Genomic DNA, 57,671 nt, shown 5'->3' on the forward strand with positions numbered 1-57,671 from the left:
ACTTCATGTATCCCTTTCCAATCAATCTCATGTATTAACTCATCCGGATCTTGGATTTTCATATTACCGCCTATTTTTTTAACAAAGTAATAATGAACATACACCGGAATCCCGTATGTAATACCTTCTTTTTCGTATATTTTATTTACAACCTCCACATTGTAGCCTGTTTCCTCCCAAACTTCCCTGATACAACATTCTTCTAGTGTTTCTCCCTTTTCAAGTCCTCCACTTGGGACAGACCACCTTTTTTCTTCCCCTTCTTTTCCTTGCAATACCATTAAAATTTCATTTCTTTCATTCATACAAATAGCTGCCGTACCTATCCATCTCTCCATATACATCCCTCCCCTACTAAAATTCACCTTCTTTTTTATTTCCCCTTTGAAAAAAGAGGAAATAAGTAAAAAGATGCCGAAAGTTTACATCAACTTCATGAGCAGTCCCTTCTTAGAAATTCAAACCGGAAGGATGAAATTATGATTTCTAAATATGTTGTGGAATGTGTTTTTTGTGAAGAAAACCGAAAACCTCGGCAAGCCATTGTCACAGTGCCTGCTACTTCTCAGCTACTAGCCATTCAAAAAGTACGAGCTGAATGTAAACGTCGCTTCGGAAAAACTTTATTACTGCAAACAGAAATTAAAGAAGACTTACTCATTGAACAAAAAGAAAGCTGACCATAAATTGGCCAGCTTTCTTATCCGATCATATTTTCACATGAAGATTAGGGGCATCCTCTTTAAGGATCGGGATTTACCCATTATGTGCGTTCCATAATGGTCATCGAACAATATATTTCTATACAATAAACTATTGAATAGAATAGGGCAAAACTTGTTCGCATTTTTAGAAAAGGGATAGGGATATAATTCAAGTAATACTTCGAATACTCGAACTTTATACTCATTATATTAAAGCAAATCCTTTTATATGAGAAATATGAATTACTTATATAATTCATTCGTAAAATATATTAATAGTTTTCTTTACTCTACTAACAACATACATCCAGCTAATATTGGTGTCATAATCATCGAAAACCTTAGAAGCATGCGAGGTGCATAATTTGTAAACTTAGCTCCTATATATGCTCCTAACATTGTCCCGATTAAAACTTGTACTAATAATACATAATCTAAATACCCTTCCGAACTATATCCAAACCCACCTCCAATTGCGATTGGTAATATAACGAGCATTGTCGTCCCTACAGATTGACGGATTGTTAAACCTAATAGAACCATTAATCCGAGTTGGATAAAAGGTGCTGAGCCAATACCAAATGCACCTGCTAAAATTCCAGTCACCAATCCGAGGAATATACATTTAATCACGTTATCTTTCGAAAGTTCTTTATGCCCTTTTAAAGACGACTGTGATCTTTTTTGAAACATAATCAACCGAATAAACATAAAAATTGCCGATAAAAATAACATACCAGCTGTAAACCAATGCAACAGATGTGCTGGTATTAACGAACCAAACTTTGAACCAATATAGGATCCAAACGCGCCAAATCCCCCAACAACTCCGCCTATTACAAGCACAACATTCCCTTCTCGGTAATGACTTACTACTCCAGATAATGTCGTAAATGCCATCGCAGTTAAAGATGTTGCAAGAGCAACGTGAATAGGGATATGGAATACTACAGTGAGTATCGCGATGATAAATCCAGCTCCTCCTGCTCCGACAAACCCTAATAAAACTCCCATTAATAGCATTGTTATAATAATTGCCACATATTCCCCCTCCAATATTCCAATTATCTATCACATGCGCACTTCTATACAAACAAAAAGCACCCTAAATGGATGCTCTTTCTACTTTTCTATATTAATAATATGTACTTACTCTTGATTAATCAAAATAACAGCTGGACCAGAAACAACTACTCCAGCCACTTCTATCTTTTCAAATTCCATCACTGTAATAGATATAACCCCTTCTCTTTCCATCAATTCCTTACTCAGGACATCAGTCGGTATTGATTTCACCGCCCTACCTCCTTTTCATTTTATACGAAATTACAAAAAACTACCCAATGCATCTAAATATATGCATCACCTCCACTTTCATTCCTTATTCCAGCCAAAATTCACATCCCCTTTCTATAACATATTGAAAAATAAAAAGCACTCGCCAAAGCGAATGCCTTTCCATTATTTACTCTCTATTACTTTTAACATTCTATTAATAAATGCTGCCGATTCCCCACGTGTTGCAGAACCTTTTGGCATAAACTCATTATTCTCATTCCCTTTTACGATACCTAACCCATAAACACGTTGAACCGCCTGTTTATCATACGCTAAATTTTGATCCGTAAATGGTAATGGAACTAAATTACCTTTAATATTTTTGTATTGCAATGCACGATCAATCATAATGACAGCTTCATCACGTTTAATCGTATCATTCGGAGCAAATATATCATTTCCTCGTCCACTTATAATCCCAGCACTAGCTGCACGATTAATACCATCTACTAGCGATGGATGAGCTGTGCTTAAATCTTTGAAATTCGATTTCCCCTCTGGTAATTGCAATGATCTTGAAACTAAATTCGCAAATTCACCACGTGTTACAAGACGTTCTGGCCAGTAAGAACCCTTACCGTCTCCAACCATAATACCTCTTTTATCTAATTCACGAATATCTGCTTCATACCAACCGCCAGTTATATCATCTTTATGATTCGCATCATAATAAGCTTTCGTTCCCTGTAAAAATGGCTCCCACGCATTATTCCTTATCATAATGGCCGGACAATTCTTTCCGCTCCAAAATTGATGTTTTTTCACATTTTCTAAAGGAATATTTAATTCCCCCATTAAATAGGCTGCTAGTTTGCGAGCATTTTCCACAGCTTTATTATAATCACCATCTTGATTGACAGCAATTTCAATTGCAATTGATTCTCTGTTACCGGTTCCTTCTGATCCATCTCCAGCATGCCAACCATTTTCATTTAATGGTAGATGTTGATAAATTTCTTTATCATCTACTGTAAAATGCCAAGATGCTGAACGGTCAGTCGTTCCTGTTGCTTGACTGTATAAATATTGTGCATGGTTTCTAGCATTTGCTCCAACACTATAATTATCTGTCTCATGAATTGTAATGTATTTTGGTTTCATCGCATAACCTGGACGAATATTTTCATTACCTGTTGGTACAATCATTTCCTTTAATGGTACACCGTAAATATCCGCTGTTTTCTCTTCTATTGGTGCAGTATACATAACCGCTGCACGTTTCGTACGAGTTGGAGTTGTGCTTTGAATAAGAGATGCTTTTGTACCCTCAAATTTTGCTGAAGGTGAATAAATCCATTTCACCTCATTATCTATTTGAACTTGGAACCACTCTCCAACTTGTCCAATTGCAATAATTGTTTGCGGTTGTAACACTTTCTCTTCTTTATATGAATTAAATGGTGCGGAATATGTAGCTGTCTCTTCATTAATTACTAACTTTTCGTTTGCCAAGTGATAAACTTCCTTAACCTCTACATTTCCTTCACTACTTTGTATCCACCCAGTTCCAGATTCTGTTTGTATATAGTAAGCGTTTCCTTTTTGTTTTTCGGCTTTCACTACTTGATTAGAAAGCTGAACACCTGTCGCTTTTTGTAACTCAGCAGAATCAAATAAAGATGCTGAACCTATTATATGTACAAAAAAATCTCCTTGTACTTCATTTGTTATTCCTTTGCTCTCTCCACGTCCATCTTCATCTTTCATATGGCTTTCAATACTTTTTAATGCTTGCTCGTCTGTTGAAATTGTTACGGTCTTTTCTACTGTGTCTGCATAGGAAAAACTTGGAATCGTTACCATACTAAATACAATTGATGCAGCTAAAACATTATAAAATTCTTTTTTCATACTAATTATTTAACACGTTTATATCTTAATTCGTGTTAACTTCCCTCCCTAATCTAAAATATTTAAGGCTATCTAGCAGACTTCTAAACTAAATAACCCTTTACAATATAACAAACTCTATCTCATTCGTATAGATAGGAATGACTACTATTTGCCTACTTTTTCTATATTGGAATATAGAAAAGAAGCTATAAAAGATATAGCTTCTCCTCTCACTATTTCAATCTCGTTGTACCTTATACTCTATAACTCTACCATCTTTATCAAATTGCAAAACAAGATATTCACTATCTATAGGAATGAAACCACGTTCATTCCCAAGATAGTACAAAGTAATAATTCCCTCTGCCCAACTTCTCGTTTTCATAGGGGTCCCTAACAATTTTGTAATTTTCTCGTTTTCATAGGGGTCCCTAACAATTTTGTAATTTCCTCGTTTGATTTCCCTATCAATTTATGCTCCTGTAATAGGTCATCTACCATATGTACTCGTTTTTCTTCATAATTTAACCACCGATCCTGATTAAAATTTGAAGTGTATTTATTTATACTTAATTGTACGGTGCATACTAGCAATGGAATGAGACCTACCATCATTATAGTGAACAGTTGTTTCTTACCTTTATCACGTCTTGCCGAAACATGTAAGATAGACTTTTGAATAATAACTAATAAAATAAAAGGCATTACTACCACCAAAATACTCATTACACTCAATGACACATGAACCATATCAATAACGAAAATAAACGCAATGTACATTAATATATACAAACAAAAATAAATGTACAACATTCCCCACAATATAGCGCTTTTACCTTTCTCCACCCAAATAACACCTACTTTATCCCGCTATTTGCGGGCAGTTAGACTCCCACCTCAAAATTCGGCTGTAAAGGGTAGAAGTCGTGTTGCCCATAAACCCCCACTAATTAAAGTTTTACTTTATTTTTCACTTCGCAACATAATTCATCTGGCCAATCATATCTCTAATCTTTTGTAGTTCTCGTGCTGTATATATTACTTTACTTGTTAAAACTTCATTTCTGAAAAACATTACAATTTGCTCTCTATCTTTAAATCTCGGCAATTCTTCATTAGAAAGATCAATAACTTCTTTTCCACTCTCATTTTCAAAATATACAATTGGTTTTACTTTTTCCTTTACAATATCTACTTGCATTTCTTCCAAACAATTATATAAAGTTTGAGATAGCATTTTCGCTTTATACGCTGGATTCCCTTCATTTCTTACTTGCAAAGTTAATGAAGTTCCATCCGTAATAAATTCAAATGTCTCTTCTTTTTCAATTTCATGTTGATACTTACCAATTTCCTCAATCATAAATGAATATATACCCGCATTTTCTCTCGTTAAGCCATGGATTAATTTCCCTGTCCATTCTTTCGTCTCAAGTAGATAAATACCAGTTTTACATAAGATAAGGTGATGAATTCGATTATCATTTATGTCACGTTTATCTCTATATTTATTGCGTATCATAAAAACGTTCGGTATAATATGAAACTCTTCTTCTAGTATTATTCCTTGCTCAACGAAACCTCGCTTCATATAATGTAATGTTTCATGCGCATTCACTTCAGCACCATTTTTGGTATATTCTCGTAAATCCGCAATTAAATTTTGAAACATATGTATTTCACTACTATGCTTATCTTGCATTTCACTACGTTCTTTACTATGTTGAACAGCCAATTGATTTTTCATCATACGCATATTTTCAAGTTCTCTAGCTGTATTCACTTGTAAATCATTATATTTTTTCTGTTCCATATTCTTTAAAGTATCCTGTTGTTCTTTATGCCCTGTAATCGTAGCTGCAATCTCATTTTCATACGTTTCAATCGCTTGTTTCTTTTCAAACTCTACTTGCTGACTCTCTGATTCTAACTGTTTATTTTTATAAAACAGTACAAACACTACAGCTAATAATATTAAAATCCCACCTATTAGCACATACTCCATATTATTACTCCTTTATTTCATTTCCGATTATTTTTAAACATATATCAATTACATTATACTATGTTATCAATATATACTTTGTAAAAATTATATATTTTTCATAAAAGGCACCTCAGTCGAGATACCTTTTAGATTCACTTTATTGTACACCATACTGAATATAACTTGAATCATAGTATACCCATTGATTTGTCCCTAAGCAAAGCCATCCATCTTGCTTACTCCATACTCGATATGATTCACCATGATGTAACTGTCTTATAACATTCCCGTTTAATGATGGAGCATCTCGCAGATTCACATTATCGCCAGTAATAGTTGCTACATAATGTTTATACTGAATATAACTTGAATCATTATATACCCACTGATTTGTCCCTAAGCAGAGCCATCCATTTTGTTCTCCCCAAACTTCATATGATTCGCCACGATTCAATTGGCGAATTACACTAGACTGTAAAGATGGTCCACTTCGTAAATTCACATTATCTCCATTAATTACAGCAACTCCGTATACTGGAGTCGCATTATTAGGCGTGGAAACATTCCCTCCACCACTTGCTCCATTTCCTTGTAAAGCTTCTAATGAAACAGCTGCTGATACGTCACAATTTCCTACACCTGAAATTTGCCCAGAATCTGTGTACTGCCATGCTGTCCACTCTGTCCATCCACCAGCATCAGCAGGCGGTATACTAGAATATCTGGAAATCCATAGTGGAATGTCACTTAATCCGCTAATTCCAAATTCATTAATATACCAAACTCCTGTATATAACATTACATTTTTCCCAGTAGCTTGTTTCACATAATTTACGAAACTTCTTGCCCAATTCGATATAGTCGCACCCGTTAAACTACTATTGCTAGTATCCGTTGGCGATTCTAAATCTAAAACAGGAATTAAGTCCGTCTGATTACTCTGTAATATATTCACAAAATATTTCGCTTCTGAAATGGCATCATTTTGTTCTGGGTGCGCAAAATGATATGCACCAATTAATACATTCGCATTTCTCGCAGCTTGTACATTTTGAACGAAAGTAGGGTCAATATAGTTCACACCTTCCGTCGCTTTTGCATACGCCGCTGGAATACCAGATGACTTCACAGCATTCCAATCAATGTTTCCTTCCCAATGAGACACATCGATAAACGTAACATTTGAACTGGATCTATTTTGCATATAAAAGCTCCTATCAAATTTTTTTATTCCGTATACAATATGTACAACTTCGGTTAGAGGACACGACTTTTATGCTATAGTAATAAAGTTCTAATACATTTATTTTGTCGAGTTGTTTAAGAAAAAAGTGAAATTGAAACCACCCTTCACCAAAAACTCCATTAATACACTTTTAACACCGCAAAAAAGGCCTTGTAATTACAAAGCCTTTTGCAAACTACCTTTATTTTGCAGTAAGTACATATTGTAATAAAGTCCTTGTTTACTAAGTAACTCTTGATGTGTTCCGCTTTCTACAATTTCCCCTTCATGCATAACAAATATTTGATCCGCATCTTGGATTGTAGACAATCTGTGCGCAATCGCTATCGTTGTTCTGCCTTTTCGCATTTGCTGCAATGCCGTTTGGATAGCCTCCTCTGTTTCTGTATCAATATTTGCCGTCGCTTCATCTAACACTAATACTTTCGGATTAGTTGCTATCGTTCTAGCAAAAGCAATTAATTGCCTTTGACCACTAGAAAATGCAGCTCCTCTTTCGACTACTTCTGTATCATACTGCTCTGGTAATTTTTCAATAAACGTATTCGCTTGCACAAATCGCGCTGCTTCCTCTATCTCTTCATCCGTAATCTCTTCATTATACATACGAATGTTTTGCTTTACATTTCCAGCAAATAAAAATGCATCTTGCAGCACAAGACCAATTTTCTTTCGAATTTCTTGTTCTTCAAACTTCTCTAAATCTACTCCGTCTATTACAATATTTCCTGATTTAATATTGTAAAATCTCATTAATAAATTCATAATCGTACTCTTTCCGCTACCAGTATGCCCTACGAAAGCAACCGTTTGCCCTGGCTTTACGTGAAAAGATACATTTTTTAAAACGTCACGCTTTCCATCATATGAAAAAGTAACATCTTTAAACTGAATTTCCCCATTAGCTATTCCTGGCTGTTCACTCCCCATTTGAACAGGAGCTAAATCTTTATCATCCATTAAATGAAATACACGCGATGATGAAACAAGCGCTTGTTGGAAGAAAGATAGTTTCATCATCATCTCATTTACCGGCTGGAAGAAACGATGAATATAGTTAACGAAAGCATATAAAACCCCTACTTCAACAGGACTCTTTAAAGCATCGATTCCGAATAAACCAAGTACTAACGCAATTGCTACAATATGAACAAGATCTGTTGCTGGACGTAAAAGTAATGCATCTAATTTCAATGTACGACGTCCAGCACTAAAATGTTTATTGTTCACTTCTTCAAATTCTTTTCTCATCCGCTTTTCTTGCCGGAACACCTGAACAATATTCATACCTTGAATGGACTCATTTAACTTTGCATTTAATATACTCAGCTGATTACGTACCTCTAAATAAAAAGCTGCACTTTTCCGTTGATACAACACCATAATTGCAAACATTACCGGAATTAATATGAGCGAAAATAGCGCTAATTTTACATCTAATAAAAACATCGCTACTAAAATCCCTACTAAAAAGACTACATTTTTCACGAATGTTGATAGTACACTAACATAAAAATCCTTAATCGCTTCTGTATCATTCGTTATGCGAGATACGAGCGTACCAATCGGCGTACGATCAAAGAAGCTTAATGACAATTTTTGAACATGTTCATACACTTCAACTCGCATATCTTGGACAATCTTAAAAGCGATATTTTGAAAGTACAATAAGTCTAAATAAGTAAATAATACTTTTAATAAATGAGCAATAATATACACTACAAATAGGGTTACAAGTGCTGATTGTTCAAAGTTACGTGGTACTAAGTGTTCATCAAGAAATTGTTTAATTAAAAAAGGACCCATCATTTCAGTTACAGTTGCACCAACTAGAAATAAAAATGCTAGCGCTAATAACCTTTTATATGGTCTCATATAAGAAAGCAATCGCCTTAAATCACTCCGCTTTTTCTCAGCCATCATACGCCTCCTTTCTCCACCAACGCCTCTAACTGCTGGCTTTCATACATTTCCTTATACCAACCATTTTCGTTCATTAGTTGTTCATGTGTTCCTCGCTGCATAACCTTACCTTCATCAATAACAAGAATAAGATTTGCATGCTGAATCGCACTTAAACGGTGCGCAGTAATAATCGTCGTTTTTTCTGCTCTTTCTCGTTTCAATGCAGTTAAAATAGTTTCTTCTGTTTTTGCATCTACAGCTGATAAACAATCATCTAAAATTAAAATTTCAGCATTCGTTAATAACGCACGTGCAATTGAAATCCGCTGTTTTTGGCCTCCTGATAGCGAAACACCTCTTTCTCCTACTACCGTTTCATATCCTTCCGAAAATTGAATAATATCATTATGAATACAAGCAATCTCAGCAGCCCTGCTAATTTCTTTATATGTAGCATCGGCCTTTCCAAAAGCAATGTTCTCCCCAATACTCGCTGAAAATAAAAAGTGATCTTGCGGTACATATGAAATTGCAGAACGCACACCGTGAAGTGTTAAATCTCGAATATCCCGCTCCCCAACTTTTAATTCACCATTAAAATGATCATACTCTCGAATTAAACATTTTAATAACGTCGTCTTCCCTGCACCGGTACGCCCTACAACTCCTAACGTTTCACCTTTTCTTAAGTTAAAGTAAATATCTTTTAAGTTTAATAGTTCATTCTTTTTATAAGAAAACGAATCAACAGCAAACGAAACATCACCACTTGCTATAGCGTGTATAGCATTTTCCTTATTCACTACATCTGAAGTTTGTGAAAATATTTTCTCCACACGATCATACGAAGCACGTCCACGCTCCATAATATTAAATAGCCATCCAAAAGCTAACATTGGCCATACAAGTGTCCCTAAGTACGTTGTAAATGTTACTAATTCCCCTACAGTTAATTCACCTCGTACGACTAATAATGATCCGTAACAAATTGCGATCAAAAATGAAAATCCGACAATTAGGGAAATCGTTGGATCGAATAACGAGTCAATACGTGCAACTAGCATATTTTTATGTACGACATCTTCAGATTTTTTCCGAAACGCTTGTAAATCCTCTTTCTCTTGTCCAAGTGAGCGAATTACCTTCATCCCACTCATACTTTCTTGTACTTTATCATTGATTTCAGAAAACGATTGCTGTGCCTTATGAAATCTTCTATGCAATAAAGTTCCATAATAATTTGTAGAAATAGCTACAATTGGCATCGGAATTAAACTTAATAACGTTAACTTCCAACTAATTGTAAATCCCATCGCTACGAGTACACATCCTCCAACAGCTAATGAATCAACGAGTGTTAAAACACCTGCCCCCGCAGTTTGCTGAATCGCCTGAATATCATTTGTCGCATGTGCCATCAAATCGCCTGTGCGACGTGATTGATAAAAGGATGGGCTCATCTTAGTAAAATGTTCATATAGATTCTTTCGCAGTTGACGAGCTAGTTTTAAAGAAGATCCAAAAATCATAATACGCCATAAGTAACGTAATATATACATCATAATTCCTACAACTACTAATAGAATAACCCAGTTCAACAATTTTTCAGACGTTAATGTTCCACTATTAATTTCATCTACTACAATCCCTAGTACTCTTGGCGCTACAAGTTCAAGAAGCGCGACACCAAATAACATAATAATTCCGATTATGTACGCTCGTTTTTCTTGCTTAAAAAACCAAGCTAAATTAAAAAACACTTTCATATTTATCCTCCTCCCTTAAAATGAGCGATGTTTTCAGTGTAACAAAAATACAGAATATTTAAAAGTTTTAAATATGTTTATAACCAAAAGAAAAGGGCACTCGGTAAGAGTGCCCTTTGGCGCTTATTTTGTTTGTTGCTTGTTCATCGCGCTCATCATTTGATTGATTTTCTTTTGGGAAGGTTTTTGTCCCATTTGCATCATCATCATTTTTAACATTTGTTCGTTAATTGGTGGATTTTTTTGTAAGTAATTCATCATGTATTTGCGGGCAATGAAAAATCCTAACGCCACGCCTGCTACTAGTGCTACTACGCCCACTAGAATACCTAACCACATTGGCATATCTTTTCCTCCTTCATGTTGTCTACCTTACAGTGTACTAAAACCTTTTCAATAAGACAAGATACTATTCGACATTTTTTACACATATGTTCGTACTTGTTTGAGAGGATTTAACCAACCGTACTTTTTATTTTCATAATCCATCGCTAAAAATGTTAACTCACACTTTCTAAGCACCTCAAAGAAAGTTGTTTCCATGGATACATTTCCAGAAGTATTTATTCGAATATATTGTGGTTTCACCATTATTTCTCCGTATTCGGCTCCTGTATAAAGCGTATGAGTATGATTTGTTCTTTCATATTTACCAAGAACACGCAAAGCTTGTTCTAATTTATGATGAATTTTCATTACTTGTAACGGCATCGTAATATACGTCATTTGTTTATATAATACTTTCTTCTCCGAAAGGAACCCAGATTCTGAAAATCGAGCAAATAAATCAAAAAACAAATATTCACGACCAAAGTAAGCTTTCGCAATATCCTCTTGAATTAAATACAATTCATACGTTTTCATTTTTCCCCTCCCGATCTGGACAACCTTTTCCCTACATTATATAAGAGAAGATTTGCAATGATTGTCTGACTACGGAGAGAGAAAAAACTTTTCCTGTCGAAAAAACTCAATTACATAGAAAAATCTCCCCATGCTGGAGAGATTTTTCTAAAATCATTAAAGCATTTCTTTTACTTTACGAACAACGTTCTCTACAGTAAATCCATACTCTTCCATAATCTTCTCACCAGGAGCAGAAGCACCGAATGTGTCGATACCTAGTACATCTCCATCAAGGCCTACGTAACGGTGCCATCCGAATGTAGCACCCATTTCAATTGCGAAACGTTTCGTTACTGCTTTTGGTAGTACAGATTCTTTGTACTCAGCAGTTTGAGCTTCGAAGCGATCCATAGATGGCATGCTAACAACAGCTGCATCAACGCCGTCTGCTGCTAGAGCTTTTTGCGCTTCGATTGCTAAGCTTACTTCAGATCCAGTTGCAATTAAGATTACATCAGAAGTTTCTTTCTTGCTTGCAGAAACTACATATGCACCTTTTGCTACTTTTTCATAAGTATCGTCTTTTGCACCTTCTAATGTTGGAAGATCTTGACGAGTTAACACTAATGCAGTTGGTGTTTTTGTAGATTCTAGAGCTAGTCTCCAAGCTGCAACTGATTCGTTACCGTCTGCTGGACGAATAACAGATACATTTGGCATTGCACGAAGCGCTGCTAATTGCTCAACTGGTTCATGTGTTGGACCATCTTCACCAACAGCAATACTGTCATGTGTAAATACATACGTTACAGGCAATTGCATTAATGCTGCAAGACGAATTGCTGGACGTAAGTAGTCAGAGAATACGAAGAACGTACCACCGTAAGTTTTTAAACCGCCATGAAGTGCGATACCGTTCATTGCTGCACCCATTGCGAACTCACGTACACCGTACCAAATGTTTTTTCCGCTGTAATCAGCTCTTGTAAAGTCTTTTTCGTTATTCATGTATGTTTTGTTAGAACCAGCAAGGTCAGCAGATCCACCGAAGAATGATGGTACAGACTCTGCAATTGCATTAATTACAGCACCTGAAGAATTACGTGTTGCTGCTTTTGATCCTAATTCATAAGTTGGTAAGCTTTGTTCCCAACCTTCTGGAAGAAGACCGTTCATTGCTGCTTGCAGTTCGTTTGCTAATTCTGGATATGCTTGTGCATATTCACCGAGCATCGTGTTCCACGCAGCTTGCGTCGTTTCACCAACATCTTGTACTGTTTTACGGAAGTTGTCATATACTTCTTCTGCTACATGGAAGTCTTGTTCAGCAGTCCAAGCGTATGCTTCTTTCGTTAATTTTGTTTCGTCTACACCAAGTGGAGAACCATGTGAAGCTGATTTTCCTGATTTGTTTGGAGAACCGAAACCAATTGTCGTTCTTACTTCAATTAGCGTTGGGCGTTTTTCGTCAGCTTTCGCTTCTTCAATTGCTTTTGCGATTGCTTCAATATCATTTCCATCCTCAACACGGATTACTTGCCATCCGTATGCTTTGTAACGATCTTCTACACTTTCAGAGAATGAACGATTTAAATCGCCATCTAATGAAATATCGTTTGAATCGTAAAGTACAACAAGACGACCTAATTGTAAATGAGCAGCTAATGAAGATGCTTCAGCAGAAACGCCTTCCATTAAATCTCCATCACCACAAATAGCGTATGTATGATGATCTACTACATTATACGCATCACGGTTGTATTTAGCCGCTAAATGTCTTTCAGCCATTGCCATACCTACAGCAGTTGCAATACCTTGTCCAAGTGGACCAGTTGTTGAGTCTACACCTGCTGTGTGACCATACTCAGGATGTCCTGGAGTTTTGCTTCCCCATTGACGGAAGTTCTTTAAATCATCCATTGTTAAGTCATAACCAGATAGATGAAGTAGACTGTATAGTAACATTGAGCCATGACCTGCAGATAATACGAAACGATCGCGGTTAAACCACGTTGGGTTATTTGGATTGTGTTTCATAAATTGAGTCCATAATGTATAAGCCATTGGTGCTGCACCCATTGGCATTCCTGGGTGACCAGAGTTTGCTTTTTCAATCGCATCAATGGATAATGTGCGAATCGTGTTGATAGAAAGTTGTTCGATTGAATGTGACATGCTATTCTTCCCTTCGCGTATGTTAGTAAACGTTTTATACATTTATATGATAGCTTCCCACGCAAGATTATACAACATGTATCGACAAATATGTTGATGTTTTTTTGATTTTTCATAAAAAACACAGTGATTTAGGGAATGTATGGGCATTCAATATGACATACTTTTTAATTGTTTTTATTTTAAAAATAAATATAATTATCTGTATATTTATACAAATATACTAATTTCTGATATATCTCCTTTTTGATAACCTTTAAAAATACAAAAAAGCATCTGAATTAGATGCTTTTAAAACAAATTAAATAATCCGCTTACGAATAGAACTTGAAATAAAATCAATTATAATTACCATTAAAATGATACCTAATAAAATAATTCCCACACGAGACCAATTACGTGAACTAAGTGCAAAAATTAATGGCGTACCAATACCACCTGCTCCAATAACACCTAAAATCGCAGCGGATCGTACATTAATTTCAAACCTGTATAACGTATACGATAGAAAATCCGGTAACACTTGTGGTAATACGGCATACCAAAGTATTTGAAACCGATTTGCACCCGTTGCTATTAACGCTTCCGTCGGTCCCTTATCTATATTTTCAATTCCTTCCGAATATAGTTTCCCTAACATTCCGATAGAGTGTAACCCTAAAGCTAGAACTCCGGCAAAAGAGCCTGGACCAACAGCTTTTATAAATAAAAGAGCCATAACTAATTCAGGAAATGTACGAACAAAACTAAGTACAAATTTCCCAGTTCCTGAAGTTAATTTTCCACTACTCATATTCGTTGCCGCCCAAAAAGCAAATGGAACAGATAAAAAAGCAGAAATAAATGTACCTAATATCGCAATTGCCAACGTATCAATTAAACCGTGTAATAAATCTTCACCATCTGGCAAAGATACATACGACCAATCTGGGTTCAATACGCCTGTCATAATTGCTTTTGTAATTTCTCCCGCCGTATTCTTTATTCCCTCTAGTGGGACTCCTGAAAAGGCCCATACATATATAACTGTAAGTGCTATAAAAATAATCCAGCGATATATACTCGGTTTCTTCGGTTTTGGTACGATTATTGTCGTTTTACTCATTATAATTTCCCCCGCAACACTGTACTTATATAATCAATTAGCAATACAACAACAAGGGTATAAATAATAATAGAAGCAGTTTGTTGATATTGTAAAAATCCAAGTGTGCGATCATAATATAATCCAATCCCACCTGCTCCTACTAAACCTAGAACAGCTGCTGCACGTACATTCACCTCAAATGTATAAAGTACATAGGAGACGAAGTGCGCTTTCACTTGCGGAATGACCCCATAAACTATCCATTGCACCTTATTCGCTCCTACAGCTGTCATCGCTTCTAATGGACCTGGATCAATTGATTCAATTGACTCATACAATAATTTCGCTACGAGTCCAACGGAGAAACAAGTAAGAGCCAAAATACCTGGAAGTGGTCCTATTCCAAAAATCGCTACAAAAATAGCCGCTAATAATAAATCTGGTATTGTTCGTATAAAATTTAAAATCAATCGAGCTGGACTGTACAAAAATACACTAGTAAATACATTACTTGCCGCAAATAGTGCAAGTGGAATGGCTAAAATCGCCCCTAAAGTCGTTCCAATAATCGCCATACGTATTGTATCTAACATTGCTGTTGTAATAATTTGAAAATAACTCCAATCTGGTGGCACCATTTCCTTCAATAAATCCATCATATTTGGAAAACCAACTACTAGTTTTGAAAATGATGCGTCGACCTGTACACTACTACCCCACAACAGTAAAATAACTAAAATAACAGTTAACATATGTTTCAGTTTACTCGACGGCTTCGGTATCGATTTCGAATATATCGTCACTTCATTCATTTAGCTGCCACCTCTAATAATGCGCTTTTCTGAGCTACGTCCCCATAAATTTCAGCGAATTTTTCATCCGTCGCCTCTTCTACTAACCCATCAAAAACAATTTCACCAGCATGTAATCCAATAATACGAGTAGCATATTGCCTCGCTAAATCAATAGAATGTAAGTTTACAATTGTCGTAATTCCAAAATCTTCATTAATTTTCTTCAAATCATCCATTACTTGCTTTGTTGTCAGAGGATCTAACGAAGCAACAGGCTCATCTGCCAATATGATTTTCGCTTCTTGTGCCAATGCTCTAGCAATTGATACACGTTGCTGTTGTCCCCCTGATAATTCATCAGCTCGTGCATATGCTTTTTCTGAGATATTCACTCTATTCAGCGCCTGGAATGCAAGCTCCACATCCTCTTTCGGAAACAGACCTAACGTTGTACGCAATGTAGAATGATATCCAACCCGCCCAGCTAATACATTCTTCAGTACCGTTGATCGCTTCACAAGGTTAAAGCTTTGAAAAATCATACCAATATCTCGGCGCATGCGTCGTAATCCTTTTCCTTTTGCAGCAGTAATAGACTCCCCTTCAATAATGATTTCTCCTTCTGTGATCTCATGAAGGCGATTTACCGATCTGAGAAGTGTAGATTTTCCAGCCCCGGATAGCCCGACCATTACAACAAACTCACCTTTTTGAATTTCCAAGTTTATATTATTCAATCCTTTTGTACCATTCGGATACACTTTAGAAACATTTCGAAACTCTATCACACATCTTACCTACCTTCTATGTATTATCAATAACTGAAAAACGGCAAACTAACTGAAATCACACACTTTCCAGTTAGTCGCCATTTCCATATGTATTATTGCGTTTTCACTTTCTTTCCATATTCACGAACGATATCAAATTTACTATCATCAGATTTAACGTATCCTTCATGTGAGTATACTTCTTTAATGATTTTGTGCCCTTCCTCATTCTTTCCTATTTCAATGAAAGCATCCTGTAATTTCTTGCTCCACTCTGCATCTAAATCAGAACGTACAGAAATCGTATCGTTTGGAATTTTCTCCGTAAATTTTACTATTTTCGTTTGATCGAATATATTCGGATAATCTTTTTTTACAATATTGCGAGCATCTTGGAATACAACAGCTGCATCTACATCACCATTTAAAAGAGCAATAAGTGACTGATCATGACCTTTTAATGTAACAGGTTTCACATCCTTTAGCGGATCGATTCCCTCTTTTAACAATACAGCCGCAGGCCATACATAACCCGCTGATGATGTTACATCTTGATAGCCAATTTTTTTACCTTTTAAATCTTTTACACTATTAATATTAGAATCTTTCTTAACAACAAACTCTGATTTATAAACATCTACTAAATCCTTTGTGGGAGCTCCAGTTTCATCATCTACCCCAAAACGTTGCGCCTGTAAAATTACGTTTGCAGCCTTTTTCTCATGCGCTAACACATACGCTGTTGGAGGTAAAAAGCCTACATCTACTTGCTTAGATGCCATCGCTTCTACAATTGTATTGTAATTCGTTGAAATACTAACTTTTACCGGAATGTTTAATTTATCACTTAATAGCTTTTCCAATGGTTTTGCCTTCGCCTCTAACGTATCTGCATTTTGAGAAGGAACAAATTGAACATTTAGCGTCTTCGGTACATAACCTTTTTTCGTATCTTCATTTTTACTTGCACTTGATTCCTTCGTTCCACATCCACTTAATAATCCCGCTGCTAGTACAACTGTTGTGCTCATTGCAAAAACTTTTTTCAACATGTTAATGCCTCCATTTTTCGTTGTTATAAAATAACCTTCCATAAACATGAAGAAATATATCACATATTTTTACAAATAATTGCTTATTTACAGAATCTTTACACATTCTATACATTCACATTAAAATTCTTTTCATATATTTGATATGATTAATTGAAAGATAACTATAGAAAAGGTGAATGGTGTTGAATCAAAATCAAATTGTAACTTTAAATATTTTATTAACAAGCGATGTACATGGTACTGTGTATCCAATTCACTACCAAGATAACTCCAAAGCAGAAATTGGTTTAGCTAAAATTTCTACTCTCATAAAAAAAGAACGTTCTCAAAATGCAAACGTTCTTCTGATTGATAACGGGGACTTCATTCAAGGAACACCATTTACTTATCATTACGCTACATACGAAAAAGATATGGAAAACCCAATGTCCTTATTAGCCAACTACTTAGAGTATGACATTGCAATTATCGGAAATCATGAATTTAATTATGGAATGGATATATTAAATAATGCTGTGGCTACTGCAAATTCCCCTTATCTATCAGCAAACATTTTAGATAAAAACAGAAAAGAACCTTATTTTGGGAAACCATATATAATAAAACATATTGAATCAAATATAAAAATTGCTATTTTAGGGGTGACAACGCATTACATCCCCCATTGGGAACAAGCACATCATATTAAAGATTTACAATTTGAAGATGCATTTGAAACAACAAAAAAATGGGTTTCTTACATCCGTAAACATGAAAAACCAGATTTACTAGTCGTAGCCTATCACGGGGGATTTGAACGTGATTTACAAACCGGAGTACCGACTGAAGTTTTAACAGGTGAAAACCAAGGATATGCAATGTGCCATGAAATTGAAGGCATAGATATTTTACTAACAGGCCACCAACACCGAGAAATCGCTCACACCGTGATTAATGGTGTAACAATTTTACAGACTGGATGCAATGGACACTCAGTTGGAAAAGTAACAGTAACATTCGAAAAAGCAGAACAAAAATGGGTGAAAAAAGAGAGTTATTCAGAGTTATTGTCCGTACAAGGAATTGCGGCAGACCAAGATGTTCTTTCCTTGGTTGCCAATTATGAAGAGAAAACACAAAATTGGCTTGATAAACCTATTGGAATAATTTATGGGGATATGCAAATTTCCGATGCTATGCAAACACGTTTGCAAGACCATCCTTTTATTGAATTCATAAATAAAATACAGATGGATATAGCTAATGTTTCAATTTCTTGTACAAGTTTGTTTCATAATACATCTCCTGGTTTCCCGAAACATGTAACAATGCGTGACATCGTTTCTAATTATATTTATCCAAATACATTAAAAGTAATTAGAATAACCGGAGCGGATATAAAAGATGCTCTCGAACTCTCTGCTTCTTATTTCACATTAAAAGCAGATGGAACCATCATCGTAAACCCTGCCTATATAGAGCCAAAACCACAACACTTTAATTACGATATGTGGGAAGGGATTTCGTATGTATTAAACATTTCAAAACCAATTGGAGAGAGAGTAGAGTCTTTGCAGTATAAAGGCGCTCCTCTTAATATGAATGAAGAATATGACGTTGTTATGAATAATTATCGTGCAAGCGGTGGCGGGAACTTCTTTATGTTTCAAAATAAACCAGTAGTAAAAGACATACCAACAGATATGTCTGAACTTATCGCTAACTATATATTGAAGCATAAAAGGATAGAAGCAACGAAAAATGAAAACTGGAAAGTTATTAAATAACAATTTTAACAAATAAAAAAAGATGGGCTATGCCCATCTTTTAATTTAATTTTGCATTATCCTGCTTCTTTAAAGCTTTTAATTTCGCCGGTGTAACGTCCGTGCCTTCTTCGTTAACGACTTTAATTCCTTTTAATTCGTTTAACATATTTTGACGAAATCCTTTTAAATATTGTTCACGAAGCGATTTGCGCTCACGTTGTTCTTCTTCAGTTAAGCCTTCAGCTTTTGCTTTTTTCGCTAAGAAGTTAATGCGTTCAATGAGTTCTTGACTTGGCATCTCGAATCCCCCTTCTACTCAAAACTGATTATTATCATACAATAGTTATTCCTCTTTATCAAGCAATTGCTTTGTATATTCTACATACCTTCGATGTACAGTTGCTTTTGAAACATCATGACCAAAACCACGAAGTGTTGCTGCAATTTCTTCAAAAGTTAATTCATTCCGGCGCAAACGTACAATTTCCTCAATTGGCACTTCTTTTTTCTCACGTCCTACGCTTAAATGACGATTTTTCAAATTATTTTCTGGACGAAATCCTTTCTCCACTGCTCTTTGCATGCCACGTTTAATTTTTAAATTGTGGATCTTTCTTTGATACTCTTCAACGATCCCAATTATATTTAGCACCATCGAATCAGAATCTGAAAGCTGTAATTCACCACTATGCGTGTGCGTATAAACTTTTATCCCCTCTTTATGTAAACAATGCATTAATGCAATCTTTGCATTTCCTCTACCAAGACGCGTTTCATCTTGTATAAGTAGTACATCAACTTGTTCATCTCGAATTGTATCTAGCACTTCTAATATGCCATCACGTTCAATTGTATAACCGCTAGCCTGCTCCTCAATTACCTTTGTAACATCCATTTGATAGCGCTCAGCTAAATGCAATAATTCATCTTTTTGACGCAATAATGATGTTTCCTGTTCTTCTTTTGTTGTGCTCACACGTGCATAAATAATTGCATTCATTTTGAACCCTTCTTTCTCACTATATTTTCCTTATAGTGTATCATAAATTTGCCTTTCGTTCGAACTTATGTTTGTAGAATGTTTTTTCGCATGTTATACTTAATAATAAGAAAAATGAAAGAAAACGAGGTGTTAGAAAACATGGAAAAGTTAACGAAACGCCAGCAAGACATTCTCGACTTTATTAAGCTAAAAGTACAAGAAAAAGGATATCCACCTTCCGTACGTGAAATCGGTCAAGCAGTCGGCCTTGCTTCTAGTTCTACAGTGCACGGACATTTATCACGACTAGAAGAAAAGGGATATATTCGACGCGATCCAACAAAACCACGCGCAATTGAAATTTTAGGTGACAACCGAACGGAAACACAATCTGTTATTCAAGTTCCAATCATCGGAAAAGTTACTGCCGGTTTACCGATTACAGCAGTCGAAAGTGTAGAAGATCACTTCCCACTTCCAGCTAGTATCGTTGCTGGAGCAGATCAAGTGTTTATGTTACGCATTTCTGGAGATAGCATGATTGAAGCCGGTATCTTTGATGGTGATTTAGTTGTTGTTCGCCAACAACAGTCTGCATACAACGGTGAAATTGTAGTTGCTTTAACAGAAGATAACGAAGCAACTGTTAAACGTTTCTATAAAGAAAAAGATCATTTCCGTCTACAACCGGAAAACTCTTCACTAGAACCTATTATTTTAAAACAAGTGTCAGTTATTGGAAAAGTAATTGGCGTATATCGTGATTTACATTAAAAATAATAAAAAGAAGATAATTCCCTTATTTATATAGGTAATTATCTTCTTTTTATATTTTGATAGATTTCCGTTCATTCAAAAGAATGCGTTTCATTAATTATTAACGCGTTTCAATAGTAACATCTCCAGCAGCGGTTTTACCGCTAATCTTTTTACTACCATTACCAATCGTTATATTTTTATTGTCTTCATTAAAAATTGTCACGTCTCCAGCAGCAGTTTGCCCAGTTATAACTGCATCTTGTGGTTTTTCCAATAAAGTAATATCTACATCTCCAGCAGTTGAACTTACCTCTAAATCATATTTAGAATCATGATCAATAATATCTATATCCCCACTAGCCGTTTTTGCTGTTACTTTCCCTATTACTTTTTTAAAATTCACCTCACCAGCTTTTGTAGACCCCTCCACACTCTTTGCTGTTACATGTTTCAAATCCACTTCTCCGGCGAGTGTTTCAACACTTACGCGGTCACTTTTCACATTACTTATTTCTATTTGTCCAGCGGATGAATTTACTTTTATCTCTTGATAAGAACGTTCAGGTACTAATATAGTCAATGTAGGCGTTTGAAATCCGAAATTGTAAAATGAAAAATCAAATGAAACACCTTTTTCTATTTCCCCTATGATTTTTAATGTATCACCATCTTCAGCAATACGAATCTCCTGTTTACTTACGTCTCCTTTTTGCTTTACATAAAAAGAGGAATCAGGAGATTTTTGGACAACAATATCTCCAGCATCTAACTTAACTTCTACATTTTTTAGCGTTTCGTTTTTAATTACGTCCTCTTTATCTCCTTTTTCTGCAGTTTGCACTGCTTTTTCATATGTTTGTGAAATCCCTATTACTCCAATAATGATACAAGCGATAGCTACTAATAATATCTTTTTCATCATCTACTCCCCTTTTATCATTTTGAAGTTCCAGACTACATAGCGTACACATAATCTTTTAAACCACTTCGTACTATAATAAGCTACAATACATAACAACAAACCTACTCCGACAAACGTTATACTAACGAAAAGATCCAACCATATAAAAGTGCCCATAAATACTTTTACAATAACGAAAAATGGTGTCACTACACTAGCAATCCCACCGACCCAAAAAGAAAATATAAAACCGATAATTGCAACTAACGGGCCTAACACAATAATAAAATTAAACAAACTAAGTCCAACCGCTGCCATGACAGCTCTTGTCACATTTGAAGTCGACGGATCCTTTTTCATTTCATCAAATCGATACATCGCAAGTAAGTCTTTCGCAATTACTTTCGGAGAGCCAAGTCCCTTTATTATTTCTGATTCAGTTTTCCCCTCTTCCATCCCAAACTGAAAGTGCTCTTCATAATCAAATAAAATATCTTGTCGCTCTTCTTCTGGTAACTTTCTAAGATGACTTGATAATTCTTTAAGAAACCCTTCTTTACTCATCCCATTCCACCCCTTCAATAATTTCTTGAACACCTTTAGCAAAATCGCGCCACTCTGTTACTAACAAATTCAGTTGCGTTTCCCCTTGCTCCGTTAGTTGATAATATTTACGAGGCGGTCCTTCCGTAGATTCCTTTAAATACGTTTGAAAATACCCTTCTTTCGTTAAACGACGTAATAAAGGATACACTGATCCTTCCGATATTAAAAATTTATTTGAGATTTGCTGAACAAGTTCATATCCATAACAATCCTTACGTTTTACAAGTGCCAATACACACAGTTCTAACACGCCTTTTTTAAACTGAACGTTCAAGGACAATCCCCCTTTCTTATTCCAGTACTGTTCAATACACGGTACCTACTTTATCCATAATATACCACTTAGTACTATTTATTGCAAGGTACTAAATTATATTTATTCCCTAAATTTACAAAATACAAATATAAAAGCCCGAATAAGATCTGTTATAACTGACCATTATCCGGGCTATCATTCAACTCTAATTACAATAATACAAAATTCCATTCAATCTTTCTCCTCTATGAACCTACTTCCATTTGTGACCCTAATAAATTTCGAAATACACCTTTTCTCTCTTTAGCCAATTGATTAAATTCACCTTTTTGAACAATTTCACCTTTTCCTAAAACAATAACTTGATCTGCATTCCGAATCGTAGATAACCGATGCGCAATAACAACAATAGTCATCGTTCCTTTCAACTTTTCTATTGCTGATTGGATCTTCACTTCATTTTCAGTATCTAGTGCACTCGTAGCTTCATCTAATACTAAAATGGATGGTTGTCTTAAAATAGCTCGAGCTAGTACAAGTCGTTGACGTTCACCACCTGAAAGTCTCACTCCACGATCTCCAATTAGAGTATCAAGCCCTTTTGGAAGTATTCGTACAAATTCAGCTGCCGCCGCAAAATCTAATGCAGTCCAAATTTGTTCTTCACTCGCATTCGGCTCAATCATCAATAAATTTTCTCTTATGCTTGCATTAAATAAGAAAGGATCTTGTGGTACATAACTAATAGCCCGTCTCAATGACAATAAATTTTCACTTGTAAGAGGAGTTCCATCTATTAATACTTGACCTTTCTCTGGTTGAATCAATCCCATTAAAACATCAATTAATGTACTCTTCCCAGCTCCCGAATGTCCCACAATAGCCGTCATACTATTGATTGGTATTTTCACATTAATATTTTGAAGTGCATACAAATGCTCCTTCTTATTATACCTAAAATAAATATCCTTACATTCAATACCCTGTTCTATACAAATCGGCTTTATATGTTTTTGGTGATGTATATCCTGCATTTCAATCGCTTCAATACATTCCCCTTGTAATTCCCATAATGACTTAAAAGCAGGAATGCTTGCAGCAAGCTGTTCTAAATTTGACTGAATTGTCATAAATCGTGGCCATATCCTCGAAAAGATGAGTATGATTAATAGTAATTGGGTTGGTTGAGCTTTAAATATACTTACTGATAATAATATAAAAAATGCAATTAAAATAGCCATTGAAACTTTATAAAACAATTGAGAGTTCGATCTTATTCTCATATACTCCATTTGTTCGTTACTCATCTTTCCTGTTATAGATTGTAACCAATCTAAACGTGATGCTTCCAAAGTATTACTCTTTATATCTTTAATTCCATTAAAATGATCTGTTATACCAGAAAGATAGCCTTGTGCCAATTTTGAGGTCTTACCGCCTAGTATTCGTGCTTTTTTTATAAAAACACGAGAAGCTACCAAGAATAATAAGCCAAAGACCAAAACAAATATAGTTATTTGGGGTGATAATAAAAACGCAATTCCCACCTGTATAAATGTAAACAGAATAGCAGCTAACAATTGTAAAATTAAATTAACCCCATAACTTACGCGAGCTAATTCTGTAGTTAATATATTTATTAGATTTGTTTTCCTTTTCTCTAAAAAAAAACTCCACTTCGCTTTTAAAATCATACTATATGTTTCTATTCTTAATTCTCGTACAAAAGCTTGTTGCGTTCTCGCATCCCTTAGCGTTATGTTTCTTTGTAGTAGATTTTGACCTAACACTATTAGTATATATATACCTAAAATAGAAATTAGACTTGTTGTTTTAGGGAAATCCTGTAAAAACCTATAGACAGGTGCAATAAAAGCAGTCTCCTCACCTACATTGATTATTCCAGTCATACTTATCATAGGAATTAATAAAATAATACCTATCCCTTCAAGTAAACTTATTAAAACCATACCAAACAAATTCACATACAAAATTTTCCCTGCAGAAGAATATAATTTCTTCATAAAATATATAATATGATTCATCGATGTTCCCCCTATAACAAAGCAAGCTCCTTTGTTTTCCTCCAAAGACATAGAAACGGACGTAAAGGAAAATATAAAAAATGAAGAGATTTAGGTAACGGTAATGTTTTTGCATCAATTGGATAAGGATAAAGTTGGCTCAAAATAAATATAATTTTTTGCTGATTAGACATCAGTGAAAATAAATGTCTACTATGATAAGCAAGTACTTCTTCAGGAACAGGTTCAGAATGCAAGTTTATCATTTCCTTGAAATAAAACAGTGCTTCTTGTGCTAACTGCTTCGAATGTTTTTTAGCTACTAATTCCATCATTCTTTCATTTAGTCGTGTACCTAGCAATTGTGATACCAAAATTAATGCTTGTCCTCCTAAATGAAGTATTTGGTATTTTCTCATTAATTTATGAATCTCATTCCAGTTAAGATCTTGATCGACAATTTTTTTTATGTCTACTAACCAACGTAACCTGGACCAACCATGTCTGGCACCATGAGATACAAGAAATAAAAATAAGTCTTCCTTCCCTAACATATATACCGAATTACTCGTAAGTGTACTTTTTCTCTTTCGCTTCCAAAGCTCTTCAAACCCAGGTTCCTTACCCGGTCCGGGATTTAACCTCCAATGAATTTCAAGTTTGATCCGCCTTGTTGGATGGAAAAATGTTATATGGTGATGCCTCCATTTCCAATCACTTAATATCGTTTGAATATACTCATCTTTCACATATCCTTGCTCTAAAAGTAGTTTTTCTACTTTTTCTAAATTTTGAATAGGAATGAGAACGTCCAAATCGCAGGATGTTCGCAAAGAAATATCTCCATATAAGTCCTGAGATAGTACAGGCCCTTTTAGAAACATCGTACGAATCTCTTTTTCATTAAAAAGTTTATTTATTCGTTCCATTTCAGCACTTAAATAAAGCATTTGAAATGTATTATTTTTATATTTTCTATTTAAAGTTTGTACAACATGTGAAGGAATTCGTTCCTCATCTACCTGTTTAAGTTTTTGATAAATCACCGGATAAACACGATGATGCATAGCTTGCTCAAGAAAAACCTCCCAATCAATATCTGCAAACCATTCACTCCTGTAAGTTTGCAGTGTTTCGTCATCTTGTAACTTCAAAATTGCAAAAAGAAATTTCAATTCCTTAGACATGAACTCTACATCAAGATCAAAATCATTCCTCATTTTATTCTCCTTTAATAGTGTCCTCACTTAACCTCTTTGCAAATGATCCAACGACAGTAAATTTCTCCATTCCTTCTAATCCAGTAACATAAAAAGAACCGCTCCGTAACCATGCATGCGCAATTAATTCCCCATTATTATCCTTAGCGGTTCCTAAATAAATAGTACTCTCAATATGACGTTTTTCGAGCATTTTCATCCCAGCTATAGCTTTAACAAGGCATTGACTTTCCCAAAAAGTATAACGACTCATAATAGAAATAGCTTCAGACACCTTCTTTAGTGTATCCCCGTGTGGCGGAACTTGAGCAACTGGTGTTTCGTTCATGTAATCCCCTAAAGAAGGTGCAACTTTGGAAAAGGTAATACTTTTTAATACACGCGCCCACCCTAAAAAAATAAAAGCCTCTAAAAATAAAAGCTTTGTTTGTGTGTTCAATGATAAAAATACCCTTAACCTTTTCACAATATTCATTAATCCCTCCCTAACAATTCTCTTAAAGTTATGAATCTACTTATTAGGATGGTCTTTTATTTGAATTAAACCTTCTTGAAACAAACACTCTAAAAAGGAAAGAACTTGCTCTTCACAACCTTTTCGTTCAATATCATATTTAGATACTAACATAGTAACAAGCTGATTAATTATTATCGGCTTTTCAATAAGCTCCCATATTTCTCCGCCTATTTCTCCTAAGTTATAGTAATTTCCTTTTTGGACATTTAACATAACTTTTTCTCCATCCATATCGCTTACTATATTACCTTCACTCTGTACAACATTATGTTCTAATGATATTTTTCTCGAATGAACAACCATCAGCCATACTCCCTTTCTGTATAGTATTTAAAATAACTTGCACAAGCTCATGAGCTGTAAATCTCGAAGCCGGGCGTCTTAATTGAAACATTTCCATTCCACTTGCAATATTAGATGAAGTTTCAAAATGCCATTCCATCAATCCTAATTTAGAAATCAAAGAATTCCTAAAAGTATGTTGGTATAATTTGCACAAGCGTGCGAGACCTTCAATACGGGTCATCTCAATATCTTCTCCCTGCGTTTTTACTAATTCAATAACACCAGCAAGAGGTAATGGATCGGGAAAAAATTGAGAATTAACAGGAACAGCATACTTCGTTTCCCTTTCGAACAAAGGGCTAAATTGCTCTTTTTCCATTCCAAACTCATCTAAACTTTCTTTCCATAATTTCTGTTGTGGGTAAGACGGATCAACTATCGGGGTATTCTTACATAAAAGAGACACAGCAACTATATCATCACTTAAAATTTGATATCCTTTACTCAAAAAAGCCGAGGCTAAAGTTGATTTTCCAGCCCCTGAATCACCAATTAAAGCATATGCTTTCCCATCTATAGCAATTACACTTCCATGCACCGGAAGTACTTTGCGTTGCATTAAAAGTGCCCCCATACAAGTCCCCAGAATATATAGTCGGATTTTATTTTCTTCCGCCCCTGGCATAGGTGAAAACGTAATTTTCTCGCCCGATTGGACAGAAAATATTGCAGTCTGAGGAACATGAAACATCACTACATCATCTTCCACTACAATTGTTTTTTGCTGTTCTTCGCTATATTTACCCCATTGTTCAGATAAATCCGTTATTTCAATTTGAACATCCGCCATTTCTTTCTTTTCATTCAGCTGAGACAATTCGGGTAATGGGATTTCACTTACTATTTTTAACCCGAAGGCTTTGTATAACACATTTCCCATCGAATTGAACATCCTATTCACCCCACATTGTCAATTTTTTGAAAGCTCTTATATAACAAAGTTATATAAGAGCTTTATTTTCCAGTGACTTAACTATACTTCACCGGATCATCTGGATCAGGTTGAGCAGCATCAGGATATTTATGTCCAGGCCCCGCCATAGTCATATTAATATTAAGTACTTCTAATACAGGTTGTTTCCATTCCTTTTTCATACGTATCACCTCCTTTCATATTGATTTTTTTATAAATCTATAGAAGATTAGGCTGCGCATTAAAACTCTAAAATCTAGATCAAATGCATACTCTGGTCGAGGTTCTTTACAGATTTTCGAGATAGCTTTCTTAATTACCTCTACATTTAGAAATTCAGAGATTATTGGATCTACACTAAGTTCTTCAACTTCCTCAATGAATTCATTCCAAAAAGGAGCCATACGGTACACACCATCTGCACCTTGAACACCCCGAACGCGTTGATTTAATCGTACTTTATCAGGAAGTAAATTTTTTGTGGCTCTCCGGATAAGAGATCGATCTAAACCATTTTGAACATACTGTTCTTCCGGGACTGACAAACAAAATTGAATAATCCGTAAGTCATTTGTAGGATCACGATCCCATAAAGCATAACGTAACGATAATTTCGTTTCATACGTTCCATTTATGCTCCAATAATATGTTTTTTCAAACTGTTCTCTTTTCATGTCATATGCATTTGAGATAGAGGTACCTGTTATATCAATATCCTGTTCTTTGAGAACATCAAAAACATTCATTTTTTTTGCAAATTCCGGATTGATTATCCTAGGAAAAACATCTTGTTCCTCTGAAGAAAGTAACTGATGCAAAAATGGAAATGCCTTTCTTCTTACCACTTCAAAAACACGTGATTTTTTCACTCCTAGATTTCTACTATATAAATATAGTTCACGATAAAAACGCATCCAATGTAGCTTTTTTAACAACATTGCCTGGTAATCTAAAATAGGCCCCCACGATACTGTCCAATTACCTCTTTGACCACTAAGGAGTACCCCTATTCCATGCTGAGATGCTTTTTCATAAACTCCGCTCAACCAAAAAGTATTCTCAAAAAATTTATATGGCATCTCCATTGTTTCCAGCCAATCATCAATTTCCGATAGTGGGCTTCTCTCCGGCAGTTCTAAATAATAATCCTGTATATTCCCTACATGCTTTACAGTTGATTGAATAAATGGTCTTTCGTCGGCTATCCTACCTTTGTGTGTCCAATCTACAAATCCTTCTACTGGGACATAACTAAACGTATGTAATTTTTTATTTTCAGCACGTAAATCTTTTGCAGCAAAGCTAACGACAGAACCAGAGTCTAGCCCTCCGCTCAAATGAGCTCCTACTTTGTGATGTGTTCTTAAACGTGCCTTCACTGCACTTTGATACACATCTCGAAATGCCTCTTCATACTCTTCATTTGATTTTAAATTAAGCATTTTCCCAGTAGTTGGTGTATAGTATCGCGAAAAATTAACTTTGCCATTCTTTACCGAAATAGTGTGTGATGGAGGCACCTGTTCTATATATTTATAAACTGTTTGCTGTGAATCTACTGATTCGAAATTTACAGGTATAGCTAAAAATTCAGCAATCCACTGCTCATTCAATTTTTTCTCAACATATGGTAGAGTAAATAATGGATTTATAATAGTGCAAAAAGCAAACTTTTCCTCACCACGATAAAAATAAAGGGTTCGGCTTCCCGAAAAATCTCTGGCTCCAAAAAGGGTTTGTTTTTTCTCATCCCAAATCATAAAGGCAAAATCGCCTACCAAATATTTTGGAGTCGCTTCCCCCCATTTCTGATAAGAGAGTAAAATCAACTCACTATCTGTCATGTTTTTTCTATCTGCATAATCCACTTGTAATTTTTCAAATAACTCATTACGATTATCAATAATAGCATCTGCTGTAATTGCCAGTTGCTTTTCGTAATTATAAAAGGGTAATTGTTCACCAACAGATTCTGGTGTGATCCACTGTGCGTGACATCCTAGAAAAACATTTTCTTTATGCCATATTTGAATATCATCAGCAGGGTACTTTTGTAAATAACTCATTAACTGCGTGCCATGCTGAATCGATATAGTTTCTTCATTAAAATGAATAATACCTGTTATAGCACTCATTTTCCCCACCCCTTATACAACAAGTTACCGCAAAGGTTCTTTTTTATTTAATACAACTTCGCTCTTGATTTAATTCTTTTTAAAGAACAAAATTACACATTTCAACTCCCAATCAATCACACACTCTAAATCACCCATAAACCTAGTTATATATACATTTAAATTATCATTATATTAATTTTTCGTCAATATATAAATGGGAATATAAACCAAATATACAACATTAAGGTTCATTATAATGAACCTTAATGTACTTGTTTCTCTGTGAATTATTCCATGTTATATAATGTTTATAATCGCCTGAATAACTCTCCACTGATCCTCATCCATCATATTGGATCCAGAAGGAAGACAAATCCCCTTTTCAAATAACCTTGCTGATACATCATTATCTTTCTGATGAGAATAATACTTACTTTCTTTAAAAAGTGGCTGCATATGTAGTGGCTTCCACGTAGGACGTGCTTCAATATTCTCATCTGCTAAAGTTGTCAATAATGTTTCAATAGAGATACCAGATTCCTTTTCATCAATCATCATAGTTGTAAGCCAACGATTCGAGCGAGTATTTTCTAATTCCGGCATAAAATAAAATCCAGGTATGTGAGATAATTCTTCATAATACCGATTAAATATACGCCTTCTCGCCCTCACTCTATCTTCTAACACTTCTAATTGCCCTCTCCCAACACCTGCTAAAATATTACTCATTCGATAATTATATCCTATCTCACTATGTTCATAATGTGGTGCTGGATCCTTTGCTTGCGTCGCTAAAAATTTTGCTTTCACTAATGCTTCCGCATCATCAGATACAAGCATTCCACCACCCGAAGTCGTAATGATTTTATTTCCGTTAAATGAATAAACCCCAAACCTCCCGAATGTACCGCTTGCTTTCCCTTTATATGTAGAACCTAGAGATTCTGCTGCATCCTCGATTATAGGAATATCATATTGATTACAAAGCGAAAGAATTTCATCTAACTTAGCACTTTGACCATATAAATGAACAAGAATAACAGCCTTCGGTAATTCCCCTGCTTTATTAGCATCATATAAGGCATGCGCTAGCGCTTGTGGTGACATATTCCATGTTTCCGGTTCTGAGTCAACAAATACCGGTTCAGCCCCTAAATAAACAATCGGATTCGCACTCGCTACAAAGGTGAAACTTGAACAAAACACTGTATCTCCCTCTTGAACATCTAATAACCGTAAAGCTAAATGAATGGCTGCCGTACCTGAACTAACTGCAGTCCCACCTTTAACTCCTACAAAAGATGCAAGTTCTCTTTCAAATTCATCTACATTTGGGCCAAGAGGGGCAATCCAGTTTGAGTCAAATGCATCTTGAATATATTTTTGTTCATTTCCGCCCATGTGCGGTGAAGAGAGATAGATTCGTTTTTTATGCTGAATGGTTTGCATGTGAACACATCCTTTATACATATTTTTAAAATTATGTATCTAAAAACATATGCTTTAATACAGGTATATCAGGAAGTCTTCTTAAATCATTTATTGTATAATGCGCTTTATAATCTTGCTCAACTATAAGATTACGGTAAATCCCATCTTCTCTATTAATATGAATTGTTATCCAATTTAGTTTCTTGGCAGTTATAAAATCCTTACTTAAATTATCTCCTATATAAACACACTGCTGATGAGGAACCTGTAGTTCCTTACTTATTTTTTCATAAGGAATTTGGCTCGGTTTCCAATATTCTTTTCCAAGCTTATCAGTGAGAATTATCGAATGAAATCTCCCTTTTAACTTTAATGCATTAATCTTCTTTTCTTGGGTAACTAAATATCCGTCTGAAATAAGTCCTATTTTAACGGTATTAACTAAATTATTTAGTACCCACTCCGCTTCATCCAACAATTGAATATCTGGTTTATGAAACCTATACTGTTCTATCAAATTACTAATCAAATTTTCATCGTAAGGAATGTTTAACTTTTCAAGCGTTTTATTAAACACAAACCCTCTTTCCCCAAAATCAAATAATTGAATTGCAGCATTATAAAATCCAGTTTTCTTGTAGTTCTCTTCAATCCACTCATCCACTGCTTTAAAACCACTTACGATATAATCCTTTTCTTTATATAAAGTATCATCCATATCAAAGACAATTGCTTTAATCACCATGTTAAGTACTCTCCGTAAAAACCGCTTCATCATATCTAAGCATCGTTAAGTTTTCTCTCCAATTGAAATCTCGCTCCGTAAACATTTCCCCTTGACACATTTCAATTGTCCATAGTGGAAAATTTGCTCCCGCTTCGATCGATAACGGAATCCCTCCACCAAAACGAGGATTTATTTCAATAAACGTAATTTGCCCATCTTCCTTTTTAAAACATTGTAAAGTAATACATCCAACAGGATTAGGAAGAGCTTTTATTACACTTTCGGCAGCTTTGATAATTTCATTATCCTTCTTGGTCATCCCTTTACTTACCTCACCTGCTCGTGTCTCTATACGTAACCTAGGAACAATCGTTTTTATATTCCCATAAAAATCTACCATTATATCTATAGTATATTCTTCCCCTGAAACATACTCTTGTATCATCGCGTTAGGTATATACTCCTTAAAGAATTCCAATTCCTTTTCATTCATTATTTTTGTTACACCTTTACTAGAACTTCCATCATAAGGCTTAATCAATAATGGAAATTGATATTCTTTTCTTTCAATTTCTTCATCACTATATACTCTGGGCGTTGGTATATTATTAGAAACAAAGAAGTTATACGTGTATTTTTTGTTATTAGCTATTTTATTTAATTCCAAACTAGAAACTAGTATTTTTACACCGATACTTTCAAAAACCTTCGCATTATTAGCCAAAAGGATTAATTCTGTATCAATTAACGGAATTATTAGTTTTATATCTTCAAATCTACATATCTTTAATAACTCATCTATATACCCTTCTTCATTTACACGTGGAACAACAAAATGCTTATCGCTAAAGTAAATAGTAGGAGCAGTTTCTTTTAAGTCTGCAGTAAAGATTTTCCCTTTGATTCCTTCTTGTTTAAGTGCTTCCTTAAATTTTTCAATTAAAGCTACTCTCCTACCTGAGCTAGTAAACAAAATATTCATGTTATTCCCCCCCATGGTTTATACTCCCCTTAAAAACCGGCATAGTTGCATGATTACTATTCTGTATCCCATCTGATTTTAAGACTTTCACAAAAGTTAAAAATAAAATTTTCAAATCTAAATACCAACTCTTATTCTCAACATACCAAATATCTAGTTTAAATTTCTCATCCCATGAAATACTATTTCTACCATTGATTTGAGCCCATCCAGTAATACCCGGTCTTACATTATGTCTTTTTGCCTGTTCCTGTGAATATAAAGGTATATATGCCATTAATAATGGTCGAGGCCCCACTAAACTTAAGTGACCTTTTACAACATTTATGAGTTGTGGTAATTCGTCTAAACTATACTTCCTTAAAAAATTCCCGAAAGAAGTTAATCTAATTTCATCTGACAGTAAATTTCCATCTTTATCTTTTTCATTAGTCATTGTACGAAATTTATAAAGATTAAATGGCTTTCCATATAAACCTGGACGCTCTTGTTTAAAGAATATTGGAGACCCCAATTTAAACTTAACAAAAATGGCTATTAAAGCTATAACAAAAGAAAAACACAATAATAAAAATAGAGAAATAAACATATCAAAACACCGTTTCATTTATTATCACTCTCCTAACCCTTTATTTGTTTTCAATCTTTTCCTCGAAAGTTTCACCTATTAATCAATTCATATTATCTACATAAAAAACATAAAAAAGGTTAGAATAAAATTATTCTAACCTTCTATCAAACCAAAACGTTTAAATACTGCTAACATATCAACATATTGCCACTCTAGCTTTCCATCTGTGCCTATACCACTATTATGCGAAGGAGCATTCGCACCACTAATACCTGCTGTTATAGCTTTATACACTTTTCCGCTGGCATTTACTAAACTATTTACTGAATACTCTTTACCCGCCGTCCACTTGTTTCCATTCGCTGTACCAGCACTTATACAAACCCACCCAATATATCCACCAATAATTGGAGTAGCATTAAATACTACTTCTCCACGAATGTACTTTCCATAATTAGGTTCTACTGCTGCTGTAGATGAAAGCGGTATATTTCCTATTATATTCTTTTCTAATTGTGAATTAACATTATTCGTAAAGATTATATTTGAATTAACTGAATTATTACCTTGAGATATTATAGTTGTTCTTGGTGTCGGCAACACTGAATCTTTTTTTCTGTAAGCTCCTTCGATCACTATTGTTCCCATCGTATTAATTCCAATTTCATTATTCGTAACAATATTGTTGTTTGAAACATTCAAATAATTTTCCGTGAACACCCTTAGCGTATATTGTGAACCAAGCGAAGTAACTTTGCCATTTACCTCTATATTATTATTCATAACCTCTAATCTTGGTATATAAATAAACGATACGCCTGGTCCTCTTGCTTCATGAACTGCTAAACTATAAGGTTTTTCCCAAACAATCCGATTATTTCTAAAACTATGCGTTGGATACCCCGTATCTTTCGCTAAATTCTCATTACCATATATATCTCCACCATCAAATCTAAAAGATTGGTTTATAAAGATATTATTCTCAACTCTCATAAATTCGGCCGCCATCATACGACTATAATTAGGTGTTTCTCCTTTATGAATAAACTCACACTTTTCAAGAATTAATCTTTTAGCACCAACATAATGACCACCGCTTGATTCAGTAGTTAAAAATTTCACATTAGAGAATATAGCATTTTCTGTTTGAGCATAACCAGTTGTTGCAATTCCTTTCGCTCTCCTAATATCAAATAAGGAATTATATATTTCTATATTTTTACTTCTAAAATCTAACACTCCATTTACATCCGGATCGTCAAAAGTAAATTTACAGTTGTTAATTTTTATAGTTTCTCCACTTAAAGAAATTGTACTTTTTGAAAAAACACAACCATCCAAAGTCGTATTTCCTCCTGCTATATTACACATTTGTCCAAATATAGAATCATTTGTGAACGAGCAAAAAGTTCCATCAGCTTCTAATCCACTTGTTATAGACCTTCCTGATATTGGTCCATAATAAACATTATTTAAAGATGCGTAATCATCCCCACTCCCCCCGAAACTAACAATTCCTTTAAATTTATTATTCTCTAAAAAAACACCCCGTGTACTTATACATATAAATGCACCTGCTCGATTATCATAAACGTGAGTATTTCTAACCGTAATTTTTTGATTTGTCATATATCCATCTTCGACATCTATACCGTAGCCTGGATTACACCCAACAGAACGGCTCATTGGATTGCTATTATTAAAAATTTCACAACTGTCAAACGTCACAAACCTTCCTCCATTAACTGAAGCCCCGAGCCTGCGATTTTCATAAAGCTTACTATTACTTATATTAATATATTGTGGTATTTTGGCACACAATACATAATGTAAATTCCCATTCATCAATGCATAATTTTGTAAAAATGAAAATCTTACTTTTTTTGTATTAGCAGGAAGTGAATTCAAATACACAAATTCATACGTTCTTGTATTTCTATACCCTAAATATGATCCATCTTCCGCATAAAAATGTACCTTAATAATAGTTTTGTTTAAATTACTCCCTGTTCCATACCCACCGTATCCATCTCCAGAATAATAAAAATATCCAACAGATTTTACTAGGCTTCCTGTAACATCAAAAAATTTGGTTACTGTTGTATAATCAGACTTTGTACTGTCTAATTCACCTTTACTATTTAAATCTCCTTGTGCAAAATGCGCAGGGTGTTGCATACCACCTAGTGCTGAAAAATCCATAGATGTTATAACTCCATCCCCTGTACATTCACTTATCTCACAATCCTTAATTATTATGTTATAACATGAATTTCTACATTCAATCCCATGCCCCCATTCATGTGTACCACCACTTGAATAGTCATGAGTTTCTCTATCACCTTTTATTATTGCTCCCTCTATGTTCACATTTTTTATTCCATCACATAATAATATGTTGTATTTCGGAAGATTATTAGATTCCTTGATAAATATACACTTATAAAGTCTATATGTTGTATTATCAAAAAAGTTTATTGCATTATTTTTATCTATTAAATATTTCCCCTCAGGTAACTGAACAGTTTGAAAGCCATTATCCCTTGCCCATACAAAAGCATTATTTATGCCCTGTGTAGTTTGCAAAGGAGAAGTTGCATCATTTTTTATTCCCCAGCGATTGAGTTCAACCATATATATAACCATTTAATTCATCTACCCCCATTAATATCCGCTTATATTGTATATAATCTTCTAATAACTATCATATTCATTTAGTGGATCTATTGTATGGATAGATGTGCTACTTCCTTGACTAAACCTCTCTAACGCTGGACAAATGGGGATATTACAAACTATGTCTTGTATTTATTCGCAAAGTATCCTATTACCTCTTCATCTACACTTCGATCAAATTTCCTTGCAAAATATATGCTATTCGTGGTTTACTTCTAAAACTCTTATCGTATTCCAATAGTATTTTCGAGTTCTCTCTCATATCTTTGTTCATAATTAGCCCCCACAAAATCAACATAATGAACCATTACATTCGATATTAAGAACGATTAAAGGGGATTAACCATTTTTATTTGTATTTAAAAATAAATCCCCCCTGATCTCCAATCCTGTACATTATCCCTAATGTACCCTATACATTCGCTTTCTACATTTAGATATTATATTTTTTGCTGGCTTCATAAATAAATCTTTTTCATATTCATTCGTCCCAAACAACCATAGTAAGTAAATATATACTACAGAAAATATACTAATCTTAATAATTAATAACCCCCAACTATATTCAAGAAAAAAATGATTCATTATCGCCCCAAATACCACACTTATTACAACAGTAGAACTCATCCTCATAATATTGTTCCAAAACCTAGGTATATCTATATTAACTTTTTTCCAATAATATATATTCATTATCACTATATTACCTAAAGTGAATGCCACTGCAGTTCCTACAGCACCACCTATAGCTCCCCACCATTTTACAAATACAATACTTATCAGTACATTAATTACAGCTGTAATAGCATAGACTATCGATTTGAATGTTTGAATATTTTTCGCTTGAAGTATAATCCCCCCTATACTTTGCATTAACGATACGATCATGGGTGCCAAAATAATAATAGCTATAATAAAAGCATCATTATATTCTTTACCAACCCATAAATGAATAAACTCTCGCCCAAAAACAATAAATCCACTAAAAACAAATGCTAATATAATATATTGAATTCTACCGATTCTAATAAATAAATTCGAGATTTCTTTGTCTGTTACATCTTTTGTTACCATACTTGTCACCCTACTTAAAAACACATTGGATATTGCTGTTGAAAAACCCGAAAAGTATCCTGTAAAAGATGCTCCAATTGAATATACTGAAATTGCCGCTGCTCCGCTAAATATCCCTAATATAACTTGATCCGTAGACCAATATATTTTATCAATCATTAAATTCAGAAAAATAAATGATGAGAATACTATTATTTCTTTTAGTAACCCTCTTTCAACCTTTTTAAATAAAATTTTAATTTTAAGCACTCTGAAGCAATAGTATATGTTAATCAAAATTACCATCAAGTTTAACAGTGTTGTCACTATCACCATTGTAATAGAACCATAACCCTTAATAAGAAAGGGTACCATTATAAGGGGATTTATAATGGCATACACTATACCTATCACTTTCTGAAAAACAAACCGTTCGTAAGCTAACATGACAACACTGAAAAAACCAAATCCTATTCCTGTAGATATGTTCACTATCATTATCCACATTAAAATTGTTAACGTATGAACTTCATCCATGCTTAAAGAGTGTGAAAACATGCTATCAGCATTTATAGTTAATATTGTGCCAGCTATTAATGCTAATATTCCTAATACTCCATACATCACACAAAACATTCCATATAAATTCGAGATTCCTTCATCATCCTTTAAAGCTCTATATTTTGCTGTATATCTGATTACTGCATTTCCTAATCCAAAGTTCAATATCCCCACATAACCTGCCACCGAAGATGCTAAACTATATACACCATATTCTGATTGACCTAGAAAATTCAACATAACTGGAGTATATATTATTGACATAACACTATTAATAAATAACGCCACATATGATAGTAATGCACCGGCTTTAAGTTGATTTTTCATCTTAACAAATTACCTTTCATCTAACATAATTAATAGTTTAATTAATCAACACTATCTAACATATTATTGATGGTTCCCCTCCAAATTGAGCCCTCATCTTCAGCAGTATTATTATTTTACTAATCCCTAACCTACTTTTAAAAATTTAATTTTATGTCCCTTTATAAACAATTAGAAGTTTCTGATTTTAAAATCCCTTTCTTTTTTTTGATGCCTTGATCATAATTTTCTATCGCTAAATTCCGAGAAAAATATTCACATAAATTTTGATTAATTACCAATTTCTTTACAGCTTCATAAATATCATCCTCATCTACATCTACAATTAGTCCTGTTTCCTCATGTCTTATTTGTTCTTTAGCACCAGTAAAATTCGTTGTCACAATAGCTTTATTTAAGTATCTTGCTTCAGCAAGTGTTATACAATACCCTTCATGCCTAGACGGCTGTACATATATATCACATTCATCCATATAAACATATGGATTTCTTTTTTCTCCTAGTAAAATAAATGTATCTTTAAGCGAATAATGCTCTATAAGTTCTTCATACTGCTTTCTTGAACTCCCATCACCTACACAATACCATTTAACTTTGAAACCCTCACCAATTAATCTAGATAATACTCGTATAGCTAAATCTTGTCCTTTCTCGTTTGCTAATCTACCAACTGTCAATATCCTCAACCCAGTAAAATTATCACTAAATCCCTTTCCACCTTTTGCTTGTTTTTGAATCAAATTTGAGGAAATCACATTTGGAAATACGTCTGTTTTCTTTTTTATAGAAGGTATAATGCTAATCAACTTGTTTTTCGCTTCATTTGATACTGTAAAAATTTGATCAAATTCCTTATATATATTCGCTGAAAACACTTTATTAAAAGAAACCTTTGTTACATCAAAATGAATCCATTGAATTTTCTTTTTGGCCACTATCTTCTTTACGACAAAATAACTTATAAAGTCCATAGGTCCAGCATAGGCAACTACACTATCATATTCATTATCAATTACCGGATAATCCCTTAATACATACTTAAAAAAAAGACTTCTATCTTTCATTAACTTACATATTAAGTGAAAAAAAATAACATTAAAAGCTTTTATAACCTTTCCTTTTTTTAGTAAATCTATAAAAACTATATACGGTGAATTATTTAGTGTATCTTTTATATTTTGATATCCTTCCAAAGATTTAACTTGAACTTCTCTAGGAATTGAACCTAAAAACCCTCCGTATTTTTCCAACATTAAAATCGTTACATCATACTGATCTTTCGGCATCTCTGCTATCATATTAAGTAATGCCTTTTCAGTTCCGCCCACATTCATATTTATAACCATAAAAATGATTTTTTTTTTCATATTTCCTCCAATATAGATTTTTATGTTCCTAAAAATCTACTTAGTTTTTCAAAATGATTATCAGCTCTACCACTTATAATATTCCGTTCTAATTTATAAGATAATGACTTATTTATAATATTTTCATCGTATTGCATATGCAAATTATCCATATTTATTAAAGTACCCTTAAACTTTATATCATTAAGCATATTACTAGTTTTTTGACTATATATTACAGGTACAACCCCAACATCTAATAATAACCCTAGTATATTTGCATGAAATCTCGCTGCAATTAACAATTTAAAAGAAGCTATCAATTCGATAGCTTCTTCTAAATTCCCATTATAACTGTAGATTATAATATTTTGTAACGCTCTAGACGAGAGGCGGGATTTTATTACATTTATTACTTCCAAATCTCCCTCTCGTTCACAAAATGACATTAAATAACATTTATACCCTTTACTTATTAATAACTCCAATGCTTCTACAGTATTTCGTACATATTGATTATAATAAGTTGATAATCCTTTTTTATGCCGCACATCAATAATTGAAAATCCGATTTTATTTGATTTTTTTTCTTTACGATATCCATCTACATTCATACTAAAAATAATATCTGGCGCATACCTAACTTGTGATAAGTTTTCAAATAATTGAAATGAGTTCATATCTCTAAAACATACATCATCACATAACATAAAAAACCTTTTATAATCTTCTAAAAATTCATCAGTTGTAAACGGTCCAAAATTTGCTCCTAGTATATAAACTTGCTTGTCTCTTTTCTTAAACTCTTTTACCATCCTCATCCTATCTTCATATAACGACTTATGATACTCCTCTTCTCTAAAAATTGAACCTCCTATAAATAACAAGACATCATGCTCTTCCGCAACTTGATCATAGTTTGTTATAGAATCAGATAATTTAAGCCTTTGCCCAATTTTATCAAAAAATGTGTACTTTCTTCTCTTTACATTACTATATTTTGAAATAAGTTGATCATAACTTTTCCCCAGATAATTAACGGTAAACATGCTATTTGGATATTTTTTCAGTAATATATCTAAAAATAAGTCATCTCCTAAGTTAAACATCAAATATATATCTACAAAAACTTTTTTCATTTCATTATCACCACACATTATTTTTCTATCAATGCATAAAATTCCCTTAATTGTTTTATCGAACTATACGGTTCTGTAGTATTCAATTTTTTTATTATTTGTTGTCTAAATTTAACATCATCCAAATATTTTTTAATCCCTTTGTATATTCCATTTATATTTTTCTCAACTAGTAAACCATCAACATTATGATTTATTATTTCCTTCGCTGTAGGAAAGTTTGTACATACAATAGGCTTCCTTAAAATTTTCGCTTCACTTACCGTGAGACCGAATCCTTCTTTTATAGATGTTTGTACATATATATCACAATTTTTTATATAGGGATATGGGTTCAATTTTTTCCCAAGTAGCATAAAACAATCGTTCAATTTATATTTATTTATTAATTCCTGAAGTTTTTTGCGTTCTGGACCTTCTCCAATTCCAAACCATTTAAATTTGTAGCCTGATTGTTGTAATAACCTCGCTGTTTCTATGGCAGTACTATACCCTTTCGCTGTTACTAATCTACCAACCGTCACAATATTAATAAACGATTGATCAAATTCATTAACTTCATGTTCATTAGCCATTTGATTAATTATATCGGGGTCTACTATATCAAAAAGAAGGTCTACCTTATCCTTATATTCTTTCCTAATTTTAGATACTGAATCTTGAGTATTCCTCGAAACAGTAATTATTTTATTGATTTTTTTATACGATTCATAGTCAAGCTCTTTATCGTATAATGTATGGACATAGTCAGTATTTATCCACGCCATTTTTTTTGATGCATATACCTTGTTGGCAACAAAATATGTCGGCATTCCTTGGCTATATGCAATTGCTACATCATATTTCTTTTGAGCTGGAGCAATTATTTTTTCAAGGCTTCGGAATACTACTTGCTCGCTATGTAAAACATGATTTTTATATTCATTTATCCTTAAGTGAACAGTAGTTTTTATTCTATAATAGAAATACAGAATGCTTTTATTTACTGGAATATTTTCATTACTTATGTATTGAAAATACTCTGGTATCGGTAACATATTCACTTGATTCGGTACATATTTTCTAAGATCACCATCTTTTTTAAATAATAAAAAATCAATTTCATACTTCGAATAATCAATTAAATTTAACAACGAAACTATACTCTTTTCCGCCCCACCTATATTTAATGAATCAATAACAAAGAGCAATTTCTTTTTCATGAATCAATCTGGCCCCCTGTTTTTATTCTTCTTTTAAAATCTCTTAGCATATTTAAAAATACACCATAAAAAATGCTCAATCTTATAAAGTCCTTTTTCACCAGAAAAATATATACCTTATAGACTACATTGCTAGATGAAAATAAATGCACCGAATTACTAATTTCGTAAATAGATAAGATTTCTTTTATATTTGATGTCGCATTTCTTATTCCAATTGCTCTCATTCTCACACTTTCTTGCTCTATTAAACCTAATACAAAATCTTGAATTCTCTTTGTAAGTATTTCATTTATCTTATTCTTCTCTAAAGGAACAGAATGAAAAATCCTCTCGATTCGTTTCCATACATTTATATAGTTTTCAATATAATGTATGGAAATATTAGAGCTTATACTGTTTTCATTTAATCTATTATAATAATATAAATAGTCCTTTATGGCACTAACCGTTTTACATCTTGAGGCATATTGTAAAACAAAAATTAAGTCCTCACACATAAATATCTCTTTGTCCATCTTAAAATCATACTTAGTGATAATCTCTTTTTTGTATATTTTCCCCCACAAAACACCACCTGTTCCCTGACAAATCATTTCCATAAAGTTCTGTCTAGATATATTCTTTTCAAAATCAAAATCTGTATAATTTAATATTCCATACTTAGAAATATCTCGATATCCACAACAAACTAAATCAGAATTTGAATCAATCATTTTGTTCAACAAAAATTCAACATAATATTTATCTACTGTATCATCTGCATCAATAAAAACTAAATATTTTCCTGTTGCATTTAAAATACCCTTATTACGTGCCTCAGATGGCCCTTTGTTTTGCTGAGAATAATAAACTATTCTACTATCTCTCTTTTTATACAACCTTATTATACTTTCACTTTCATCATTGGACCCATCATTAATAATTATTATTTCAATATTAAGATAACTCTGTCTAATTATACTATCTAAACATCTTGAAATATATTTTTCACCATTATAAACAGGTACGATAACACTTACCTTTGGATTCACTTTCTCTTTCCTTTCTCAATTAAATTTTCATACTTGTAGAAAAAATTATAAACAAACTTAACTCTCTTCATCAATAATCTTATATAACTTTTCAATCTCATTGCTGTTTCCATAATCCACTTTCATCGTATTCATCATTAATCGCTTCCTTAGTTCCATATCCTCAATCATTTCCCTTATACCTTTCACTATTCCATCTATCCCATTCGGAGTTATCCACCCGTCAAAATTATGACACAGCTGACTTTTGGACGTAGGAAAATTGGTTATTATAACGGGTTTCTCTAAAATCTGCGCTTCCCTCACCGTTACCGCTTTTCCTTCATATCTCGATGGCTGACAATAAATATCACATTTATTAACATACGGATACGGATTCACCTTTTTTCCTAACAAAATGAACCTATCAGTTATATTATTTTCTTTTATTAATTGCTTAATTCGAGATTCCTCACTTCCATATCCTACAACATACCATTTTATGTCATATCCTAATTCCACTAATTTCTTACATGCGTATACTGCTTGATCAAATCCTTTCGCACTACTCAATCTTCCTACAGAACAGATTTTTATCGAATTGTCACTCTCCATCTCATTTTTTATGTCTTTTTTCGCTTGATCCTTTACAAACGCAGGTGACAAAATATTTTCTATAACGATTGACTTTTCCTTTAAATTAGGAAATACCTTCAAAAAAGATTCTTGACAGTCTTGAGATACATTAACTATATAATTTAATCTGTTCCACATCTTTTCATCTAATGATTCGTCCGGATTAACGACTGTGAAGTAATCTGTGTGATTCCAACCTAATTTTATATTCGCTGTTACCTTATCCAATATAAAATTATGAGGACCGAGGAAACTAATTGCCACATCATATTTTTTAACCAACTTAGGGAGCAGAGAGATAGAATAATGCCATGTATATTGCATTTGTCGATATGTCCGTTTTTCTTTCTCTTGTTCTCTATTCTTCATATTAGCTTTCAGCTTAGCTAATATCCTCATCACTCCTAAATAAATATGTCCCTCTTTCACAATGTTTTTGATTGATCTTTCAAAAGTTGTATACTGCTTAATTACTGGCAATAAATTAACTTCTTCAGGAACAAGGTCCAAAAAATCTCCTTCTTGCCTATACAAAAATAGATCTACGTCATATTTTTTATAATTGAAGGATTCTAATAGCCCTATTAAACTTCGTTCAGCACCACCTATGTTTAAAGAGTACATACTTATTAATATTTTTTTCTTCATAAATATCTCCTCGGATTTAGCATCTAATTAAATATAAAGTTACATATGCGATTTGCTACACGAAATGGCAAGTTATTATATAGTAAAGACATAACCCGCTCTCCTTTTCCTCTCCTATCTTTCCATGGCTTAGTCTCTTTCCATGGTGTCATTGCTAAATACTCCTCATACAATGCAGTTAGTGGATGCCGGCATCCTTTAACCCAAGGTCTGTTTACAAATGCTGGAGTATAATGTATAAACACTGGAGCCTCTATTGCTTCTCTTAATTCACTCTCACTATAATAATTTTGCAGACCATAGTATTGCATAATTTCATATCTACCCATAGTAAAAAAAGGGGTCATAGCATTATATTTAGGATGAAGATATAACACCTTTCCTTTTAATACCCCATTTATAACCCCTTGATCATGATGGAACACTTGACCATTATATTTATTAATAAACTCTATAAACTGTTTTTCAATCCCCTCTGTTCTCCATCTCTTAAGATTCACTAAGAGCATACCAGCGTTTATATATCTATCGTTTTTATCCATATTTATCCTAAATTTAGTTTGATTACTAACCGTATCACAAACACCTGCCACGAAATATTCTGTAATATCAGTATTCCATAAATCACTTAAACTACTATTGATTATTGAATCACAGTCTAAATAAATAATTTTATCCAAATCTTCTGGAATGACGCTTGCTAAAAATAATCTAGCATATGAATTTATTGCAATTGAGTCACCAATATTAAGTTCTAACCTATCTGACAAAACATTAAAATTTATATATTGAATAGTTCTGTTATATTTCTTACATATGGAATTTAAATTTTTTTTACTATATGATGAAAGGTTATTTTCAATAAGATAAATATTAATGGTATTAAAATGATTATTATTCTGCAACAACGATATCAATGATACCCCTACATGTTGGGCATAGGTATCATCACTTGAATACACAACACTTAAATTCAAATTCAAACCCCCATTATTTAGATAATATTTTTCTTAATTTTAAAATATTATCTCCACCTATTATTTTAGACAACATTACTTTTAGTTTTACCTTCAACCTAATACGAAATGGCAACCAACTTTTATAGAAATAATGCATTGCATACGTATCTTTAGTTATAAATTTTCTACAATTTATATAATCATATGGAGAAAAATATGTTTGTGGATAAAAAACTCCTACATCCTCTATTTCTTGGTACTCTCCATTTGGCTTTAATCCTTGATTCTGTAAAATTTTTGATACAATAGCAACGTTCGTCAAATCATCATAACTTCCATCTTTTTTTATAAATTTTTTCTCTTTATAAGAATCTAAAAACACCTTAATAAGCTGATTCCCTTTTCTTGCTCCGATTGTACTTGTAGCTATATAATCTGCCTGTTCAAAACCCCAAAAAGAATGGTGATGCAATAAATCATCAAAGGATTTAAATACCTCAACATCAGTATCTAAATAAATTCCACCAAAATCATACAAAACATGAACTCTTGCATAATCACTTACAAATGCATACTTCTCATTTTCATACGCTTCTTTTACATATAAATTACAATTTATATCAAAATTTTTTTCATTCCATTCTATGATTTCATATCCGGGTAGATTCTCCCTCCAGCTCGTAATACACTTTTCAACTATACTAGGCTTCTCTTTCCCACCAAACCAACAATAATGTATTTTGCGCGGAATTTTCTCGGCCTTTCCCACCTTAATTCCCCCACTCACTTTTTATATTTCCCTATCACTCATAAATAACTACTTCTATAAACTATCCCTAAAGTAATGAGGTGTTCATAAACAAAATAAATAAAATAGCATACTAGGATGCTATAATAAATTAATTTCCGATCATTTTTTGTAAATAATTTTACAACCCATGCAATTAAAATTAGTTGGTATAATCCAAAATAAATAGAGAATCTTGCAAAAATCCAGTTTTGTGTCGAAATAAACATAAATACCGTACCAAGTAAAGCCATATTTACGATATAATCACTCTCAGGAAAAATCTCTCTCAGTCTATCTCTACCAATGTACGCAAGAATAAGCGGTACCGAATCTACAGCAACCCTCAGTATATTAGCTCCACCTTCATGAAATTCTTTATATTGGCTATATTGAGTATCTTCGATGGCTTTAAATAAAACCTCTGTAAATTGATTGAACCCTATAACTATAAGTACGGCTAAAAAAAGAAGTAGGAATGTTACCCCTGACCATGCTCTCCTTCTTATTAAAAAATATAAAGGAATAAGTACTAACGCACTTTGATGAAAAGTTGAAGCAATAAGAACTATTAAAATATACATTTTCCAGTTACCATCGAAAATATATTTAGTCGCAGCGAAGATAATCGCAGCGGCTAAATATTGCCTTATTCCATTCATAGAGACTAAATACATTCCGGATGTTATATATACATAAAGACTTATCTCAATTAACCTTGAATATTTATATAGAGTAAGTACAATTAACACATTTGTTATCAACGCTGTAATAAAAACCATCGCTTGAGGATCGTCCGTGTACCCCTTTAAAATCATTTGAAAAATATAGAACCCCTTATCTTTATTGTTCTGAATATGTTCCCAATTAAATTCAGTAATTTTATATGCATGCATATAAAAATAAGTATCCCCAATATTATTCCGAAGACCCGCTACTAGTACAAGGGATAGAGCGGCCATCAAAATTAGAACCTGATTTGGCTTTATCGATGTAAGACTATTAGTCACAGGAATAGCAAAGTACCTTGCAAAAAATGCGAGTATGAATACGATAAAAAGATTCATCCAAAGTATAGTCATTATTATGTCCTCTCATTTACTTACTAAGTAAATCCCTATATATTTACTTCCATTCTTGTTTTCATTGTAATGTAACTATAAAGAATAACTCCAAATGGTAATGCACAAATCGTAAGACCTTTGCATGGCGACTCTTGCATAAATCTTTTATTTTTCGCTATAAAACTACTAGATACATAATGTATAGCTTGCCTATATTTAAATAGTCGATTAGTAAATGGCAATTTCATAAGTTCCTTGCGATAAAAAGCAAAACCTTTTGGATTTTTACGATATTGATTTAGCATATTCATTGATGATCCATCAGCCATGTATTCCACATAACAAAGTGCTTCGTTCATTAATAACATTTCATATTTTTGATCTAACATATAGTATTTATATGCTAATCCTACATATTTTTCATTTTTAAAAATAGGGTATGGATATTTCTTAGTCAATTCTGTGCGATAGACCAATTTTTTATCACCTGTGACACCATGTTTGTTGTAAAGATTAAACAACGTGGAATATTTAAGGTTTTCTGGTAACTTTGAACCAATTATTTGCCCATTTGTATACAAATCCAATCCAATTATCCCACTAACTTCTTCATTCCCATATCTACTCCAAAAAGAAAGGATTTTTTCTACAGCATCGTCTGGCATATAATCATCAGAATCAATACAAACATTTAACTCCGTATCAATCATTTCGTATGCTGTATTATGAGCACCATGCATCCCTTGATTTTGTTGCCAATGATACATAATTTTTATATATTTTTCAGTAATCCAGCTATCCACCAATTCTTTTGTGTTATCACTAGATCCATCATCTATTATTAACCAAATAAAATTCTTACATGTTTGACGTTTTAAACTCTCATAACAATTTGTAAGACAATATGCTCTATTATAAGTAGGGGTGAAAATCGTTAAATTCTCCAAATTACTCACCTCGAAAGTACGGAATAATAGTCTTGAGTTAATTCTGCCGTATGTTTTATATCGTAGCCTTTCTCCAAAAATACTTGAGCTGGTATTTCCCTCGGAAAATTACTAGTTTCTATATTTTTCATTTTTTCTATCCAAGCCATTTTATCTGCTAGAGGAACATGTTCAACTAGATTCATTCCCAAATCCACTTCTTTCGTAATAGCATCCGATATAATACAAGGCAAACCAACTCCTTGCGCCTCTATGAGAGTAAGTGGCAATCCCTCATGTATGGATGGAAAAACAAATACATCAAATGCTTGAAGTATCCTTTCTATATCAGCTCGTATCCCAAGAAACATTATATGCTTCTCCAAATTTAATTCCCTCACTTGATTTTCAATTTCCATACGAAGTGGCCCTTCGCCAGCTAATAAAAGAATTGAATTCGGCCTAAATCGAGTTAACTGCGCGAATAATTCTATAAGGTAAGCATGATTTTTTTGATGAGCAAATCTTCCAACATGGCCAATAACAAGAGAGTCTTGCTCAAGCTGTAATTCTTCTCTTACATGTTTTCTCATTTCTGGAATGAACAAAAACCTATCACAATCAATTCCATTTTTTAAGATTCTAGCTGTATCAGCTTTATCTGCAAATAACCATCTCGCAGCTGCATTTGAGCATGCTAACAAATGCGTTGCACATGTACCTATAGATTTTCCTGCATACCATTTATAGATTTTTGCAGTAGCACCACCTTCACTACTAGTATTGTGACTATGCGCAATCCTAACTGGTACCCTTGCTTTTTTAGCTGAACGAAGGACAAATCCACTCATTTTGTCCATATGTGAATGAACGATTTTATATTGCGTATGAGAGCTAAAGAAGGTATCTAGCGTCTTTATATAGCCTCTATGACCAACGTCTGTAACATATGGAATTCTATGAATTTCCCCGCCTAACTTTACTATTTCTTCATCAAACACTCCTTCTTTACATGTTAAAAAATCAAATTGAACTTTGGAACGATCTATATTGCGATATAAATTCATAATTAGTGTTTCGGCGCCGCCTCTATTCATATTTACGACTACATGTAATACTCTTAATGGAGTGCCCAATTTAAATCCTCCATTTCATCCATATATGTTGTATAAATTTCTTGTTTCTCTTTCAATACTTCATTAACTGAATATTTACTTGTAATAATAGTACGTCCACACTGCCCAAACTGAGCTTGTAATTTAGTATTTTTAGAAATAAAATTTATTCTTTCAGACATTGTCTTTATATCATCACGATCTATAATCCAACCATTTTTATTACTAATAATTAGCTCCCTATGTCCCCGATTGTCCGTAGCGATAACCGGAAGTCCACAAGCCATAGCTTCCATAATATTAACTGGTAAACCTTCCCGGTAACTCGATGCAACAGCTAGGTCACACATCTGCAGCAAAGAGGCTATATCATTTCTATAACCAAGAAAGTGCACCATACTACTCACGCCTAGTTGCATCGCTATTTTTTTACACTCTTCTATTAATGGCCCTTCACCAGCAAGCAAAAGCTTTGCATGTGGCATTTCATTTTTCAATTGCGCTAATACATGGATTAAAAAACTTTGATTTTTATTCTTATTAAATTCAGCAGCATAAAACATTAAAAAATCTTGTGGTTTATAGCCACATTGTAACTTTAATTCTCGTTTCTCAATTTCAGTTACAGGAGTAAACCGTTGTACATCTATTCCTACACCGTGAACTAGCTTAATATCTTTCACTGGAAAGCGATGTTTAACTGCTAAATCATAATCTTCTTGGTTAATTGTTATTAGACAATCCGTATGAGAAGCTAGAATTCTTTCAATCGGATAATAAAGCAACCAATTCATATGCGGTGATCCTTTACAAAAGTGAAATCCATGTGCTGTATATACGACTTTCGTTCCTTTCTTCCTTGATTTCCGAGCAGCTAAACGCGCTATTACTCCTCCCATGGGCGTATGACAATGAATAATGTTATATTTATTTTTATCAATAATTGACATTAACTTTTTGTATGCATGAAAATTTTGTGATCTAATAGGTGATCTTTGAAAAGGGATATTGTATTTTTGATTGACATATGGAAGTTGCATGTTACCATTTGCTGCAACATGCACTTCCCATCCCTGCTCTGCGAACCATTTCATATACGGTAAATGGAACGCCTTAAAATGATAATCCACAGTTGCACAAAACAGAACTTTTTTAGACATCATTCCCACGCACCCATCTTATTTTATTCTTATTAAGCTCACACACCATTATCCTGATACTGGAATTAATATTTTCAAAGGCTTGCGATGATTAACTAAATATAATAATCTATCTCGCAATTCCGCTTCATTCAAATCTTCATATATAGAGACGAATTCTTCTACCTCTTCTATACGAACATTCATTTCTTGCCCTACATAAATTCTCGGATGAACTTGCTTCTCATTCATTTCATCTTCTTTTAGTAATTCTTCAAAAAGTTTCTCTCCTGGGCGTATACCAGTAAATTCTATTCCTATTTCATCCACAGAGTTTCCTGATAACCGAATGAGATTTTTGGCAAGATCGACTATTTTTACTGGTTCTCCCATGTCCAACACAAAAATCTCCCCACCTTTAGCTAAAGAACCAGCTTGCACTACAAGCCTAGATGCTTCTGGTATTGTCATAAAATACCGAACCATCTCAGGATGGGTAACTGTAACTGGGCCACCATTTTGAATTTGCTTCTTAAATAAAGGTATAACACTCCCTCTACTTCCTAAGACATTCCCAAAGCGTACAGTAACAAACTTTGTATGACTTATTTTATCTTTATGTTGAATTACCATCTCAGCTAATTTCTTTGTTGCTCCCATAACACTCGTCGGGTTCACAGCTTTATCAGAGGAAATCATAACAAACGTTCCTACTCCATGTGCTCTCGCTGCCTCTGATACATTCATAGTTCCAATCAAATTATTTTTAACAGCCTCTTCAGGATTATTCTCCATTAGTGGTACATGTTTATGTGCAGCTGCATGATATACAACATTTGGAAGATGTTTATTCATTATTAAATTCATCTTTTTTTCATCTTGTATATCTGCGATTTCAGGAATAAACGTGCCTTTCATATCTCCATATTTTCTGTTTAATTCCATTTCTATAGAATAAATACTGTTCTCCCCATGCCCTAGTAAAATCAACCTTTTCGGCCTAAATTTTGCAATTTGTCTACAAATTTCCGAACCAATTGAACCTCCTGCACCAGTAACTAAAATAACTTTGTTAGTTATATAATCTGAAATAACATCCACATCAAGTTCTACAAGATCGCGCCCTAATAAATCTTCTACTTGAACATCTCTGAATTCGTTCACCGATACTTTACCCGTTACTAAGTCTTCTAACATCGGAAGAATTTGAGTTTTCACTTCTGTTTTTAAACATCTTTTCAAAATAACATTTTGCTCTCTTTTGTTTAATGAAGGAATTGCCAAAATTATTATTTCAATATTCAGTTTTTTAACAACATACTCAATTTGATTCTTACCACCAATTACTGGAATACCCCAAATATCAAGGTTATGTTTTTTTACATTATCATCAATAAATGCGACTGGCATTAATTCGGCAGCACTATTCTTTAACAACTGCCTTGCAACCATTGTCCCAGCAGATCCCGCACCAACAATTAACGTTCTTTTTTTATCACCCTTTTTTACATAATAAATATCTCTGTACATTCTCCATATAAAACGTGAACCACCAATTAATAAAATATGAATCATCCAAGTTACAACTAACAGCCGAAAATACATTTTTTGCATGATTAGTTGCTGCACAACTGCTGTAGCAATTATAGAAAATGTAACAACTTTGCATATAATGAGTAATTCTCCTATACTTGCATATTCCCAAGCTTTATTATACAACTTATACATTAAAGCAAATAAATGATGACTGACTAATAGAGTGATAGAGCTAATAATTGATGATAAAGTGATAACACTAAAGCTAGCATTTACAAAGAAATAACTAAAGAAAATAGCACTTAACACAATCATTGAATCCATTAAAAGCAATAACGATATCCTCCGCCGATACGTCATGTAACTTCCTCCTTTAATCAATTCCATACTTAACTCTTTCAAATTTAAAGTTTCTAACTATATTCTCTTTATTAAAAGCACATAGTTAGAAACTTTAATAAAACATGGGCATCTAACCCGGCCTCACATTACACTCTTGATGACTCGCATCTAAGGTTGTTTTCACAACCCACAGCATAATCGAGTGCCTCCGTTGATAGCGGTAAGGAGACATCACCACATCGTAGCTCTTTAAAAAATTCTTTATAAAGAACATCTTAATATAAGGATATTAAATTCTTTTTTTAAAAGTCCATTTATGTTATTTATACTTTTCCATTCAAAATCGCACCTAATATCCTACTTTTCGTAAAACTTAACGCCCTTTTCGTTTCAAGCGCATCTTCATTCACAGTACGATTATAACGTATCACCAATAATACACCTTCACACTTATCAGCCAATACACTTGTATCTGTTACTTCTAGTACAGGAGAAGAATCAAATAATATAATATCATATCGTTCCATTGCCTTTTGAACTAACATATCCATTGCACTCGAACTAAGTACTTCGGATGGATTGAATGGTACCGGTCCGCTAGTTAATACATCCAGACTTTCCATCTCTGTTTTTTTCACGGCGCCCTCTAAAGTTGTTTTTCCGTTCAATATATCAATTAATCCAATTGTATTTTCTACTCCAAACATTTCATGAATCGTTGGTGTTCGTAAATTTGCATCTATTACCAATACTTTTTCACCTTTTTGTGCTATTGAGACTGCTAAATTAACTGTAATCGTTGATTTTCCTTCACCATACCTCGGAGAAGTAATAACTATAGTTCTGCTTTTATGAATAGATGAAGATAATTGAAGGTTTGTTCGAAGCGAACGATACTGCTCCGAAATTTTCGATCTTGGAGCGGTATGTACAATTATACTTTCTCCTTTAACTTTATTTGTTTTTCGTCTATTTTTGTAAGCCACTCCGTTCCCTCCCCCAATAATACCGTATTTTTTTTACTGAATTTGTCTTTCACATTTTTTCTATTCATTTTAGATATTCCGCCCAAAACAGGGACATCTAACAATTGTTCAATTCGCCGTTCCGATTTGATTCTCTCATCAAGTGAATCCAATAAAAAAATGAATCCAATACTGAGCACCATACCTATAGAGAATGCAATTAGTATCGTCTTAAAGTGATTTATATTTATAGGCATAGAATTTTTTTGAACTGGGTCTTCTGGTAATATACTCACATTATTAAAATTCAGTATATTCGCTACTTCTTTCTTATAAACAACGGCTGTAGTATTTGCAATTTTATGAGCAAGCACAGGATCTATATCCACTACATTTATTCTCATAATCTGGGACCCTTGTACACTTTCTGTACTTATTTGTCCACTTAATGCACCTGCAGATCTGTTAATATTCAATTCAGCAGCCACTTTTTCTAATATTACAGGCTCATTTACCATCTCTTTCAATGTATTCATCGTTTCAGCATTAGCTTGAACAATAACCCTTGCTGAAGAGGCATATAATGGTGTTTTTACATATATAGTATACATCGCTCCTGCTACTGTTGTGAGAGTTGTAAATAATAGAATGATCCAAATTCTTTTCCGTATAATAGTAAATAGATTTTTCAAATTTATTTCCTTATCCATAACTTCCCTCCTCATTTAAAACCAATGAGCTTCAACTTGAAATTGGCATCAAAAACTTAAGAAAAAAACAATATTTTTATTCTTTTTAATATACAAACATTTCTAGTTAATGCCATTTTAGTTCTTTATACAGAACGAGTCAACACAAATTATTTTCAATAAATTACTTCCTGATGACACTAAAAAAAATGCGACAATATTCGTGTTTTTTCACTGTAGATAAATGACGAAAAAGCCCTAATACCGTAGTATTAGGGCTTTTTTCTCTCTTAGTATAGAGACATATATTGATCGCGTTCCCATTGGTGAACTTGCGTTCTAAAAATATCCCACTCAATTTCTTTTGCTTCAATGAAGTGCTCAAGTAAATGATCACCTAATGCACCACATACGATTTCATTAGCTTGTAAAGTAACTAACGCTTGCGCTAATGTTGCTGGTAAGTCAACGATACCTGCTTCTTCACGCTCTTCTTTTGTCATTACGTAGATGTTACGGTCTACTGCAGCTGGTGGAGTTAATTTATTTTTAATTCCATCAAGACCTGCTGCTAATAATGTAGCCATTACTAAATACGGGTTCGCAGCTGGGTCAACACTACGTACTTCTACGCGTGTACTAATACCACGAGATGCAGGGATACGCACTAATGGACTACGGTTTTGTGCAGACCATGCTACGTAACATGGAGCTTCATATCCAGGTACTAAACGCTTGTAAGAGTTTACAGTTGGGTTTGCTACCGCTGTAAATGCTGGCGCATGTTTTAAAATACCTGCAATGAAGTGACGAGCATCATCACTTAATTGTAAATCACCGTTTTGATCGAAGAATACGTTCTCACCATTTTTAAATAGCGATAAGTTACAGTGCATACCTGAACCGTTCACACCGTATAATGGTTTCGGCATAAATGTTGCGTGTAAACCATGTTTACGAGCAATCGTTCTTACAACAAGCTTGAATGTTTGAATGTCATCACATGAGCGAATTGCATTTGCATATTTAAAGTCAATTTCATGTTGACCTGGCGCAACCTCATGGTGAGATGCTTCAATTTCAAAGCCCATTTCTTCAAGTTCAAGAACGATATCACGACGACAGTTTTCCCCTAGATCCATCGGCGCAAGGTCGAAGTATCCACCGTTATCGTTTAATTCTAATGTTGGATTTCCTTTTTCATCAACTTTAAATAGGAAGAATTCTGGCTCTGGTCCAAGATTGAAATCTGAGAATCCTAATGCTTCCATTTCTTTTAACACACGCTTTAAGTTGTTACGTGGGTCGCCATCAAATGGAGTACCATCAGCATTGTAAATATCACAGATTAAACGAGCTACTTTACCTTTTTCAGCTGTCCAAGGGAAAATTACCCAAGTATCTAAATCCGGATATAAATACATATCAGATTCTTCAATACGTACGAAACCTTCAATAGAAGATCCATCAAACATCATTTTGTTATCAAGAGCTTTTGTTAATTGGCTCACTGGAATTTCTACGTTTTTAATTACCCCTAAAAGGTCCGTAAATTGCAGACGGATATACTTTACATTCTCTTCTTTCGCCAAACGGAAAATATCTTCTTTTGTGTACCTAGCCATTATAAATTCCTCCTTAGTCCCTCTAAACACCTTCAGAATCAGTTATCTTTAGTGAAAAAACCTTGAAATGTCACCTTGTCGCAATGAGGTCCGATTAAATCTACCTGTATGTTGTAGTTCATCTCGAAGAATTTTGCGAAGCTCGGATTTTGAAATTTCTTTCGTTTCTTCTTTTACTTTCACTGCTTCTGTTTGATTTTCTTTCATTTGCAATACTTGTTTAATTCCGGCCATATTTAAGCCTTGATCTAACAAATCTTTAATTTCCAACAATTTATCTACATCGTTAAATGAAAATAATCTACGATTCCCTTTTGTACGGGTTGGAAAAATAAGATTATGCTCTTCATAGTAGCGAATTTGACGTGCAGATAATTGTGTTAAATCCATTACAATACCAATTGGAAACAGCGGAGCAGAACGTCTATCTTCTTTCATTGTTTCAGTTCCTCCTTCGCCTTAACTGTTTCTCATTTTATACCATGTTATGTTTAGTGTCAATAGATGTTAGATTTTCTTACATGATTTTTTTGTAATTTTTTTCATTTTTTTTCTAATGGCACAAATCATTACTTTCACACGAAAAAAGCTGCCGAAATCGACAGCTTTCCTTTAAGAAATTGTTAATAGTTTTTTTTCAATTAACGCATCAATCGCAGAACAAATCGCAATCTTTACATGCGAATAAGTTAACCCACCTTGCACGTAAGCAACATAAGGCGGACGAATCGGACCATCAGCCGACAGCTCAATACTTGCACCTTGAATAAACGTCCCCGCAGCCATAATTACATCATCTTCATAACCCGGCATATAGTTTGCATATGGAGTGAAATGAGAATTAATTGGAGATGCATATTGAATCGCTTGACAGAACGCAATCATACGATCTTTATCATCAAATTGAACAGACTGAATTAAATCCGTTCTTGGTGCATTCCAAGCTGGTGATGTATTCATCCCTAACTTTTCTAAAAATGCAGCTGTAAAAATCGCACCTTTTAGCGCTTGTCCCGCTACATGCGGCGCTAAGAAGAAACCTTGATACATTTCTTGCAAACTGTATAAAGATGCCCCTGCTTCCGCACCAATCCCTGGAGATGTTAGACGATATGCACACGCTTCAACATACTGCTCTTTACCAACAATGTAACCACCAGTTTTAACAATTCCACCGCCAGGATTCTTAATAAGAGAGCCTGCCATTAAGTCCGCACCAACATGACATGGCTCTTCTTCTTCAATAAATTCGCCATAGCAGTTATCTACAAATACAACAACATCAGGTTTAATCTCTTTCACAAACGCAATCATCTCTTTAATTTGTGAAACAGTAAACGACGGACGAGTAGCATATCCTTTTGAACGCTGAATACCAATCATCTTCGTATTACTACGGATCGCAGCTGCAACATATTCAAAGTCCACAAATCCCTCTTCAGTTAACGGAACTGCGTTATAACCAATATTATATTCTTTAAATGAGCCTACACCTTTTCCGCGTACACCAACGATTTCTTCTAACGTATCATATGGTTTTCCTGTTATGTATAGTAGTTCATCTCCTGGACGTAAAATACCGAATAGAGCTGTCGAAATTGCGTGAGTACCTGAAATAATTTGCGGACGAACAAGACCCGCTTCTGCCCCAAATACATCAGCATACACTTTTTCTAACGTGTCACGACCAATATCATCATACCCATAACCTGTCGTCGGAATAAAATGCGAATCGCTAATTTTATGTTTACGAAAACTTTCTAATACACGAAATTGGTTACTCTCAATCACTTCATCCACATGTTTATGTACTTCTGTAATTTGACTTTCTACTTCTTTTACGATTGGAGCAATTTTTTCTCCATTTTTCAAACGATCAAACATTATTTTCTCCTTCTTCCACTAAAAATCTCTTTAATTGCCCCTTAAGCGATGAATGAGCAAATATATACCCTGTACAATCATATACAAATTTATCTTCTAGAAAATCCATTTTAGTTAATAACGTTTCCGTCTTTAAAAGTGTTAACAACCTACCTTCACTCGGAGGAATTTCCACTTTATAATCATCCATTTCTTCCTTCATCTTCGTTTCTATCGCTTCTTTTATACGCAGTAAATCACTTTCTTCAAAAGCACTAGTCATTAAGAAATCACTTTTCGGAAATGGAATGAAGTTTTGATGCAATTTATCTTTTTTATTATATAACGTAATAATAGGAATATGATTAATTTCAAGGTCCGACAATAATTGTTTTACTGTCTGCTCATGCCCTACATAATTAGGATCTGCTGAATCAACAACATGTAAAATAACA

At 33.8% G+C, this 57,671-nt stretch carries 54 protein-coding genes and 1 pseudogene (2 of these 55 only partly in view); 3 read left to right on the plus strand and 52 right to left on the minus strand.

The window, feature by feature from the left end; all coding sequences use genetic code 11:
* Window positions 1–338, minus strand: partial view of an NUDIX hydrolase gene (locus tag MR155_RS15645; protein WP_002142750.1) — the 5' portion only. It extends 76 nt beyond the left edge of the window; the window shows 338 of its 414 coding nt (coding positions 1–338); the start codon lies at window positions 336–338; its stop codon lies beyond the left edge, outside the window.
* Window positions 339–479: 141 nt separating this feature from the next.
* On the opposite strand from MR155_RS15645, the gene MR155_RS15650 reads away from it, so the two are divergent.
* Window positions 480–680, plus strand: a complete 201-nt coding sequence (locus tag MR155_RS15650) for a DUF3903 domain-containing protein (protein WP_002137765.1) — start codon at window positions 480–482, stop codon at window positions 678–680.
* A 309-nt stretch (window positions 681–989) separates the two neighbouring features.
* On the opposite strand, the gene MR155_RS15655 is transcribed toward MR155_RS15650, so the two are convergent.
* From MR155_RS15655 to MR155_RS15725, 15 genes and pseudogenes are all read right to left on the minus strand, one after another.
* Window positions 990–1,745, minus strand: coding sequence for a sulfite exporter TauE/SafE family protein (locus MR155_RS15655; RefSeq protein WP_219303325.1), 756 nt, complete (start codon window positions 1,743–1,745; stop codon window positions 990–992).
* 108 nt (window positions 1,746–1,853) lie between these two features.
* Entirely contained in the window at window positions 1,854–2,000 is a 147-nt protein-coding gene (locus tag MR155_RS15660) for a BC1881 family protein (protein ID WP_002033491.1), read from the minus strand.
* Window positions 2,001–2,165: 165 nt separating this feature from the next.
* Complete coding sequence (locus tag MR155_RS15665) at window positions 2,166–3,893, minus strand: S-layer homology domain-containing protein (protein WP_219303326.1); 1,728 nt, start codon at window positions 3,891–3,893, stop codon at window positions 2,166–2,168.
* A gap of 220 nt (window positions 3,894–4,113) precedes the next feature.
* Window positions 4,114–4,655 (minus strand): annotated as a pseudogene (locus MR155_RS15670) (hypothetical protein).
* A 190-nt stretch (window positions 4,656–4,845) separates the two neighbouring features.
* Window positions 4,846–5,880, minus strand: coding sequence for a nuclease-related domain-containing protein (locus MR155_RS15675; protein ID WP_219303327.1), 1,035 nt, complete (start codon window positions 5,878–5,880; stop codon window positions 4,846–4,848).
* 139 nt (window positions 5,881–6,019) lie between these two features.
* On the minus strand, window positions 6,020–7,066 hold the full coding sequence (locus tag MR155_RS15680) for a GH25 family lysozyme (protein WP_219303328.1): 1,047 nt from the start codon (window positions 7,064–7,066) through the stop codon (window positions 6,020–6,022).
* Between the two features lie 198 nt (window positions 7,067–7,264).
* Window positions 7,265–9,028 carry an ABC transporter ATP-binding protein gene (locus MR155_RS15685; RefSeq protein ID WP_113936928.1) on the minus strand — a complete coding sequence of 588 codons (1,764 nt, stop codon included), beginning with the start codon at window positions 9,026–9,028 and terminating at the stop codon, window positions 7,265–7,267.
* Window positions 9,028–10,779 carry an ABC transporter transmembrane domain-containing protein gene (locus tag MR155_RS15690; protein ID WP_219303329.1) on the minus strand — a complete coding sequence of 584 codons (1,752 nt, stop codon included), beginning with the start codon at window positions 10,777–10,779 and terminating at the stop codon, window positions 9,028–9,030. The genes MR155_RS15685 and MR155_RS15690 overlap by 1 nt, the downstream gene beginning before the upstream one ends.
* Window positions 10,780–10,902: 123 nt before the next feature.
* Window positions 10,903–11,124 carry a YneF family protein gene (locus MR155_RS15695; protein ID WP_001132292.1) on the minus strand — a complete coding sequence of 74 codons (222 nt, stop codon included), beginning with the start codon at window positions 11,122–11,124 and terminating at the stop codon, window positions 10,903–10,905.
* Between the two features lie 78 nt (window positions 11,125–11,202).
* Window positions 11,203–11,643, minus strand: a complete 441-nt coding sequence (gene sirA / locus MR155_RS15700) for a sporulation inhibitor of replication protein SirA (RefSeq protein WP_002014415.1) — start codon at window positions 11,641–11,643, stop codon at window positions 11,203–11,205.
* Window positions 11,644–11,799: 156 nt separating this feature from the next.
* Window positions 11,800–13,800: a transketolase gene (tkt, locus tag MR155_RS15705; RefSeq protein ID WP_002087884.1), complete on the minus strand. Its 2,001-nt coding sequence runs from the start codon at window positions 13,798–13,800 to the stop codon at window positions 11,800–11,802.
* 301 nt (window positions 13,801–14,101) lie between these two features.
* A complete protein-coding gene (gene phnE, locus MR155_RS15710; protein ID WP_002066554.1) occupies window positions 14,102–14,905 on the minus strand; it encodes a phosphonate ABC transporter, permease protein PhnE in 804 nt (267 codons plus the stop codon).
* A complete protein-coding gene (phnE, locus tag MR155_RS15715) occupies window positions 14,905–15,699 on the minus strand; it encodes a phosphonate ABC transporter, permease protein PhnE (protein WP_242310487.1) in 795 nt (264 codons plus the stop codon). Before phnE (MR155_RS15715) ends, phnE (MR155_RS15710) begins: the two co-directional genes overlap by 1 nt.
* On the minus strand, window positions 15,696–16,469 hold the full coding sequence (phnC, locus tag MR155_RS15720; RefSeq protein ID WP_002137774.1) for a phosphonate ABC transporter ATP-binding protein: 774 nt from the start codon (window positions 16,467–16,469) through the stop codon (window positions 15,696–15,698). Before phnC ends, phnE (MR155_RS15715) begins: the two co-directional genes overlap by 4 nt.
* 95 nt (window positions 16,470–16,564) lie before the next feature.
* The gene (locus MR155_RS15725) at window positions 16,565–17,503 is read right to left on the minus strand and encodes a phosphate/phosphite/phosphonate ABC transporter substrate-binding protein (RefSeq protein WP_002137777.1); all 939 of its coding nucleotides are present in this window, start codon (window positions 17,501–17,503) and stop codon (window positions 16,565–16,567) included.
* A gap of 185 nt (window positions 17,504–17,688) precedes the next feature.
* Between MR155_RS15725 and MR155_RS15730 the strand changes: the two genes are divergently transcribed.
* Window positions 17,689–19,272: a bifunctional metallophosphatase/5'-nucleotidase gene (locus MR155_RS15730; RefSeq protein WP_113936923.1), complete on the plus strand. Its 1,584-nt coding sequence runs from the start codon at window positions 17,689–17,691 to the stop codon at window positions 19,270–19,272.
* Window positions 19,273–19,312: 40 nt separating this feature from the next.
* On the opposite strand, the gene MR155_RS15735 is transcribed toward MR155_RS15730, so the two are convergent.
* Together MR155_RS15735 and MR155_RS15740 are read right to left on the minus strand one after the other, a co-directional pair.
* Window positions 19,313–19,552 (minus strand): DUF896 domain-containing protein, encoded by a 240-nt coding sequence (locus tag MR155_RS15735; RefSeq protein WP_113936922.1) that lies wholly within the window; start codon window positions 19,550–19,552, stop codon window positions 19,313–19,315.
* A 45-nt stretch (window positions 19,553–19,597) separates the two neighbouring features.
* Window positions 19,598–20,254, minus strand: a complete 657-nt coding sequence (locus tag MR155_RS15740) for a YneB family resolvase-like protein (RefSeq protein WP_002014433.1) — start codon at window positions 20,252–20,254, stop codon at window positions 19,598–19,600.
* A gap of 141 nt (window positions 20,255–20,395) precedes the next feature.
* Here MR155_RS15740 and lexA point away from each other — a divergent pair, with 141 nt between their 5' ends.
* Window positions 20,396–21,010, plus strand: coding sequence for a transcriptional repressor LexA (gene lexA / locus MR155_RS15745; protein WP_002087894.1), 615 nt, complete (start codon window positions 20,396–20,398; stop codon window positions 21,008–21,010).
* A 103-nt stretch (window positions 21,011–21,113) separates the two neighbouring features.
* Here lexA and MR155_RS15750 read toward each other — a convergent pair whose 3' ends face one another.
* From MR155_RS15750 to hflX, 34 genes are all read right to left on the minus strand, one after another.
* Window positions 21,114–21,917 (minus strand): DUF4097 family beta strand repeat-containing protein, encoded by an 804-nt coding sequence (locus MR155_RS15750; RefSeq protein ID WP_002014437.1) that lies wholly within the window; start codon window positions 21,915–21,917, stop codon window positions 21,114–21,116.
* Window positions 21,918–22,460: a DUF1700 domain-containing protein gene (locus tag MR155_RS15755; RefSeq protein WP_113936921.1), complete on the minus strand. Its 543-nt coding sequence runs from the start codon at window positions 22,458–22,460 to the stop codon at window positions 21,918–21,920. It abuts the gene before it with no gap.
* Window positions 22,453–22,776, minus strand: a complete 324-nt coding sequence (locus tag MR155_RS15760; protein ID WP_001102620.1) for a PadR family transcriptional regulator — start codon at window positions 22,774–22,776, stop codon at window positions 22,453–22,455. The genes MR155_RS15755 and MR155_RS15760 overlap by 8 nt, the downstream gene beginning before the upstream one ends.
* Window positions 22,777–23,003: 227 nt before the next feature.
* A complete protein-coding gene (locus tag MR155_RS15765; RefSeq protein WP_242310489.1) occupies window positions 23,004–24,803 on the minus strand; it encodes an ABC transporter ATP-binding protein in 1,800 nt (599 codons plus the stop codon).
* Between the two features lie 11 nt (window positions 24,804–24,814).
* Window positions 24,815–26,002: a nucleotidyltransferase domain-containing protein gene (locus tag MR155_RS15770; protein WP_242310491.1), complete on the minus strand. Its 1,188-nt coding sequence runs from the start codon at window positions 26,000–26,002 to the stop codon at window positions 24,815–24,817.
* Window position 26,003: 1 nt separating this feature from the next.
* On the minus strand, window positions 26,004–26,477 hold the full coding sequence (locus MR155_RS15775; RefSeq protein ID WP_219303333.1) for a lasso peptide biosynthesis B2 protein: 474 nt from the start codon (window positions 26,475–26,477) through the stop codon (window positions 26,004–26,006).
* Between the two features lie 36 nt (window positions 26,478–26,513).
* On the minus strand, window positions 26,514–26,822 hold the full coding sequence (locus MR155_RS15780) for a lasso peptide biosynthesis PqqD family chaperone (protein WP_219303334.1): 309 nt from the start codon (window positions 26,820–26,822) through the stop codon (window positions 26,514–26,516).
* Window positions 26,785–27,756 carry a phosphoenolpyruvate carboxykinase (ATP) gene (locus MR155_RS15785; RefSeq protein ID WP_242310493.1) on the minus strand — a complete coding sequence of 324 codons (972 nt, stop codon included), beginning with the start codon at window positions 27,754–27,756 and terminating at the stop codon, window positions 26,785–26,787. Before MR155_RS15785 ends, MR155_RS15780 begins: the two co-directional genes overlap by 38 nt.
* Window positions 27,757–27,833: 77 nt before the next feature.
* Window positions 27,834–27,959 carry a paeninodin family lasso peptide gene (locus tag MR155_RS15790; protein WP_002146236.1) on the minus strand — a complete coding sequence of 42 codons (126 nt, stop codon included), beginning with the start codon at window positions 27,957–27,959 and terminating at the stop codon, window positions 27,834–27,836.
* A gap of 15 nt (window positions 27,960–27,974) precedes the next feature.
* Window positions 27,975–29,912: a lasso peptide isopeptide bond-forming cyclase gene (locus MR155_RS15795; protein ID WP_219303336.1), complete on the minus strand. Its 1,938-nt coding sequence runs from the start codon at window positions 29,910–29,912 to the stop codon at window positions 27,975–27,977.
* A 279-nt stretch (window positions 29,913–30,191) separates the two neighbouring features.
* Window positions 30,192–31,343 carry an aminotransferase class I/II-fold pyridoxal phosphate-dependent enzyme gene (locus tag MR155_RS15800; protein WP_219303337.1) on the minus strand — a complete coding sequence of 384 codons (1,152 nt, stop codon included), beginning with the start codon at window positions 31,341–31,343 and terminating at the stop codon, window positions 30,192–30,194.
* Between the two features lie 31 nt (window positions 31,344–31,374).
* Window positions 31,375–32,070 (minus strand): HAD family hydrolase, encoded by a 696-nt coding sequence (locus tag MR155_RS15805; RefSeq protein ID WP_219303338.1) that lies wholly within the window; start codon window positions 32,068–32,070, stop codon window positions 31,375–31,377.
* A gap of 1 nt (window position 32,071) precedes the next feature.
* Window positions 32,072–33,049, minus strand: coding sequence for an ATP-grasp domain-containing protein (locus tag MR155_RS15810; RefSeq protein ID WP_242310494.1), 978 nt, complete (start codon window positions 33,047–33,049; stop codon window positions 32,072–32,074).
* Window positions 33,036–33,641, minus strand: coding sequence for a sugar transferase (locus tag MR155_RS15815; protein ID WP_219303340.1), 606 nt, complete (start codon window positions 33,639–33,641; stop codon window positions 33,036–33,038). The genes MR155_RS15810 and MR155_RS15815 overlap by 14 nt, the downstream gene beginning before the upstream one ends.
* Before the next feature lie 117 nt (window positions 33,642–33,758).
* A complete protein-coding gene (locus MR155_RS15820; protein WP_219303341.1) occupies window positions 33,759–36,251 on the minus strand; it encodes a right-handed parallel beta-helix repeat-containing protein in 2,493 nt (830 codons plus the stop codon).
* Between the two features lie 432 nt (window positions 36,252–36,683).
* Window positions 36,684–38,222, minus strand: coding sequence for an oligosaccharide flippase family protein (locus tag MR155_RS15825; protein WP_219303342.1), 1,539 nt, complete (start codon window positions 38,220–38,222; stop codon window positions 36,684–36,686).
* A gap of 161 nt (window positions 38,223–38,383) precedes the next feature.
* The gene (locus tag MR155_RS15830) at window positions 38,384–39,589 is read right to left on the minus strand and encodes a glycosyltransferase (RefSeq protein WP_219303343.1); all 1,206 of its coding nucleotides are present in this window, start codon (window positions 39,587–39,589) and stop codon (window positions 38,384–38,386) included.
* A gap of 20 nt (window positions 39,590–39,609) precedes the next feature.
* Window positions 39,610–40,707 carry a polysaccharide pyruvyl transferase family protein gene (locus MR155_RS15835; protein ID WP_242310496.1) on the minus strand — a complete coding sequence of 366 codons (1,098 nt, stop codon included), beginning with the start codon at window positions 40,705–40,707 and terminating at the stop codon, window positions 39,610–39,612.
* Between the two features lie 17 nt (window positions 40,708–40,724).
* Window positions 40,725–41,909 carry a glycosyltransferase gene (locus MR155_RS15840; protein WP_219303345.1) on the minus strand — a complete coding sequence of 395 codons (1,185 nt, stop codon included), beginning with the start codon at window positions 41,907–41,909 and terminating at the stop codon, window positions 40,725–40,727.
* Window positions 41,906–42,943 (minus strand): glycosyltransferase family 2 protein, encoded by a 1,038-nt coding sequence (locus MR155_RS15845; protein WP_219303346.1) that lies wholly within the window; start codon window positions 42,941–42,943, stop codon window positions 41,906–41,908. The genes MR155_RS15840 and MR155_RS15845 overlap by 4 nt, the downstream gene beginning before the upstream one ends.
* 57 nt (window positions 42,944–43,000) lie before the next feature.
* A complete protein-coding gene (locus MR155_RS15850) occupies window positions 43,001–44,206 on the minus strand; it encodes a glycosyltransferase (RefSeq protein ID WP_219303347.1) in 1,206 nt (401 codons plus the stop codon).
* A gap of 23 nt (window positions 44,207–44,229) precedes the next feature.
* Window positions 44,230–45,183: a glycosyltransferase family 8 protein gene (locus MR155_RS15855; RefSeq protein ID WP_219303348.1), complete on the minus strand. Its 954-nt coding sequence runs from the start codon at window positions 45,181–45,183 to the stop codon at window positions 44,230–44,232.
* Window positions 45,184–45,196: 13 nt separating this feature from the next.
* Entirely contained in the window at window positions 45,197–45,934 is a 738-nt protein-coding gene (locus MR155_RS15860; RefSeq protein ID WP_219303349.1) for a glycosyltransferase family 32 protein, read from the minus strand.
* A 38-nt stretch (window positions 45,935–45,972) separates the two neighbouring features.
* Entirely contained in the window at window positions 45,973–47,034 is a 1,062-nt protein-coding gene (locus MR155_RS15865; protein WP_219303350.1) for an EpsG family protein, read from the minus strand.
* Window positions 47,035–47,069: 35 nt separating this feature from the next.
* Window positions 47,070–47,963, minus strand: a complete 894-nt coding sequence (locus MR155_RS15870; protein WP_219303351.1) for a glycosyltransferase family 2 protein — start codon at window positions 47,961–47,963, stop codon at window positions 47,070–47,072.
* Window positions 47,964–47,968: 5 nt separating this feature from the next.
* Complete coding sequence (locus tag MR155_RS15875) at window positions 47,969–49,078, minus strand: glycosyltransferase family 1 protein (RefSeq protein WP_242310498.1); 1,110 nt, start codon at window positions 49,076–49,078, stop codon at window positions 47,969–47,971.
* Complete coding sequence (locus MR155_RS15880) at window positions 49,063–50,220, minus strand: glycosyltransferase family 4 protein (protein ID WP_219303353.1); 1,158 nt, start codon at window positions 50,218–50,220, stop codon at window positions 49,063–49,065. The genes MR155_RS15875 and MR155_RS15880 overlap by 16 nt, the downstream gene beginning before the upstream one ends.
* A 45-nt stretch (window positions 50,221–50,265) precedes the next feature.
* Window positions 50,266–52,092 (minus strand): polysaccharide biosynthesis protein, encoded by a 1,827-nt coding sequence (locus MR155_RS15885; protein WP_219303354.1) that lies wholly within the window; start codon window positions 52,090–52,092, stop codon window positions 50,266–50,268.
* 305 nt (window positions 52,093–52,397) lie between these two features.
* Entirely contained in the window at window positions 52,398–53,060 is a 663-nt protein-coding gene (locus MR155_RS15890) for a CpsD/CapB family tyrosine-protein kinase (protein WP_113936898.1), read from the minus strand.
* The gene (locus MR155_RS15895; RefSeq protein ID WP_242310500.1) at window positions 53,009–53,749 is read right to left on the minus strand and encodes a YveK family protein; all 741 of its coding nucleotides are present in this window, start codon (window positions 53,747–53,749) and stop codon (window positions 53,009–53,011) included. The genes MR155_RS15890 and MR155_RS15895 overlap by 52 nt, the downstream gene beginning before the upstream one ends.
* A 269-nt stretch (window positions 53,750–54,018) precedes the next feature.
* Entirely contained in the window at window positions 54,019–55,353 is a 1,335-nt protein-coding gene (gene glnA / locus MR155_RS15900; RefSeq protein WP_219303356.1) for a type I glutamate--ammonia ligase, read from the minus strand.
* A 48-nt stretch (window positions 55,354–55,401) separates the two neighbouring features.
* Entirely contained in the window at window positions 55,402–55,791 is a 390-nt protein-coding gene (glnR, locus tag MR155_RS15905; protein ID WP_002014475.1) for a transcriptional repressor GlnR, read from the minus strand.
* A gap of 174 nt (window positions 55,792–55,965) precedes the next feature.
* Window positions 55,966–57,237: a methionine gamma-lyase family protein gene (locus tag MR155_RS15910; RefSeq protein ID WP_219303357.1), complete on the minus strand. Its 1,272-nt coding sequence runs from the start codon at window positions 57,235–57,237 to the stop codon at window positions 55,966–55,968.
* Window positions 57,230–57,671 carry the 3' end of a GTPase HflX gene (gene hflX / locus MR155_RS15915; RefSeq protein ID WP_113936896.1) on the minus strand. Its footprint extends 830 nt past the window's final position, so only the last 442 of its 1,272 coding nucleotides appear in the window; its start codon lies off the right edge, out of view; its stop codon occupies window positions 57,230–57,232. Before hflX ends, MR155_RS15910 begins: the two co-directional genes overlap by 8 nt.

This window comes from Bacillus cereus group sp. BfR-BA-01331 (assembly GCF_022663915.1).
GTDB lineage: Bacteria > Bacillota > Bacilli > Bacillales > Bacillaceae_G > Bacillus_A > Bacillus_A mycoides.

Excerpts from the sequence above, each read along its gene's own strand:
- MR155_RS15650 (WP_002137765.1), top strand. The coding sequence starts at position 480 with ATGATTTCTAAATATGTTGTGGAATGTGTTTTTTGTGAAGAAAACCGA.
- MR155_RS15665 (WP_219303326.1), bottom strand. The coding sequence starts at position 3,893 with ATGAAAAAAGAATTTTATAATGTTTTAGCTGCATCAATTGTATTTAGT.
- MR155_RS15675 (WP_219303327.1), bottom strand. The coding sequence starts at position 5,880 with ATGGAGTATGTGCTAATAGGTGGGATTTTAATATTATTAGCTGTAGTG.
- MR155_RS15680 (WP_219303328.1), bottom strand. The coding sequence starts at position 7,066 with ATGCAAAATAGATCCAGTTCAAATGTTACGTTTATCGATGTGTCTCAT.
- MR155_RS15685 (WP_113936928.1), bottom strand. The coding sequence starts at position 9,028 with ATGGCTGAGAAAAAGCGGAGTGATTTAAGGCGATTGCTTTCTTATATG.
- MR155_RS15690 (WP_219303329.1), bottom strand. The coding sequence starts at position 10,779 with ATGAAAGTGTTTTTTAATTTAGCTTGGTTTTTTAAGCAAGAAAAACGA.
- MR155_RS15695 (WP_001132292.1), bottom strand. The coding sequence starts at position 11,124 with ATGCCAATGTGGTTAGGTATTCTAGTGGGCGTAGTAGCACTAGTAGCA.
- sirA (WP_002014415.1), bottom strand. The coding sequence starts at position 11,643 with ATGAAAACGTATGAATTGTATTTAATTCAAGAGGATATTGCGAAAGCT.
- tkt (WP_002087884.1), bottom strand. The coding sequence starts at position 13,800 with ATGTCACATTCAATCGAACAACTTTCTATCAACACGATTCGCACATTA.
- phnE (WP_002066554.1), bottom strand. The coding sequence starts at position 14,905 with ATGAGTAAAACGACAATAATCGTACCAAAACCGAAGAAACCGAGTATA.
- phnE (WP_242310487.1), bottom strand. The coding sequence starts at position 15,699 with ATGAATGAAGTGACGATATATTCGAAATCGATACCGAAGCCGTCGAGT.
- MR155_RS15725 (WP_002137777.1), bottom strand. The coding sequence starts at position 17,503 with ATGTTGAAAAAAGTTTTTGCAATGAGCACAACAGTTGTACTAGCAGCG.
- MR155_RS15735 (WP_113936922.1), bottom strand. The coding sequence starts at position 19,552 with ATGCCAAGTCAAGAACTCATTGAACGCATTAACTTCTTAGCGAAAAAA.
- MR155_RS15740 (WP_002014433.1), bottom strand. The coding sequence starts at position 20,254 with ATGAATGCAATTATTTATGCACGTGTGAGCACAACAAAAGAAGAACAG.
- lexA (WP_002087894.1), top strand. The coding sequence starts at position 20,396 with ATGGAAAAGTTAACGAAACGCCAGCAAGACATTCTCGACTTTATTAAG.
- MR155_RS15750 (WP_002014437.1), bottom strand. The coding sequence starts at position 21,917 with ATGATGAAAAAGATATTATTAGTAGCTATCGCTTGTATCATTATTGGA.
- MR155_RS15755 (WP_113936921.1), bottom strand. The coding sequence starts at position 22,460 with ATGAGTAAAGAAGGGTTTCTTAAAGAATTATCAAGTCATCTTAGAAAG.
- MR155_RS15765 (WP_242310489.1), bottom strand. The coding sequence starts at position 24,803 with ATGAATCATATTATATATTTTATGAAGAAATTATATTCTTCTGCAGGG.
- MR155_RS15770 (WP_242310491.1), bottom strand. The coding sequence starts at position 26,002 with ATGAGGAATGATTTTGATCTTGATGTAGAGTTCATGTCTAAGGAATTG.
- MR155_RS15775 (WP_219303333.1), bottom strand. The coding sequence starts at position 26,477 with ATGAATATTGTGAAAAGGTTAAGGGTATTTTTATCATTGAACACACAA.
- MR155_RS15780 (WP_219303334.1), bottom strand. The coding sequence starts at position 26,822 with ATGGTTGTTCATTCGAGAAAAATATCATTAGAACATAATGTTGTACAG.
- MR155_RS15785 (WP_242310493.1), bottom strand. The coding sequence starts at position 27,756 with ATGTTCAATTCGATGGGAAATGTGTTATACAAAGCCTTCGGGTTAAAA.
- MR155_RS15790 (WP_002146236.1), bottom strand. The coding sequence starts at position 27,959 with ATGAAAAAGGAATGGAAACAACCTGTATTAGAAGTACTTAATATTAAT.
- MR155_RS15795 (WP_219303336.1), bottom strand. The coding sequence starts at position 29,912 with ATGAGTGCTATAACAGGTATTATTCATTTTAATGAAGAAACTATATCG.
- MR155_RS15800 (WP_219303337.1), bottom strand. The coding sequence starts at position 31,343 with ATGCAAACCATTCAGCATAAAAAACGAATCTATCTCTCTTCACCGCAC.
- MR155_RS15805 (WP_219303338.1), bottom strand. The coding sequence starts at position 32,070 with ATGGTGATTAAAGCAATTGTCTTTGATATGGATGATACTTTATATAAA.
- MR155_RS15810 (WP_242310494.1), bottom strand. The coding sequence starts at position 33,049 with ATGGGGGGGAATAACATGAATATTTTGTTTACTAGCTCAGGTAGGAGA.
- MR155_RS15815 (WP_219303340.1), bottom strand. The coding sequence starts at position 33,641 with ATGAAACGGTGTTTTGATATGTTTATTTCTCTATTTTTATTATTGTGT.
- MR155_RS15820 (WP_219303341.1), bottom strand. The coding sequence starts at position 36,251 with ATGGTTATATATATGGTTGAACTCAATCGCTGGGGAATAAAAAATGAT.
- MR155_RS15825 (WP_219303342.1), bottom strand. The coding sequence starts at position 38,222 with ATGAAAAATCAACTTAAAGCCGGTGCATTACTATCATATGTGGCGTTA.
- MR155_RS15830 (WP_219303343.1), bottom strand. The coding sequence starts at position 39,589 with ATGAAAAAAAAAATCATTTTTATGGTTATAAATATGAATGTGGGCGGA.
- MR155_RS15835 (WP_242310496.1), bottom strand. The coding sequence starts at position 40,707 with ATGAAAAAAGTTTTTGTAGATATATATTTGATGTTTAACTTAGGAGAT.
- MR155_RS15840 (WP_219303345.1), bottom strand. The coding sequence starts at position 41,909 with ATGAAAAAGAAATTGCTCTTTGTTATTGATTCATTAAATATAGGTGGG.
- MR155_RS15850 (WP_219303347.1), bottom strand. The coding sequence starts at position 44,206 with ATGAAGAAAAAAATATTAATAAGTATGTACTCTTTAAACATAGGTGGT.
- MR155_RS15865 (WP_219303350.1), bottom strand. The coding sequence starts at position 47,034 with ATGACTATACTTTGGATGAATCTTTTTATCGTATTCATACTCGCATTT.
- MR155_RS15880 (WP_219303353.1), bottom strand. The coding sequence starts at position 50,220 with ATGATGTCTAAAAAAGTTCTGTTTTGTGCAACTGTGGATTATCATTTT.
- MR155_RS15885 (WP_219303354.1), bottom strand. The coding sequence starts at position 52,092 with ATGACGTATCGGCGGAGGATATCGTTATTGCTTTTAATGGATTCAATG.
- MR155_RS15895 (WP_242310500.1), bottom strand. The coding sequence starts at position 53,749 with ATGGATAAGGAAATAAATTTGAAAAATCTATTTACTATTATACGGAAA.
- glnA (WP_219303356.1), bottom strand. The coding sequence starts at position 55,353 with ATGGCTAGGTACACAAAAGAAGATATTTTCCGTTTGGCGAAAGAAGAG.
- glnR (WP_002014475.1), bottom strand. The coding sequence starts at position 55,791 with ATGAAAGAAGATAGACGTTCTGCTCCGCTGTTTCCAATTGGTATTGTA.
- MR155_RS15910 (WP_219303357.1), bottom strand. The coding sequence starts at position 57,237 with ATGTTTGATCGTTTGAAAAATGGAGAAAAAATTGCTCCAATCGTAAAA.